Origin of the sequence: Chelativorans xinjiangensis (genome assembly GCF_009812055.1) — a bacterium.
GTDB lineage: Bacteria > Pseudomonadota > Alphaproteobacteria > Rhizobiales > Rhizobiaceae > Chelativorans > Chelativorans xinjiangense.
Genome location: NZ_WQNH01000009.1, coordinates 109762 through 166370 on the forward strand (window position 1 = coordinate 109762; position 56609 = coordinate 166370).

53 protein-coding genes and 1 pseudogene (2 of these 54 only partly in view) are annotated in these 56609 nt (G+C 63.0%); 14 read left to right on the forward strand and 40 right to left on the reverse strand.

The window, feature by feature from the left end; genetic code table 11:
• The 5 genes from GM910_RS08770 to dapA form a co-directional block, all read right to left on the reverse strand.
• A protein-coding gene (locus GM910_RS08770; RefSeq protein WP_159587142.1) for a TRAP transporter large permease crosses the window boundary here: on the reverse strand, window positions 1-1233 show its 5' portion. The gene continues 48 nt to the left of window position 1, outside the view; only the first 1233 of its 1281 coding nucleotides appear in the window; it begins with the start codon at window positions 1231-1233; its stop codon lies beyond the left edge, outside the window.
• Entirely contained in the window at window positions 1230-1760 is a 531-nt protein-coding gene (locus tag GM910_RS08775) for a TRAP transporter small permease (RefSeq protein WP_159587143.1), read from the reverse strand. The genes GM910_RS08770 and GM910_RS08775 overlap by 4 nt, the downstream gene beginning before the upstream one ends.
• Before the next feature lie 401 nt (window positions 1761-2161).
• A complete protein-coding gene (locus GM910_RS08780) occupies window positions 2162-2578 on the reverse strand; it encodes a DUF3830 family protein (RefSeq protein ID WP_159587144.1) in 417 nt (138 codons plus the stop codon).
• Window positions 2579-2684: 106 nt separating this feature from the next.
• Window positions 2685-3659, reverse strand: a complete 975-nt coding sequence (locus GM910_RS08785) for a TRAP transporter substrate-binding protein (protein ID WP_159587145.1) — start codon at window positions 3657-3659, stop codon at window positions 2685-2687.
• 75 nt (window positions 3660-3734) lie between these two features.
• The gene (dapA, locus tag GM910_RS08790) at window positions 3735-4622 is read right to left on the reverse strand and encodes a 4-hydroxy-tetrahydrodipicolinate synthase (RefSeq protein WP_159587146.1); all 888 of its coding nucleotides are present in this window, start codon (window positions 4620-4622) and stop codon (window positions 3735-3737) included.
• 155 nt (window positions 4623-4777) lie between these two features.
• Between dapA and GM910_RS08795 the strand changes: the two genes are divergently transcribed.
• The 8 genes from GM910_RS08795 to GM910_RS08830 all read left to right on the forward strand — a co-directional run bounded on the left by GM910_RS08795 (window position 4778) and on the right by GM910_RS08830 (window position 10545).
• On the forward strand, window positions 4778-5146 hold the full coding sequence (locus GM910_RS08795) for a tautomerase family protein (RefSeq protein ID WP_159587147.1): 369 nt from the start codon (window positions 4778-4780) through the stop codon (window positions 5144-5146).
• A 74-nt stretch (window positions 5147-5220) separates the two neighbouring features.
• Window positions 5221-6363 (forward strand): acyl-CoA dehydrogenase family protein, encoded by a 1143-nt coding sequence (locus tag GM910_RS08800; RefSeq protein ID WP_159587148.1) that lies wholly within the window; start codon window positions 5221-5223, stop codon window positions 6361-6363.
• Window positions 6360-7976 carry an acyl CoA:acetate/3-ketoacid CoA transferase gene (locus GM910_RS08805; protein ID WP_159587149.1) on the forward strand — a complete coding sequence of 539 codons (1617 nt, stop codon included), beginning with the start codon at window positions 6360-6362 and terminating at the stop codon, window positions 7974-7976. Before GM910_RS08800 ends, GM910_RS08805 begins: the two co-directional genes overlap by 4 nt.
• Window positions 7976-8458: a MaoC family dehydratase gene (locus GM910_RS08810; RefSeq protein WP_201285435.1), complete on the forward strand. Its 483-nt coding sequence runs from the start codon at window positions 7976-7978 to the stop codon at window positions 8456-8458. The genes GM910_RS08805 and GM910_RS08810 overlap by 1 nt, the downstream gene beginning before the upstream one ends.
• A gap of 171 nt (window positions 8459-8629) precedes the next feature.
• Window positions 8630-9340: a GntR family transcriptional regulator gene (locus tag GM910_RS08815; protein WP_159587150.1), complete on the forward strand. Its 711-nt coding sequence runs from the start codon at window positions 8630-8632 to the stop codon at window positions 9338-9340.
• Window positions 9341-9732: 392 nt separating this feature from the next.
• On the forward strand, window positions 9733-9882 hold the full coding sequence (locus tag GM910_RS08820) for a hypothetical protein (protein ID WP_159587151.1): 150 nt from the start codon (window positions 9733-9735) through the stop codon (window positions 9880-9882).
• A gap of 10 nt (window positions 9883-9892) precedes the next feature.
• Window positions 9893-9979, forward strand: coding sequence for a K(+)-transporting ATPase subunit F (kdpF, locus tag GM910_RS08825; RefSeq protein ID WP_159587208.1), 87 nt, complete (start codon window positions 9893-9895; stop codon window positions 9977-9979).
• Window positions 9980-10065: 86 nt separating this feature from the next.
• The gene (locus tag GM910_RS08830; RefSeq protein WP_246225922.1) at window positions 10066-10545 is read left to right on the forward strand and encodes a winged helix-turn-helix domain-containing protein; all 480 of its coding nucleotides are present in this window, start codon (window positions 10066-10068) and stop codon (window positions 10543-10545) included.
• A gap of 76 nt (window positions 10546-10621) precedes the next feature.
• On the opposite strand, the gene GM910_RS08835 is transcribed toward GM910_RS08830, so the two are convergent.
• The 20 genes and pseudogenes from GM910_RS08835 to GM910_RS08930 form a co-directional block, all read right to left on the reverse strand.
• The gene (locus GM910_RS08835) at window positions 10622-11293 is read right to left on the reverse strand and encodes a potassium channel family protein (protein WP_159587152.1); all 672 of its coding nucleotides are present in this window, start codon (window positions 11291-11293) and stop codon (window positions 10622-10624) included.
• Window positions 11286-11804: a potassium transporter TrkG gene (locus GM910_RS08840; protein WP_246225923.1), complete on the reverse strand. Its 519-nt coding sequence runs from the start codon at window positions 11802-11804 to the stop codon at window positions 11286-11288. The genes GM910_RS08835 and GM910_RS08840 overlap by 8 nt, the downstream gene beginning before the upstream one ends.
• A gap of 73 nt (window positions 11805-11877) precedes the next feature.
• A pseudogene (locus GM910_RS08845) lies at window positions 11878-12726 on the reverse strand (potassium transporter TrkG); the annotation flags it as partial.
• Window positions 12727-13101: 375 nt separating this feature from the next.
• Entirely contained in the window at window positions 13102-13812 is a 711-nt protein-coding gene (locus GM910_RS08850) for an ABC transporter ATP-binding protein (RefSeq protein WP_159587153.1), read from the reverse strand.
• Window positions 13809-14567 carry an ABC transporter ATP-binding protein gene (locus tag GM910_RS08855; RefSeq protein WP_159587154.1) on the reverse strand — a complete coding sequence of 253 codons (759 nt, stop codon included), beginning with the start codon at window positions 14565-14567 and terminating at the stop codon, window positions 13809-13811. Before GM910_RS08855 ends, GM910_RS08850 begins: the two co-directional genes overlap by 4 nt.
• Window positions 14564-15451 (reverse strand): branched-chain amino acid ABC transporter permease, encoded by an 888-nt coding sequence (locus GM910_RS08860; RefSeq protein WP_159587155.1) that lies wholly within the window; start codon window positions 15449-15451, stop codon window positions 14564-14566. The genes GM910_RS08855 and GM910_RS08860 overlap by 4 nt, the downstream gene beginning before the upstream one ends.
• Window positions 15451-16314: a branched-chain amino acid ABC transporter permease gene (locus GM910_RS08865; RefSeq protein ID WP_159587156.1), complete on the reverse strand. Its 864-nt coding sequence runs from the start codon at window positions 16312-16314 to the stop codon at window positions 15451-15453. The genes GM910_RS08860 and GM910_RS08865 overlap by 1 nt, the downstream gene beginning before the upstream one ends.
• Before the next feature lie 70 nt (window positions 16315-16384).
• Window positions 16385-17560, reverse strand: coding sequence for an ABC transporter substrate-binding protein (locus GM910_RS08870; RefSeq protein ID WP_159587157.1), 1176 nt, complete (start codon window positions 17558-17560; stop codon window positions 16385-16387).
• 83 nt (window positions 17561-17643) lie between these two features.
• On the reverse strand, window positions 17644-18879 hold the full coding sequence (locus GM910_RS08875; protein ID WP_159587158.1) for a metal-dependent hydrolase family protein: 1236 nt from the start codon (window positions 18877-18879) through the stop codon (window positions 17644-17646).
• Window positions 18880-19386, reverse strand: a complete 507-nt coding sequence (locus GM910_RS08880) for a GAF domain-containing protein (protein WP_159587159.1) — start codon at window positions 19384-19386, stop codon at window positions 18880-18882.
• Window positions 19383-20282 (reverse strand): branched-chain amino acid ABC transporter permease, encoded by a 900-nt coding sequence (locus tag GM910_RS08885; RefSeq protein ID WP_159587160.1) that lies wholly within the window; start codon window positions 20280-20282, stop codon window positions 19383-19385. Before GM910_RS08885 ends, GM910_RS08880 begins: the two co-directional genes overlap by 4 nt.
• Window positions 20282-21145: a branched-chain amino acid ABC transporter permease gene (locus tag GM910_RS08890; RefSeq protein ID WP_159587161.1), complete on the reverse strand. Its 864-nt coding sequence runs from the start codon at window positions 21143-21145 to the stop codon at window positions 20282-20284. The genes GM910_RS08885 and GM910_RS08890 overlap by 1 nt, the downstream gene beginning before the upstream one ends.
• 15 nt (window positions 21146-21160) lie before the next feature.
• Window positions 21161-22366 carry an ABC transporter substrate-binding protein gene (locus GM910_RS08895; protein ID WP_159587162.1) on the reverse strand — a complete coding sequence of 402 codons (1206 nt, stop codon included), beginning with the start codon at window positions 22364-22366 and terminating at the stop codon, window positions 21161-21163.
• Window positions 22367-22400: 34 nt separating this feature from the next.
• Complete coding sequence (locus GM910_RS08900; protein WP_159587163.1) at window positions 22401-23108, reverse strand: ABC transporter ATP-binding protein; 708 nt, start codon at window positions 23106-23108, stop codon at window positions 22401-22403.
• Window positions 23105-23869, reverse strand: a complete 765-nt coding sequence (locus tag GM910_RS08905; RefSeq protein WP_159587164.1) for an ABC transporter ATP-binding protein — start codon at window positions 23867-23869, stop codon at window positions 23105-23107. Before GM910_RS08905 ends, GM910_RS08900 begins: the two co-directional genes overlap by 4 nt.
• The gene (locus tag GM910_RS08910) at window positions 23866-24456 is read right to left on the reverse strand and encodes a TetR/AcrR family transcriptional regulator (RefSeq protein WP_246225924.1); all 591 of its coding nucleotides are present in this window, start codon (window positions 24454-24456) and stop codon (window positions 23866-23868) included. Before GM910_RS08910 ends, GM910_RS08905 begins: the two co-directional genes overlap by 4 nt.
• 610 nt (window positions 24457-25066) lie before the next feature.
• Window positions 25067-25933 (reverse strand): DUF2182 domain-containing protein, encoded by an 867-nt coding sequence (locus tag GM910_RS08915; RefSeq protein WP_159587166.1) that lies wholly within the window; start codon window positions 25931-25933, stop codon window positions 25067-25069.
• 80 nt (window positions 25934-26013) lie between these two features.
• Window positions 26014-26682 carry a DUF1326 domain-containing protein gene (locus GM910_RS08920; RefSeq protein ID WP_159587209.1) on the reverse strand — a complete coding sequence of 223 codons (669 nt, stop codon included), beginning with the start codon at window positions 26680-26682 and terminating at the stop codon, window positions 26014-26016.
• Window positions 26683-26687: 5 nt separating this feature from the next.
• The gene (locus GM910_RS08925; protein ID WP_159587167.1) at window positions 26688-28076 is read right to left on the reverse strand and encodes an FAD-binding oxidoreductase; all 1389 of its coding nucleotides are present in this window, start codon (window positions 28074-28076) and stop codon (window positions 26688-26690) included.
• Between the two features lie 64 nt (window positions 28077-28140).
• Window positions 28141-31341, reverse strand: coding sequence for an ATP-binding protein (locus GM910_RS08930; RefSeq protein WP_159587168.1), 3201 nt, complete (start codon window positions 31339-31341; stop codon window positions 28141-28143).
• Window positions 31342-32132: 791 nt separating this feature from the next.
• Between GM910_RS08930 and GM910_RS08935 the strand changes: the two genes are divergently transcribed.
• From GM910_RS08935 to GM910_RS08945, 3 genes are all read left to right on the forward strand, one after another.
• Entirely contained in the window at window positions 32133-32534 is a 402-nt protein-coding gene (locus GM910_RS08935; protein ID WP_201285436.1) for a reverse transcriptase family protein, read from the forward strand.
• Window positions 32531-33409, forward strand: coding sequence for a hypothetical protein (locus GM910_RS08940; RefSeq protein ID WP_159587169.1), 879 nt, complete (start codon window positions 32531-32533; stop codon window positions 33407-33409). Before GM910_RS08935 ends, GM910_RS08940 begins: the two co-directional genes overlap by 4 nt.
• 338 nt (window positions 33410-33747) lie before the next feature.
• Window positions 33748-35115: a UDP-glucose dehydrogenase family protein gene (locus GM910_RS08945; protein ID WP_159587170.1), complete on the forward strand. Its 1368-nt coding sequence runs from the start codon at window positions 33748-33750 to the stop codon at window positions 35113-35115.
• Between the two features lie 136 nt (window positions 35116-35251).
• On the opposite strand, the gene GM910_RS08950 is transcribed toward GM910_RS08945, so the two are convergent.
• The 8 genes from GM910_RS08950 to GM910_RS08985 all read right to left on the reverse strand — a co-directional run bounded on the left by GM910_RS08950 (window position 35252) and on the right by GM910_RS08985 (window position 45387).
• Window positions 35252-37423, reverse strand: a complete 2172-nt coding sequence (locus tag GM910_RS08950) for a nucleoside-diphosphate sugar epimerase/dehydratase (protein WP_201285437.1) — start codon at window positions 37421-37423, stop codon at window positions 35252-35254.
• 219 nt (window positions 37424-37642) lie between these two features.
• Window positions 37643-38563, reverse strand: a complete 921-nt coding sequence (locus GM910_RS08955; protein WP_159587171.1) for a sulfotransferase family protein — start codon at window positions 38561-38563, stop codon at window positions 37643-37645.
• Window positions 38560-39771 carry a glycosyltransferase family 4 protein gene (locus tag GM910_RS08960; RefSeq protein WP_159587172.1) on the reverse strand — a complete coding sequence of 404 codons (1212 nt, stop codon included), beginning with the start codon at window positions 39769-39771 and terminating at the stop codon, window positions 38560-38562. Before GM910_RS08960 ends, GM910_RS08955 begins: the two co-directional genes overlap by 4 nt.
• 118 nt (window positions 39772-39889) lie before the next feature.
• Window positions 39890-41347, reverse strand: a complete 1458-nt coding sequence (locus GM910_RS08965) for a lipopolysaccharide biosynthesis protein (protein ID WP_281354874.1) — start codon at window positions 41345-41347, stop codon at window positions 39890-39892.
• 202 nt (window positions 41348-41549) lie between these two features.
• Window positions 41550-42275: an HAD family hydrolase gene (locus tag GM910_RS08970; RefSeq protein ID WP_159587173.1), complete on the reverse strand. Its 726-nt coding sequence runs from the start codon at window positions 42273-42275 to the stop codon at window positions 41550-41552.
• A gap of 11 nt (window positions 42276-42286) precedes the next feature.
• Window positions 42287-43249, reverse strand: coding sequence for an ATP-grasp domain-containing protein (locus GM910_RS08975; RefSeq protein WP_159587174.1), 963 nt, complete (start codon window positions 43247-43249; stop codon window positions 42287-42289).
• 30 nt (window positions 43250-43279) lie between these two features.
• A complete protein-coding gene (locus tag GM910_RS08980; protein WP_425482665.1) occupies window positions 43280-44494 on the reverse strand; it encodes a DegT/DnrJ/EryC1/StrS family aminotransferase in 1215 nt (404 codons plus the stop codon).
• A 395-nt stretch (window positions 44495-44889) separates the two neighbouring features.
• Complete coding sequence (locus GM910_RS08985; RefSeq protein WP_159587175.1) at window positions 44890-45387, reverse strand: hypothetical protein; 498 nt, start codon at window positions 45385-45387, stop codon at window positions 44890-44892.
• 306 nt (window positions 45388-45693) lie between these two features.
• Between GM910_RS08985 and GM910_RS08990 the strand changes: the two genes are divergently transcribed.
• Both GM910_RS08990 and GM910_RS08995 read left to right on the forward strand, forming a co-directional pair.
• Window positions 45694-47148 carry a pectate lyase gene (locus GM910_RS08990; RefSeq protein WP_159587176.1) on the forward strand — a complete coding sequence of 485 codons (1455 nt, stop codon included), beginning with the start codon at window positions 45694-45696 and terminating at the stop codon, window positions 47146-47148.
• 100 nt (window positions 47149-47248) lie between these two features.
• Window positions 47249-48670 (forward strand): SGNH/GDSL hydrolase family protein, encoded by a 1422-nt coding sequence (locus GM910_RS08995; RefSeq protein ID WP_246225925.1) that lies wholly within the window; start codon window positions 47249-47251, stop codon window positions 48668-48670.
• Between the two features lie 321 nt (window positions 48671-48991).
• Here the strand turns inward: GM910_RS08995 and GM910_RS09000 are convergent, their stop codons facing one another.
• The 7 genes from GM910_RS09000 to GM910_RS09030 form a co-directional block, all read right to left on the reverse strand.
• A complete protein-coding gene (locus tag GM910_RS09000; RefSeq protein WP_159587214.1) occupies window positions 48992-50824 on the reverse strand; it encodes a carbamoyltransferase family protein in 1833 nt (610 codons plus the stop codon).
• Window positions 50825-50847: 23 nt separating this feature from the next.
• Window positions 50848-50997: a DUF5989 family protein gene (locus GM910_RS09005; RefSeq protein WP_159587177.1), complete on the reverse strand. Its 150-nt coding sequence runs from the start codon at window positions 50995-50997 to the stop codon at window positions 50848-50850.
• A gap of 59 nt (window positions 50998-51056) precedes the next feature.
• On the reverse strand, window positions 51057-51488 hold the full coding sequence (locus tag GM910_RS09010; protein WP_159587178.1) for an SxtJ family membrane protein: 432 nt from the start codon (window positions 51486-51488) through the stop codon (window positions 51057-51059).
• A gap of 160 nt (window positions 51489-51648) precedes the next feature.
• Window positions 51649-52365 carry a PIG-L deacetylase family protein gene (locus GM910_RS09015; protein WP_159587179.1) on the reverse strand — a complete coding sequence of 239 codons (717 nt, stop codon included), beginning with the start codon at window positions 52363-52365 and terminating at the stop codon, window positions 51649-51651.
• Window positions 52362-53279: a methionyl-tRNA formyltransferase gene (locus tag GM910_RS09020; RefSeq protein WP_159587180.1), complete on the reverse strand. Its 918-nt coding sequence runs from the start codon at window positions 53277-53279 to the stop codon at window positions 52362-52364. The genes GM910_RS09015 and GM910_RS09020 overlap by 4 nt, the downstream gene beginning before the upstream one ends.
• Entirely contained in the window at window positions 53276-53968 is a 693-nt protein-coding gene (locus GM910_RS09025; RefSeq protein ID WP_246225926.1) for a sugar transferase, read from the reverse strand. The genes GM910_RS09020 and GM910_RS09025 overlap by 4 nt, the downstream gene beginning before the upstream one ends.
• A 35-nt stretch (window positions 53969-54003) precedes the next feature.
• Window positions 54004-55317 (reverse strand): polysaccharide biosynthesis/export family protein, encoded by a 1314-nt coding sequence (locus tag GM910_RS09030; protein WP_159587181.1) that lies wholly within the window; start codon window positions 55315-55317, stop codon window positions 54004-54006.
• Window positions 55318-55508: 191 nt separating this feature from the next.
• Here GM910_RS09030 and GM910_RS09035 point away from each other — a divergent pair, with 191 nt between their 5' ends.
• On the forward strand, window positions 55509-56609 hold the 5' portion of the coding sequence (locus GM910_RS09035; protein ID WP_246225927.1) for a glycosyltransferase family 4 protein. The gene runs 51 nt beyond the window's last position; the window shows 1101 of its 1152 coding nt (coding positions 1-1101); the start codon lies at window positions 55509-55511; its stop codon lies beyond the right edge, outside the window.

Genomic DNA, 56609 nt, shown 5'->3' on the forward strand with positions numbered 1-56609 from the left:
GGCGGCGAGAAGCAGCACCACGACCATCGGCGCGAGCGGTATCCAGACTCGCCGCACCACCTGGTCGACGCTGCGACCCGAAACCATCGCCGAGACGTAAAGGCAGATGCCGTAGGGTGGCGTGATCAGACCGACCGACAGGTTGAGCGCCGTCATCACTCCGAACTGGACCGGGTCGATGCCGTAGCCGATGGCGATCGGCATCAGCACCGGCATGAGGATCAGGATCGCCGAGATGCTCTCCATGAACATGCCGATGACGAGCAGCAGCAGGTTGACCATGAGTAGGAAGACGACGGGCGATTCCGTCGTCGTCCTGAACCACTGGTCGAGCATCTGCGGCGCGCCGAGCGCCGAGATAATCCACGAGAACAGGCTTGCCGTGCCGACGATGGCCAGTACCGCGGCCGACAGGCTGACTGATTTCAGCAGAAGCGGCGGCAGGTCACCGAAGCCGATCTCGCGGTAGACGAAGACCGAGACAAGCACGGTGACGATGAGAGCGATGCAGGCGGCTTCCGTCGCCGTGAAGACGCCCCCGACGATGCCGCCGACGATGATAACCGGCAGCGTCAGCGCCGGCAGCGCGGCGATGAAGGCGCTGCCCAGGCGCGGCAGCGAGAACGGCTCGCTGTCGCGATAGGCGACACCCCCGCGCTTGGCGAACGCGAAGCAGGTGAGGGCAAGCGCGACCGCGATGAGCAGGCCGGGCAGAATGCCGCCCATGAACATGGCGCCGATCGACTGGTTGGTGGTGATGGCGATCACCACCATGATGATGCTGGGCGGGATGATCGGCGCGAGCGAACCCGAGGCGGCGATGATCGCGGCCGAGAGATCGATGTCGTAGCCGCGCTTCTTCATCTCCGGCGTCAGGATCGACCCGACGGCCGCCGTGTCGGCCGAGCCGGACCCGGAGATCGCCGCGAGCCCCGTGCCGGTGACGATGGCCACCAGGAACAGGCTGCCGGTGATCCAGCCGACCAAGGCGGCGGCGAGGTCGATGAACCTGCGCGCGATGCCGCCCGCCGCCATGATCACCCCTGCCGCGACGAAGAACGGGATCGCCATCAGTGGGAAGGAGTTGGCGCCGCCGAACACCCGTTGGGCGACGATGGTCAGCGGCGCGTCCGTCAGCAAGATGACTGCGAGCAGGGCCGCCACGCCAAGCGCGAAGACGATCGGCATGCCGGAAAAGATGAGCAGCAGGAAGCCGCCGAACGCGATGCTCATTCGGAGACTCCTTCTTCGACGGTGGAAGGCCGGTTCGGATCGCGGATCTCCGGCAGCACCGCGATCGCGAACTCGAGCAGGAAGTAGCTCATGCCGACCGGCAGAGCGAAATAGGGCACAGCCATCGGGATCTGCAGCGCCGCGGACTTCAGCATGAAGCCGATGCCGATCAGGCTGAAGCTGCCGACGATGACGACGATCAGGAACCAGACGCCGAGCAGGAAGGAGGCCGAGCGCGCGAGTTGGCGTACCAGCGGCGGGCAGCGGGCAATGAGGAAGTCGACGCCGACATGGTGGCGATTGCGCATCGCGATACCCGCCCCCAGCATGACCAGCCAGACTTGGGCGAAGATCGCCGCCTCCTCCGACCAGGAGATCGAATAGTTGAAGACGTAGCGGCCGAGGATCTGGAACAGGATGAGGAACGTCATCACGCAGAGCAGGACGATGGCGACGAAGTCGACCACACCGCGGACGATGCCGAGGACGGCCTGTGAAATCCCGACCAGTCGCAGCCAGATCGGCATGTCACCTCCTCCGGTCACTCGTGTCGCACTGGTGCTTTCCGCCATGGATCGCTCCCTGCTGGACCCTTCGGGCCCGAATTCGACAGCCGCGCACAAACGCGCGGCGGCACCCGCTTGCGCCCCACCTGAACCTTGAAGTCCTTGCCCCATTGTCGACGCTGCCTCTTCGGCCTTGATCGCGTCGCTCGCCGGTCTCTTTTCTGTTCGCCGGCTTTCTTCTTCGTGTTCCTGGGTGGACTGTAGCAGCCACCTGCTTCACCGCCACTACCTGTCGCTATGATATTCTACGGCAGGAGTATTCGAGAGATCGATAGAAGTGCCGCGCATGCGACCGTGCGCAACGGCGTTGCGCATGGCATCGAGGCCGCATTCGCGCACGGTGCATATGCCACGTTTGCCGGTCATTCGACTTCCTCGAAGGTGATCGGCTGCGCACCTTTCCACAGCACCATGGTGCCGAGTTCGCGTAGCTTGTCCTGGCCCGACGTCAACGTGATGAAATGGTTGCCGGCGAGTTGTCCCATCTTCGAGGAGAAATCCACGCCGCCATAGGCGAGAAGGATTTCGGTTTCGCTGATGCCTCCGGGATAGAGGATGATCTGGCCGGGCGCCGGATGGCTGGTATGGTTCTCGTAGCCGACGCCGAAGTCGCGCTCGCCGAGCGGGATCCATATCCCCTCCCCGCTCCAGCGCACATGCACGATCTGGCCCGCGAACGGCATCGCCTTGCGGAATGCGGCCACGGTCTTGGGCGCATCCTCGGCCTCGAAGCGCGCGTCGAAGCGATAGGGGCCGGCGGTGACGATCAGCTTGGACATGTCATGCGTTCCATCGGGTTGGGCTGGCCGGCGCGGCTACGCGCGCCGGACCTTCAGGTGGCGGTGCAGGAAAGGGTCCGGGCGGATCGGCCGCCCGGACGGCCGGTCATTTCGTCGACTTCAGCAGGTCGAGCAGCTTCTTTTGCTCGTCGGTGTCGACGTAGCTCGCATAGACCTTCTCGGCCTCGGCGCGGAACGGCGCGGCGTCGGGCCGTGTGACCTTGACGCCAGCGGCGATCAGATCGTCGTAGCGCTTCTGGTCGCTCTCGCGATAGGCCGCGCGCTGGAACAACGCCGCCTCGGTGCCGGCTTCGAGCAGGGCCTTCTGCATGTCCTCGGGCAGAGCCTTGAAGCGCTCCTCGCCCATGACGACGGGCGCGACGAGCTCGAGCCAGCCGAGGATCGCCCAGTTCGGCGCCACCTCGTAGAACTTCTTCGAGAAGTAGTTGGTGTTGGCGGCCTCGGCGCCGTCGACGACGCCAGTCTCCAGCGCGCCGTAGAGTTCGGCATAGGCGAGCGGGGTCGGATTGGCGCCGAAATTGCGGAAGGCCTCCAGATGGGCGGCGTTCTGCATGGTGCGGATCTTGAGGCCTGCGAGGTCAGCCATGCTCTCGACCGGCTTCTTGGTCATGATGTGCCGCGTGCCGGCCGAGAAGAAGCCGATCAGGCGGAAGCCCTTCTTGCCGAGCACTTGGTTGACGTAGTCGCGCACCTCCGGCGCGCTCAGCGCCTTGTCCATCTGTTCGGCGTTCTCGAACACGAAAGGCATGCTGAACACGCTCATCTCGGGCGCGAAGTTGACCAGCGTCTCGTTGGCAGTGATGGCGATGTCGATCGTGCCGAGCTGGGTGCCCTGGATGCTCTCCATCTCGTCGCCGAGCTGCGCGTTCGGGAACACGTGGATCTCGGCCTCGCCGCCGGTCTTCTCCTTGAGCAGCTCGCTCATCTTCAGCATGCCGAGATGATAGGGCTCGTCCTGGTTGGCGTTGTGGCTGGCCTTGAGCGTGATCTCGGCGGCCACGGCCGGCGCGGCGATGGCGGCCGCGAGAAGCAGTCCCATGATGGTCTTGATCGTTTTCATGTCGGTTCCCCTGTCTGTGCCTTGTTATGCGTATGCGTTGGCGTTTGCGCATCCTTTCCCGGAAGCGCGGCGGCATCAGGGCTTTGCAAGAAGCCCCAGATCGGCGAGCACGGCGGCCAGGGGCGCGACGCGGCTTTCGGGCAGGGGCAGGCGCGGCGGGCGCGGCTCGCCCACCGGCATGCCGGTCAGCCCCAGCGCGGCCTTGGTGGCGGAGACGTAGAGGTCGCCGGCGAGCGCCTCGAGCAGCGGCAGCACCTTGCGGTAGAGCGCGAGCCCTGCCTTCGCATCGCCCTCGTCCACCGTCAGCCGGAACAGTTCCGCCGACAGGCCGGGCGCGATGTTGGAGAACACGGAGACGTAGCCCTGCGCCCCGGCGAGATAGCTTTCCCACGGGTGATAGCCGGCGAAGACCGTCATGCGCTCTTCGCACAGCCGCAGGATCTCGGTGACACGCGGCACGCTGCCGCTCGATTCCTTGATGTAGGAGACGTTGTCGATCCCGGACAGCCGCGCGACGAAGGCGGCCTTGAGGTCGACATTGGCGGTGTTCGGATTGTTGTAGACCATCATCGGCACCGCGATCGCCTCGGCGATGCGCTGGTAGTGGCGGAAGAGTTCGTCCTCGGTCGGCGAGGAATAATAGGGCGGCACCACCATGACGCCGTCGGCGCCGAGTTCCTCGGCCTCCCGGCTGAGCGCCACGGCCTCGTCGGTCCATTCGGCGGCCGTGCCTACCAGCACCGGCACGCGGCCCGCCGCCTGTTCGACGACGGTCGCCGCGACCATGCGGCGCTCGTCGCGCGTGAGGGACAGGAATTCGCCGGTGCTGCCGAGCGGGATCAGGCCGTGCACGCCGCCTTCGATCTGGGCGTCGACGAAGCGTCGCAGCGCCGCCTCGTCGACCCGCCCCTCGCTGTCGAAGGGCGTTACCATCACGGTATAGCTGCCACGGAACGTCGCCATGCGTCGTCTTCCCTTGCCTCGGCGTCCCGATCTATCTCGATCTAAATACGCCATATAATGTTGACATTTGATCAGATTAAATGTCAACTTCTTTTTGTGATGATCGCATCGACGCGCTCGGAGATACGATTGCCTAAGGAATGAGCAGGGCCTTCATGCCATTTTTTGAGATTTTCGACTTTGCCGCGTCCACCAAGCAGCGCCGCCATGCCGCGACGGCAATGACCGATGCGCTGTGCGCCGCCTACGGCATCGGACCCGAAATCGTATCCTCCTATTTCGTCGATGTAGGCGGTGACAGCTATGGCCACGACCGCAAATTCGGGCTGGAAACGTCGGAAAGGCGCATTTTCATTAAAGTTCATGCCTTCCGGCGATCGGCGGCGTTGCGGCGCGAGGCCGCCTTGTCGGTGACGCGAGCGGCAGCCGAGGCTTACGAGACAAACGAGAAGTCCATCGTTGTCTATTTCTTCGATCGCGAACCGGACGAAGTCGCACATGGCGGAACGCTGGGCGGCGGGTAGTCTTTCACGCCTCCGCCTAAGAAACTGACATTTGATCAAATTTTGTGCCACAGGCGCTTATCGAGAGTGCAAAGATGGATCGGTTTTATTCAGAGGAACAACGCCTGCTTCGCGACAGCGTGCGGCGCCATGTTGAGGAAACGGTGATGCCGGCGGCCCAGGCCGTCGACCGCGACGACGTCTTTCCGCGCGCGCTCTACAGGGGCCTCGCCGGGCTCGGCCTGTTCGGCGTCTCGCTGGCGGAAGAGGCCGGCGGCAGCGGCCTCGACACGATTGCGGCCTGCATCGTCATGGAAGAGATCGCACGCGGCTCCGGGGCGCTCGGCAACGCCTACGCAATTCCCGTCGAGGCCGCCCTTCTCCTCAGCGAGCACGGCGGCGACTTCCACCGCGGCTTCATCCCCGGCATCCTGGCCGGCGACGTCATTCCGGCGACCGCCGCGACGGAGCCGGATTGCGGCTCCGACGTTGCGGCGATGCGCACCACGGCCGATCGCGACGGCGACGACTACATCATCAACGGCGTCAAGGCCTGGGTCACCTTCGGCGGCGTCGCCGATTTCGTCATGGTCTTCGCCAAGACCGACCGCAACGCCGGCCAGAAGGGCATAAGCTGTGTCCTCGTCGAGATGGACCGCCCCGGCGTCTCGCGCGGCAAGCACGAGGAGCTTCTCGGCATGCATGGCCTCGCCGACTGCCAGATCGCCTTCGACGATGTGCGCGTTCCCGTTGCCAACCGCATCGGCCCCGAGAACGAGGCCTTCAAGATGGCGATGGCCAACTTCAACTTCTCGCGCCTCATGATGTCGTCCATGGCGCTGGGCATGGCTCAAGCGGCGATGGAGGACGCGGTCGCCTATGCCAAGTCGCGCCGGCAGTTCGGCTCGGAGATCATCAAGTTCCAGGCGATCCAGTTCATGCTGGCCGACATGTCGAAGGACGTGGCGGCGGCCAGGCTCCTGATCCATCATGCCGCCCGCCTGCACGACGCCGGCTACCCAATCGCCAAGGAGGCGGCGCACGCCAAGCTGTTCACCACCGACATGGCCATGACCCACGTCTCCAACGCGCTGCAGATTCACGGCGGCAACGGCTACTCGAAGGAGTACCGCATCGAGCGCATCTTCCGCGACATAAGGCTGGCCCAGATCTACGAAGGCACCAACCAGATCCAGCGGCTGATCATCGCGCGCCAGCTCGAGAAGGAGTTCGCATGAGACAGCCGGGCAAGATCAGCCTCATCTCCGCCGCCGAGGCCGCCGCGCTGGTCAAGGCTGGCGACGTGCTCGCCGTGGGCGGCAATGGCGGCAGCGGCGTCCCCGAGACCGTGCTGGAAGCGCTCGAGCAGCGCTTCCTCGACAACGGCGGACCCGGCGGCCTGACGCTGCTGCACGTGACCGGGATCGGCGCCGTCACCGAGCACGGGCTCTGCCGCCTCGCCCATCCGGGCCTCGTCGCCCGCGTCTTCGGCGGCAATTTTGGCCTCCAGATGCCCTTCATGAAACGTATCCGGACCGGCGAAATTGAGGGCTACAACTTTCCGCAGGGCGTGATGGCCCAGCTCTTCCGCGCCATGGCCGGCAAGCAGCCCGGCGTCATCACCCATGTCGGGCTAGGCACCTATATGGACCCGCGCCAGGACGGAGCGCGCATGAACGAACGCACCACTGAGCCGATGGTCGAGCTGGTCGAACTCGCCGGCCGCGAATGGCTGTTCTACCGCGCGCCGACGCCGAGCGTTGCCTTCATCCGCGGCACCAGCGCCGACGAGGACGGCTATGTCTCGATGGAGCACGAGGCAACCACGCGCGAGGACCTCTCGATTGCCCAGGCGGTTCACAATGCCGGCGGCATCGTGATCTGCCAGGTCAAGCGGCTGGTCAAACGCGGCAGCCAGAACCCGCACATGGTCAAGATCCCCGGCTTCCTGATCGACCATTTCGTGCTCGTTCCCGACCAGATGCAGACCTATGCGACGCAGTACGACCCCAGCCGCTGCGGCGAGACGACCATTCCCGTCTCCAGCCTGACGCCCGATCCGCTGACGGAGCGGCGCGTGATCGCGCGGCGCGGCGCCTTCCAACTCCGGTCCGGCGACGTGATCAATCTCGGCGTCGGCATCTCGGCGATGATCCCCAACGTCGTCGCCGAGGAGGGCATGGACGAGATGATGACGCTGACGGTGGAATCCGGCGTCGTCGGCGGCGTCCCCGGCTACGCGCGCGAGTTCGGCACGGCCTACAATCCGCGCGCCATCCTCGACCAGGCCTATCAGTTCGACTTCTACGACGGCGGCGGCTTGGACTGCGCCTTCCTGTCCTTCGCCGAGGTCGACGGCGACGGCAACGTCAACGTGACCCGCTTCGGCGACCGCTATGACGGCTCGGGCGGCTTCATCAACATCTCGCAGAACGCGAGGCGCCTCGTGTTCAGCGGTTCGCTCACCGGCGGCGGGCTCGATGTCGCGGTCGAGAGCGGCCGCCTCGCCATCCGCAGCGAGGGCAAGTTCCGCAAGTTCGTGCCGGATGTCGGCCAGGTCAGCTTCAACGGCAGGCTGGCCCGCGAGCGCGGACAGGACGTCATCTACATCACCGAGCGCGCCGTCTTCCGGCTGGAGGCCGACGGCCTCGCGCTCGCCGAGATCGCGCCCGGCGTCAGGCTGAAGGAAGACGTGATCGACCAGGTCGGCTTCCCGCTGCGCGTCGACCCCGGCGTGAAGCTCATGGATCCGCGCATCTTCCGGCCGGGGCCGATGGGCCTGAGAGAGGACATTCTGGACGGCGCGGTCGGCGGAACCGGACCGGCGCTGCGCCTGGTGGGAGAACGCTGATGCAGTCGAGACCGCACGAGGAACTGGTGGACCTCTGCTACGAGGACGTGATCGTCGGCGAGGAAGTGATCACCGACAGTCACACGGTGACCTGGGAGGACGTGCAGTCCTTCGCCGCGCTCACCCGCGACCGCCATCCCCTGCACACGGATGCCGACTATTGCAGCCGCACCGCCTTCGGGCGGCCGATCGCGCATGGCCTCTACGGTGTGGCGCTGATCGAAGGGCTGAAGGCCGAACTGAAACTCTACCAGAACACCTCGATCGCTTCGCTCGGCTGGGACAAGGTGCGCTTCAGGGCGCCCATCTTCCCCGGCGACACGCTTCATGTTCACGTGCGTTTCGCGAGCAAGCGCGAAAGCCAGAGCGGGCCGCACGGAATCGTTGTCGAACGGATCGAGATGCTGAATCAGCAAGGCATGGTCGTGATCGATGCGGAACACGCGGCCATGCTGGTGAAGCGCGCCGGGTCCATCGCTTGAACCGGGTGGCCGCCTCTGGCACACAGGAATCGGTCTAGGGTCTGGCCCCGTAATAGGGCCAGACCCAAGTCCACGATGCGCGAATGGGGAGAGAAGGACGGCCATGAAAAGCGGATCGAGTTGCAACACCTGCGGCGGCCCTTCAGTCAACGGTGGCGGCCGGATACGCTCATGAGCGGAAACAACCGACGCGTCCGGACGAACGGCGGCCGCGACGCTGCTGTAGCGGACGAACTTTCCTCGACCTCGGTCGAGCAGGCGACGGCGATGATCCGCCAGGCGATCCTTTCCGGCCGCTACGGCCCCGGCGAGCGGATCAAGGTGGCGGACCTTTCCAATCAGTTCGGCTTCAGCCCGATGCCACTGCGCGAGGCTCTGCGCAAGCTGGAAGGCGAAGGGTTGGTCGAGGTGGAGCCGAACAGGGGCGCGATCGCACGCCGGCTTGATCGCCGCTTCGTCGAGGACCTGTTCGAGCTCAACACCGAGTTGCGCATCTTCGCGCTCAGGCGCGGGCTGAAAGCGATGACCATGGATCGGCTGGATGAGCTGGAACGGATTGCGCAGGGTTATCAGGAAGCCGTCGACCGTGAGGAATTCGAGACAGGACTCGGACTCAACCGCGAATTCAACGAAAAGCTCGTCGAGACCGGCGGCAACTCCGAGGCGCTGCGCGTCTTCCAGCGCGGCTGGGAAATGATCAGCGCCTTCCGCCGCCGCTACGGCTATCGCGCGGGGCGCCAGCAGGGACAGGCACGCGAAAACCGCATGCTGGTCGATGCCCTTCGCCGCCAGGATCTGCAACTCGCCGAGGCGCTGCTGCGCATGCAGCACGCGGCGGCGGTCGAGGACCTGATCGACCGCCTGGAGGGCCAGGACGGCTGACGCCAAGTCGGTCGGCTGCGGCAGTCAATCAGATCCGCCCAATGCCGGCTCAGCACAATACGCCAATCGTCGTGCTGCAGATCCGCGATGCTCGCAGACGGCCCGCTCAAGCGATCCTCACGCTCACTTCCGCCGGCGCGCAATTGGGGGTGTTACGCGATGACTTTAACCTCCCGCGCAAGCGATCAATCTCATTGAGGTCGAGCGCAGACGCGAAAATAATTCCGGAAAATATTGAAATAGCGTATCTATTTCTGAAGCTTGGTTGCGGGGGCTCGCAACTACCGATACCGACATTCGCTGGTGGTTCCTGTGTGACGACCTAAGCGTTCGAGAACAGCCCGGTGGTTGTTTCCTTTACGCGTTCTTTATGCGCAGAAGCAGCCTTCCCTATGGCGCCCTTACGTCCCTCCCGCAGCGCCACCTATCGGGCCGACATCCACCAAAGGAGTCGGCTCATGCTCGACCTGATCTATATCGCGCTCGCCGTTGGCGGCTTTCTGGCTTTCGCGCTCGCCGTGCGCGCCTGCGAAAGCTTGTGAGGTGCCGGCGATGATCGAATATCTCATCGGCGGCGCTATCGCGCTGGCGCTTCTCGCCTACCTCATGGCCGCGCTGCTGCGGCCGGAACGGTTCTGAGGGAGGTGCACGTAGCAACCGATCTGCTTCAATTCTTGCTTTACGCCGTTATCCTCGTTGCGCTCGCCTAGCCGCTGGGCGCCTATATGGCGCGTGTTTTCCAGGGCGAGCGCACCCTGCCGTCGCCGGTCCTGGCGCCGGTAAAACGTGGCGTCCATGCCCTTGCCGGCAAGTGCGCCACGCAGAACCAGCACTGGACGCGCTATGCGCTGTTTAGCGTTCAACCCCGCCGGCTGGCTGTTCCTCTATGCCATCCTGCGGCTCCAACATCTCCTGCCATGGAACCCGGAAGGTTTGGCGTCCATGTCGCCGGACCTCGCCTTCAACATATCGACGTCGCCGCGCACGAGGTTCGCAAGGACGGTCAGCCGCTGAAGCTGACACGCAAGGAGTTCGACGTTCTGTGGACGCTCGCCCGCCACGCCGGCCGCATCGTCACGCATCGCACGCTGCTCAGCGAGGTCTGGGGCAAGGCGCATGAGCACGACACGCAATATCTCAGGGTGTTCATCCGCCAGCTTCGCCAGAAGCGGGCGATGACCCGGCAAATCCCCGCTACATTATGAACGATCCCGGTGTCGGCTACCGGATGCTCGACACTTTTGAATGACCCGGCCCGGCCGCCCAGGGCTTCTCTCCTCGTCAGCTCACGGCCGCGAACTTCTCCACCAGCTTGGTCGGACCGGAGACAATCAGCAGGTCGCCCCGCTCGATCATGGTTTCCGGCGTCGCATAGGTGAACTCCGTCCGCGGCCGTTTCACGCCCACGACGGTCACGCCATATTTGCTCCTGACGCCGGACTCTTCGAGCGTCTTGCCGACAGCCTCCCTCGGGGCCCGCGTTTTGGCGATGGCGAAGCCGTCGTCGAACTCGATGAAATCGATCATCTTGCCCGTGACCAGATGCGCCACCCGCTCGCCCATGGCGGCTTCCGGGTAGACGACATGATGCGCGCCGGTGCGCTCCAGGATGCGGCCATGCCGAGGGTTCACGGCCTTCGCCCAGATGTCCGGAACGCCCAGTTCGGAGAGCGCCAGCACGGTCAGAACGCTCGCCTCGATATCGCTACCGATCCCCACCACGGCTCGGGAATAGTCCTCCACACCGAGACGGCGCAGGGCATCCGCGTTGCTGCTGTCGGCCTCCACCACATGGGTCAGGCGGTCGGCCCAGGTCTGCACCAGTTCCGTATCCTCGTCGATGGCAAGAACATCATGGCCCAGATGGACGAGGGACTGCGCGACGGCGCTGCCGAACCGGCCGAGACCGATGACGACGACGCCATTGTCATTGTGCGGGGTGTTCTTAGCCAACGATTGGGCGCTCCTCTGGATAACGGAAGGGAACATAGCGCTCTTGCAGCGCAAGCGCGCTGGCGAGCGTGATGGTGCCGACCCGGCCGACGAACATCAGGACGATGATCGTCAACTGCCCTGCGGCAGGGAGATCCCCGGTGATGCCGGTGGACAGGCCGACCGTCGCAAAAGCCGAGACGGCTTCAAAAATGACATCCTGCAGAGGAAAGCTGGTCACGCTGAGAAGAACGAGCACGCCCGCGCCGATGATCCCCGCCGCCAGCAGCACGACGGTCAGGGCCTGGCGCTGGACATGGGCGCCGATGCGGCGGTTGAAAGCCGTCGCGTCGTTCTGCCCGCGAATTTCCGCCCACACCACGAAACCGAGCAGGAAGAAGGTGGTGACCTTGATGCCGCCGGCCGTCCCGGCGCTGCCGCCGCCGATCAGCATCAGCGCATAGGTCACGGTCAGCGTCTCGATCCGCATGCTGCCCACATCGATGCTGTTGAAGCCGGCCGTCCGGGTCATGACGGAATGGCTCGCGGCGTTCAAGAGCTTTTCGGGCCAGTCGAAGACGCCGAGGGTCGCCAGTGACCTTGATGCCGCCGGCCGTCCCGGCGCTGCCGCCGCCGATCAGCATCAGCGCATAGGTCACGGTCAGCGTCTCGATCCGCATGCCGCCCACATCGAAGCTGTTGAAGCCGGCCGTCCGGGTCATGACGGAATGGCTCGCGGCGTTCAAGAGCTTTTCGGGCCAGTCGAAGACGCCGAGGGTCGCCGGATTGCTCCACTCGTAGGCGGCGGTCGCGCCAAGGCCCAGAACCAGCAGGAAGGCAGTGCCCATGAGCGTGATCTTGGTGTGGATCGACCAGCGCGCGGGCGTCAGCATTTCCTTGCGCAGTTCGAAGAGCACCGGGAAGCCCAGACCGCCGATCACCACGGCGGCCATGATCGGTGCAAGCACTGCCGGATCGGTCGCAAATCCGGAAAGACTGTCGGAATAGGTGGAGAACCCCGCATTGTTGAAGGCCGAGACAGCCTGGAACAGGCCGTTCCAAAGCGCCTCGTCCCAGGGGTTGTCGTAGGAATAGCGCAATCGCAACGTAAGCATGAAAGTGGTCAGCAGTTCGACGATGACCGTCACCAGCAAGATGAGACGAAGTATTCCGGTCACATCGCCAAGCGTCAGACTCTTCGTTTCCGCCTGGGCGACAAGACGGCTGGTCAGCTTGAGCCTTCGCGTGACCAGAAGCCCGAGCAGCGTTGCCCCGGTCATGATCCCGAAGCCGCCTACCTGAAACAGAACGAGGATCACGCCTTGGCCGAATGCTGACCAGTAGGTCGGTGTGTCCTGGACGATGAGGCCGGTGACGCAGATCGCTGAAGTGGCCGTAAACAGCGCCGTCAGGAACGGCGCTCCTTCCGGGCCGGACCGGGAAACCGGCAGCATCAGCAGTGCCGTGCCGACAAGAATGGCGATAAGGAAAGCCAGCGGCACCAGCCGGGCGGGGCGCTGAATCGGATGTCGCAATATGGCCGCTCGTCTTTTCGGGAAGATGCAGAGACTGGATAGGCCCTTGTGCTCGCCCTACAACACAGACCACATTTGGCCAGACCAGAAGCCCTCAATAAGCTGACCGGTTGATTGTCGGACCGCGCCTCATCCCCCGCCGATGGTGACGTCCCAAGACGTGGTGTAACTGGTTAGCGCGGTGGTCATCGGCGCTTTCCGGTAGGGTCTGGTTGTCGAAGCCAACTCCTGACTGGAAGGATCTCCATTCACCGGGAGGCAAGGAACATTCCATCCTTAGCCTCCAAACACCCTTTAGACTCCTCCGTTGCCGATGTTGCCAAGATAGAGCTCCGCCGCCCTCTGGTCGGCCAAAAGCACGTCTGCCGCTCCGTCGAGAGCGACAAGACCGCCGTCGAGAATGCAGCCTCGGTCGGAAATAGCCAGAGACTGGCGGGCCCGCTGTTCGACGATCAGCACCGATACCCCAAGCGAGGGCAACTGACGGATGAGCGCAAAGGACGCGGCCACCTTGTTCGGCGAGAGGGCTGCCGTCGGTTCGTCGAGCAACATCAGCCGGGGTTTCGGCACCAGCGCCCGGGCAAAGGCAAGCTGCTGGCGCTCGCCGCCCGAAAGGCTGCCGGCACGCATCCGCCGCCTCTCGGCGAGAAGCGGGAAGGTCGCAAAAAGCTCCTCGATGCGCTGCCGGTTGCTGCTGGAAACCACCTGAAGGTTTTCGAGAATCGTCAGATTGGCAAAGACATTGGCCACCTGCGGCACGTAGCCGATGCCGAGCGCCATGCGCGCTTCGGCCGAGAGCGATGCGATATCCTTGCCCATGAAGGAGATCACGCCGCTCGAACGCGGCAAAAGGCCGACGATCGCCTTGGCGAGGGTTGATTTGCCCGCGCCGTTGGTGCCCGCGACGGTCAGGATCTCGCCGTCGGCCAGGTCAAGATCGATGCCGTTGAGGATATCGACTTCCGAATAGCCGCCGCGCAAATCGCGAATGGACAGGATGGTCATGCCTCGCCTCCGAGATAAGCGTCGCGCACCGCCTTGTCGGCAAGCACCGCCACCGGTTCCCCCTCGGCGAGGATCGCGCCCTGATCCATCACATAGAGACGGGAGACAAGCCGGGTCAGCGCGTCGAGATCGTGCTCGATGATGAGGAAACCGATGCCCCGGCCGTTGAGTTCGCGGATGCGCTCCATGATCTCGCCGATCAGGACCGGGTTCACTCCGGCGAAGGGTTCATCGAGAAGGATCAGCTTCGGCTCGACCATCAGCGCACGGCCGAGTTCGAGCAGCTTCTTCTGCCCGCCTGAAAGCAGCCCCGCTGAACTGTCGGCAACCCGGTCGAGGCGCAGGAAGGAAATCACCGCGTCGGCGCGTTTGCGTAGTCCATCCTCCTGCCGGCGCACGAGTCCGGGCCGCAGGAAGAGACCGGTCAGATTCTCGCCGGCCTGTCCGGGGGCCGCCGCCATCAGGTTTTCCCTGACCGAAAGATGCGAGAACTCCTTCGGCACCTGGAAGGTGCGGACCATACCCGCGCGCGCCCTGGTCGAGGCGGACATGCCGTTCATGGAGACGCCGTCGAATGTCACATGGCCAGAACTGGGCGGCATGAACCCCGATATCACGGAAAACAGCGTCGACTTCCCCGCGCCATTCGGCCCGATCAGCCCGATGAGCCCGTCGAGCGGCATGGACATGCTCACATTCCTGAGAACTTCAAAGCCATCGAAGGCCTTGCAGATATCGACCGCTTCGAATGTCATCGCTTCGTATAATCCCCCATGAGGCCCTGCGGGCGATAGAGCGTGAAGAGGACGAGCAGGAGACCGATCACGCCGATGCGCAGCGATGCCATCTCGACCTCCGACACGCCGGGGATGAAATCGCGCATGAAGCGCGAGCCCTCGAGAAAGGTCATGAGCAGGACCGTGCCGACGATGGCGCCCGAGATGCGCCCCACACCGCCGATGATGATCGCCATCCAGACATAGAAGGTGACCAGCGGCACGAATTGCTCGGGGATGATGAAGGTGATGTAGTGCGCATAGAACGCACCGGCGATTCCGGCCAGCGCCGCCGACAGCATCAGCACCTGGATCTTGAAGCGGGCAGGATCCTTGCCGAGTGCCTTCAGCGCATCCTCATTGTCGCGGATTGCCTGGATGACACGGCCGAAAGGGCTGTTGATGATGCGCCATATGGTGAACGCCGCCGCCGCGCAGACGAGAAGAAGCAGTGCCGCCGTTGCAAGTTGCGCCTCGAACCCTACCGGCAGGCTGGAGAAGAGACGCGGAATGCCCGGAACTCCCTGTACGCCGTTGGTCAGCCATTTCTCGCTGACGATGATAATGCGGACCGTTTCGGAAAACCCCAGTGTGACGATGGCGAAATAGTCGTCCCGTAATCTGAGCGATATGAGCCCGATCGGCCAGGCGGCGAGCCCCGCCGCGATTGCCGCCGCACAAAAGCTGGCAAGCAGCGGAACGCCGGAAAGCGCCAGCAATGCCGACGTATAAGCGCCGATGGCGAAGAACCCCACATGGCCGAAATTGATGAGGCCCACCGAACCGTATTGCAGCGACAGTCCGAAGGACAGGAGCAGGTAGATCAGCGTGATGATGACGATTGCCAGGAGATAGCTCAGCATCAGCGAACCCCCTCGATACGGCCCAGAAGCCCTGACGGGCGTTTGAGCAGAACAATGAGCATGATCGCGAAGGACAGGGCGATCTTGTAGGTAAAGCCGACAAAAGGCGTCGACATTTCCTGCGCAACACCCAGGATGAAGCCTGCGAGCAGCGCGCCGGCCGGGCTGCCGATTCCGCCGAAAATGGCGGCCGCGAAAGCCGGCATCAGCATGTCCCAACCCATTTCGGGGCCAACCACGGTCTTTACACCGAGCATCACGCCGCCCGCGCCCACAATGGCGCCCGCAAGCACCCAAAGCGCGGCCATCACTCGACCGGAACGGATGCCCGAAACGCGGGCAAGCGCGGGATTGTCGGCGACCGCGCGCATCTGCCTGCCGATGGGCGTCAGGTGCAGGATGGCGAAGGCCAGCACGAGCATAACCAACGCGAGCAGCGCAAGCTGCAGGTCGAGTGGATTGATTGCCAGACCGCCGAGCCGGTAGGGCCGGCTGAGCGGCATGCTGAACACCATCGGCTGGTGGCCGAAGGCCAGGCCCATGATGGAGCGCAGCACGAAGCCGACGCCGATGGATGCGACGAGCAGCGCGACCACCGAGCGTCCGGCCAGCCTGCGAAAGACCAGCAAGTGGCTTGCAAGCGCCACCGCGGCGGCGACGGCCACGGCGAAGACGCCGCTCAACAGGAGCGACCCAGTCAGCGGATAGACGATCAGCCCCGAAAACGCGCCGACCGTCATGACGTCGCCGGTCGCGGCATTGGGAAAGCGCACGATGCCGAACACCAGCGTGATCGACATGGCGGCAAGGCTAATCACCAGGCCCTGGACGAGCCCGTTAACGGCAAGCTGGGCGAAATACATGAACGGTTCCTCGTTCCACCGAAGTGGACGGGCGGGGCCCCCGGCGCGGCACCGGGTTCCCGCCTCTGTGTCAGATCTTGACGATGTAGCGACGGTTGATCTTCCCGTCCTCGACGAAGGAGGCGGCGAAGTCCGGCGTCACATCGCCATGCTCATCGAAATCGGGCACCGAGGACGCGCCTTCGTAGTTGATGGAGCCGGTTTTCAGCGCGTTCTTGCCTTCGGCGAAGGACGAGACCTTCGTGCCGTCCGGGTTGGCCACCTCGTGCATCTTCTCGTTCACCTTGGCCATGTCTGTCGTGCCGGCGGCTTCCACGGCCAGGGCGAGCACCGTCATCATGTCCCAGGTCATGGCGGCGTAGACATTGTCCGAGCCGGGTTTGCCCATCGCGGCCTGATAAGCCTTGTCGTATTCCGCGTAGGCCTCGGCCTCCTCGTTGGAAACGGAATCGACCGAAATGATGCCTTCCACAACGTCCGGTCCGAGGGCCGCCACGAGATCGCTGTTCGCCGCCCATCCAGGGATGATCCACTTCGCCGGCTGGCCGGTTTGGTACCACTCGCGCAGGATGATGGTGGTGTCGCCGACATAGGACCCCATCACGATCACATCCGGCTGCGCGGCAAGGATCTGCATCAGCTCGGAGCGATAGCTCGTCTGCTTCGGTTCGTAGACGACGCTGGAGACGATCTCGCCGCCCTTGGCTTCCCACGCCTTCTTGAAACCTTCGGTATTGCCGATGCCGGAAGCGTTGTTGAAGGCCATGGTCGCCGGACGCTTGAACCCTTCCTTTTCCGCGATCTCGGCGAACGCGCGCCCGAAGCGGTCGTTCGTCGCCTGGAAACGGTAGCTCAATCCCTTCTCGTTGGCCGGCGGCACCGAGAGAGCCGGAGCCCCCGACGTGTTCATCAGCATGATGCCGGCATCGTTGGTCAGCGGCACGACGGCCAGCGAAATGCCCGAGGACCAGGTGCCGAGCAGAGCCCGCACCTCGTTCACCTCGATCAGCTTTTTGGCGGCAAGCACGGCCGCCTGCGGGTCGGTCTGGGTGTCCTCGGCGAAGATCTCGATCTTCTGACCGGCAGCCCCTCCGGCCGCGTTCACGGCTTCGGCGGCGGCAAGGATCATCTTCTGCATGCCTTCGCCATACGGTCCGCCGGCACCCGTCACCGGGTTGAGCGCGCCGATGCGCAGCGTGCCCTCCGATTGCGCGAAAACGGAGCCGCTCAGTAGTGGCAATGCCATTGCTCCTGCGGTTCCGGCGAGAAATTCACGACGTGTCCTGTTCATGGTGTTCCCCTTTTCATGTCGATTTTTGTTGTGTTCGATCAGTTGAGCGCGGCCCTTTTCACGAACCGCCCCGCCTGCATGATGGCCGGCATGTGCTTGCCCTGGCCGGTGAGCAGGGAGATATCCTCGAGCGGATTGCCATCGATCACGATGAGATCGGCGAAGGCGTCCGCGGCGATCGTTCCGAGTTTGCCTTCCATGCACAGAAGGCGCGCGGCTACTCCCGCGGCGGAGGCGATGACCTCATGAGCCGGCAGCACGCGGCCGCGGATGACGAATTCCTCCGACTGGTGCCGGTGCATGTCGCCGAGCAGGTCGGTGCCATAAGCCATGGCAAGACCCGCATCGCGCATGGTTTCGAGCGATTTCATGCCCCCCGAGCGCACATAGTCGGCCTTGGCGACCGAATCCGCCGGGAAGCCGAGCGAGCCGCCTTCGCTGACGAGTTTTTCGTAGGTAACCAGCGTCGGCACCGCGTAAGCGCCCCCATCGCGGGCAAGCTTCGCGGTTTCGGAGGAAATGAAGTTGCAGTGCTCCAGCGAATGGACGCCGCACTCCACGACGCGGCGGATGCCCTCGTCCGTATAGACGTGTGCCGAGACGTAAGTACCGGCGTTCTGTGCCTCCTCGACCACGGCGAGGAGTTCGTCGCGGCTGAAGCCCAGGAAGTGGATCGGGTCCGTCGGCGAGGCGGCGCCGCCATTGGCCATGATCTTGATGAATTCGGCCCCGCCCTTGATCTCTTCGCGCGCTGCGCGGCGGATCCCGTCTACGCCGTCACAGACGCGGCCAAGCGCGCCGAGGCGGAAACGGTTGGTGGGCACGGGCGTATCGTCGAACGGGCCACGGAAGTCGGCGTGTCCGCCCGTCTGGCTCAGCGCCTTGCCGCAGATGAAGAGGCGCGGCGCCGGAAACAACCCTTCCTCGACAGCGCGCTTCAGGCCGATGTCGGCGCCGCCCACGTCGCGAACCGTGGTAAAGCCGCGGGCCAGCATGTCGCGCATGATGATCGCCGCGCGCGGCGCGGCCAGGCTGTCGGGAAGGCGCGCATTCTCGCCGAGATTGGCGAGCGAGGCGACCACATGCACATGGCAGTCGATCAGGCCCGGCATCAGCGTCCGACCCTTGAGGTCCACCACTTCGGCGCTGCCGGCCTTCACCGAGGTGGAAACCTCGCGAATGACGCCGTCTTCGACAAGCACGGAGACGGGATCGCCGGGTTCCGGCTGGGTTCCGTCGACGATGCGGGCATTGGCGAAAAGATAGGACGACACTTATGCACTCCTGGTGGTTGCGGCACGGGCTTCGGCGCGTACATTCAAAAAAGCGGGAACGAGAAAAGACGCGAGCGGCGCAACGAGGGCCACGTCGGCCTCCTTGTAGTGATGTTCGGGAGCGAGGATGTTGAACGTGCCGATCGCCTCGCCGTCATAAAGAACAGGGATGTTGATGACCGAGCCGAGCCCCATGCTTTCGATCAGCTCGTGATCGAAGAAGGCCCAGCGGACGCCCTCCCGGTCACGCCCGAGAAAGGGCTTCTTCTGCTTGAGAACCAGGTCGCCCCAGGGTGTCGGCCCCATCAGCTTGCGCCCCGAAACCGGGTATTGCGTGGGCCGGTTCGAATAGACCCGGGCCACGTCCTGCCCGTCCACATAGAGCAGGGTGAAGAGCTCGTGCCCCACCAGCGCATGGCTCGCCTTTTCGAGCGCCTTGTAGAGGGTCTCGGGCTGGCCGGGTTGGGCGAGGATCGGAAAAAGGTCGTGAAGCAAGGTGGATGTCATGATTTCGGCGCCGGTACGATTTGTTCGGGAAGCAGACCCTGCGGGCGGAACCGCAGGACGAGGATGAGGGCGACGCCGACCAGGATTTCCCGACAGGCGGCGAATTGCGCCGGCGCGAGCGAAGGCACGAGATCGGGCAGGAAGCGCGTGAGTTCGAGGAAGAAAACCACCACATAGGCGCCAAGTACGCCGCCGGCCGGCCGGCCCACACCGCCCGCCGCAACGGCGAGAAAAATGTAGATCGTGATCAGCGGCTGGAAATGGTCCGGCGAGACATAGGACTGAAAATGCGCGTAGAGAGCGCCGGCCAGCCCGGCGATTGCCGCCGACACGGCAAAGGCCTGCACCTTGAAGCCGAGCACGTTCTTGCCGGCGAAACCAACCAATTCCTGGTCCTCGCGAATGGCCTTCATCGCGCGGCCATAGGGCGAGCGATCGAGCCGGCGCAGCACCAGCCAGACGACCAGCACCACGGCGCTCACCATCGCCAGATAGAAAAGGTTGAAGCCCTGGTTGCCGAGCGCCGATTTCAGCGGCGCCTGAATGCCCGATATGCCGTCGGAGCCGTTGGTGAGCCAGCGCTCGTTGAGCGCCACGAGACGGATCACCTCGGCAAGACCGAGCGTGACGATGGCGAGATAATCATCGCGCAGACGGGCGGTCGCAAGCGTCACGACGAGGCCTGCCACGGCGCCGACGACGATGGCCCCACCCCAGCCGAAGAGCACCGGCAGGCCCGCCCCGGTCAGGAGCGCCGAGGCATAGGCGCCGAGCGCGAAGAAGCCGACCAGGCCGAGATTGACGAGGCCGATACCGCCCCAGATCAGGTTCAGGCTCAGCGCCAGAAGCGCATAGACGCCGCCGATGGTGAGCGCGAATATCAGATAGGCAAGCATCAGTTCGCCCTTTCACCGAAGAAGCCGCGTGGGCGCACCGTCAAAACGAGCAGGATCGCCGCGAAGCCGACGGCCGAGCGATAGCTTGCCGGCGCCACCAGAAGGGCGCATTCCTCCGCGATGCCGATGGCCAGCGCGCCGACGACCGCGCCGGGGATGGAACCCAGCCCGCCGAGCACGGCGGCCGCGAAGACGGTCAGCAGCACCCGGAAGCCCAGAAGCGGGTCGATGGAAGCGTCGAGGCCGATCAGGACGCCGCCCACGCCGGCAAGCCCCGCCCCGAGGAAGATGGTCATCACCGCGACATGCGCCGGTTCGATGCCCTTGAGACGGGCAAGATCGGAATTGTCGGCCACGGCGCGCATCGCCTTGCCGAAGCGGGTGTAGCGCAGGAAGGCGAACACGGCGGCCATGATGACGACGGCGAAGGCCAGGCTCTGGAGCTGCTGTGGCCCCACCCTCAACCCCATGAAGCGCCAGTCCGGCACGAGCGGCAGGTCGTAGCCACGCAGATCGTTGCCGAAGAAGAGGCGCACCACGTTTTCGAGAACCGTGTTGAGCGCGATGGAGCCGATGGCCACCGTCAGCGCCCCTGCCCCGCGCAACTGCTTGAGTGCGGTCTCTTCGGCACCGACGCCGATACAGCCAGCAATCGCGAAGGCGACCAGCAGCGCCGGCAGGATGCCGGCGCCGAAGTGAACATTCACCCACCAGGCCGCGAACGCGCCGATGGTGGCATAGGCCGCGATGGCGAAATTCGGATAACGCAGCACCGCGAAGATTGCCGTGAAGCCGATGGCCGGCACTGCAATCAGCGCTCCGTTCATCACCCCGTTCAACAGGGCCTGGAGGAGAATGGACATGTTCACCGGACTGGGTCAGGCGATCTTGACGAGGGTCAGCCTGCCGCCGCGCACCTGCTCGTAACGGAAGCTGCTGTCGGAGATGTCGCCCTTGTCGGTGAAGTCGCACGGGCCGCTGGCGCCGTCGTAATTCACCGCTTTGCCTTCGGCGATCAGCTTCAGCCCGTCGCGCGCATTGTCGACCTTGGCGCCGTCGGCGGCCTGGCTCACCTTGCGGATATTGTCCTTGATGGCCGTGCCCGTCGTCTCGCCGGCTGCCGCCATCGCCATGAGGATCAGGTTGATCTGGTCATAGACCTGAACCGTGTAGGGATCCGGCTTGTCGACGCCAATCAGTTCCACAAGCCGCTGGTAGGCGGTGGAGCTCTCATCGGACGAGGGAGCGATCGTATAGCAGCCTTCGACGATCTCAGCCGAGACGCTATCGACCAGCTTCTCGTTGACCGCGTAGGCGAAGGCGATCTTCTTGCCCTGGTATCCGGCGCGGTAGAGCTCCTTGAGCATCACCGTTGTGTCCGGCGCATATCCGCCGAAGATGACGGCGTCGGGATTAAAGCGCAATAACTCGTCCACCTCGGAGCGGTAGGAAGGCTTCTTGTCATCGTAGATCAGCGAAGCCGTCTCGCCGCCGCCGGCCTCGATGGCCTTGGTGATGTTCTGGAACTGGCTGTCGGCAAAAGGTGTCTGCGGGGAGACAAAGAACACGCGCTTGGCGCTCTCCGCAACCGCGAACTCGCCGAACTTGCGGCCCTGAAGCGTGGTGTTGGGCTGGGTGCGCGCCAGATAGCCCTGATGCGGCAGTTCGGTGATGCTGTCGGCGCCCGACACCGTCGCCAGGAAGGTCTTGGATTCCCAGCAGAGCGGCGCGACGGCGGTCGTCACCGAGGAGGCCCAGGTGCCGACGATCGCCGAGACTGCATCGACGTCGATCAGCTTGCGCGCAGCGCGCACGCCGGCTTCGGGGTTCGTCTGGTCGTCCTCCGAGACCACCTCGATCTTGCGTCCGAGAATACCGCCGGCCGCGTTGATCTCATCGACCACCGCCTTGACCGTGTCGGCCATGACCGGGCCGTAGGGACCGCCCGAACCGGTGAGCGGGGTGAGCGTGCCGATCTTGATCGGCTCGCCTTCGCCCCAGGCGAAGGATGGCAGAGCGGCGCCGCCGAGAAGAAGGGAAGACGCCCCCAGGAAATGCCTGCGATTGATTGTGTATCTGCTCATTGTGTTGCCCTCTATGGCTCTTTCTTCCTGGTTGTCAGCCGCCCAGGAACAGGCGGCGTATTTCGGGATCGGCGGCAAGTTGCGGCCCCGGTCCCTCTGCTGACTCCTTGCCCGACACGAGCACATAGCCTCGTGCCGATATGGCCAGCGCCTCGACGGCGTGCTGCTCCACCATGAGGATGGGCAGACCGCCGCGATTGAGCGCGACGATGGCGTCGAACAGTTCGTCGGCGGCGCGCGGGGAAAGACCGGCGGTCGGCTCGTCGAGCAGCAGAAGCTTCGGCGCCGTCATCAGCCCCATGGCCATGGCGAGGATCTGCCGCTGGCCGCCCGAGAGCGTGCGCGCCAGGTCGCGCCGCTTGCCGGCAAGCATGGGATAACGCTCATAGAGCTCCTCGATCCGTCTCGAGGCCTCGCCGCCGTCGCGATAGGCGCTGATCTCCAGGTTTTCGGCGATGGTGAGGTTGCCGAAGACGTTGCGTTCCTGCGGAACGAAGCTGATGCCGGTTCGCGTGCGGTCGACCGCGCCGAAGCGCGTCACGTCCTCGTCGTCGAGCAGGATCGATCCTTCCCGCGCCGGCACCAGCCCGGCAATCACCTTCAGCAGCGTCGACTTGCCGGCGCCGTTCGGGCCAATCACGGTAACGATCTCGCCCGCCTCGACGTGGATCGAAGCCCCCTTGAGGATCTGTTCCGCCGCGCCATATCCAGCAACGACGTCCTTTGCCAGAAGCAGGCTCATCGGCGCGTCCCCAGATAGGCTTCCTGGACTTCCGCGTCGGAAGCCACCTCGTCGAAGGTTCCCTCCATCAGCGTCTTGCCCTCGGCCAGCACGACCACCGGGTCGCAAAGGCGTTTTATGAGCGCCATGTCGTGTTCGATGAGGCAGATGGTGATGCCGTCGCCATTGAGCGCGACCAGATGTTCGGCGATTTCGTCGGCCAGGGATGGATTGACGCCCGCCATGGGTTCGTCGAGCAGGATGATCTTCGGATCGGCCATCAGAGCCCGGCCGATCTCCACCAGCTTCTTCTGTCCGCCCGAAAGCGCGGTCACCGGATTGTCGATGACATGACCGAGGCGCAGCCGCCGGGCCGTCTCCAGCGCCTTTTCCGAAAGCTCCTGCTCCCGCTTGCGCGCCGCGGAACTCGAAAAGAGTGCGGCGGCGAGCATCTCGCCCGGCTGGTCCAGCCCGTAGAGCATGAGATGCTGGAACACGCTGAGCTTGGGAAAGCCGCGCGCGAGCTGGAAGGTGCGCACGAGGCCGCGCCGCACCAGAAGATGCGGCTTGAGACCGGTGACGTCGTCTCCGCCGAGCGTCACCTTGCCGCCGTTCGGCCCGTAGAGCCCGGAGATCGCGTTGAACAGAGTGGATTTGCCCGCGCCGTTGGGGCCGATCAGGCCCGTGATCGTGCCTCCCCTGATATTGAAGTCCACCCCGCGCAGGATCTGCGCGCCGTAGAAGCCAAGCGTGAGATCCCGGACCGCAAGCAGAGTGTTCATAACGCCGCTCTCTTACGGCTCTTCCCTTTTGCCTCTCCGGCCTTGCCGGGAAATTGCTGGCGCACCTGGTCTTTCCAGAACCGGAGCAAGCCGTCGTAATAGTCTTGATCCTGGCGCAGGACGGTCTGGGCGATCATGCCGCGAATGCAGCACATGGTGGCGTTCATCACATTGCGCGTGTGCTCGGGATCGGCACCGGTGCGCGCGGCAAGCTCGGTCCAGATCGCGTCGAGGCCCGCATGGAATTCGCGGACCACGGGGACCAGTTGCGCCTTGAATTCGTCGTTGTGCCGGGCTTCCGGCAGATACTCCATCGTCACATAGAACAGCCGGTCCGACATGACCTTCCACAGATAGTCGACGATCTCGTCGCTGGAACCGCCGCTCTCTGCGAACTCCCTGCCGAACCGGCGCATATCCTCGTTCACCAGATGCAGCATGTTGGCGATCGATGCGGTGATGATGGTTTCGCGGGTGGGGAAGTGATGGGTCAGCGCACCGCGCGAGACACCTGCCGCGCGGGCGATGTCCGGAGTGGTTGCACGTGTGATGCCGCGATCATGCAGAAGGTCGATCGTCGCAGCCATCAGGCGCGAGGACGTTTCGGCACTTCTTTCCTTTTGCGACCGCCTGCGCGGGGTTCGCCCCATGTTCTCAGCCCCTCGAAACATCGGTTTTTTATTGTTATCCGAAAGGTGGAGCGCAACTTACAAACAATCAAGCCTGTTTTTGCAAGTTCATGGCAGAGAGCGCGGGCAGCTGCGGCGACGGATGACAGTGTTGCATGCTATTGTGAAGGGTTGAGAGGCACTGCCCCCGAACTGCCCCCTGAACGCAAAATTGCCCCGGAAGTGATCCGGTGCGACTTTGTAATATACTGATTTTATTGGAAGATTTGGTTGCGGGGGCGCGCAACCACATACGCTCAAATGCGCCCGGTTACGACCAAATGCCCCCTGGTGAGCAGCCGGTACGAACTCTACTCGAGCTGCTCACATCCGCTTCCTGCGAAAACACTGCCTACAAACGACGCCGAGGCTGGCGCGGTGATGCACTCGGCCGGCCAGAAGAGACAAGGCCCACTCGTGAGGAGCCACCGGACGAACTCAAAAACTCCCTGACCTGACGCGACTGACCCTTTCCGGACTCGCGCGCCGGGAGGCCGACTCGTTTTTTGTCTCAAACGGCATGACAAGCTTAGGCCATCCCAAGAAACCGAAGAGGCTGTGCCCCGGCCAGAACGGCTGTGCCCCAGGCGAGCAGAGCGACGCCGGTTGCGTAGCCGAGCCAGTGCCCCGCGGGGACAGTCTTTTCGAACACTACGAACAGCGCGAGGCCAGCGACCCAGTAGAGGTTCATCACGCCGCCGAAAAACATCAGCCCCATCAGGAACCAGCAACAGCCGATGCAGAACGCGCCGTGCACAAGGCCCATGCGTAGTGCGCCACGGGCGCCCCACCGCCAATGGGTACTAAGGAATGCAAGCGGCGATCGGCAGTGGCGAAGACAGGCATGCTTGATCGGGGTGAGTTGGTAGACGCCGGCGGCGATCAACAGGAAGCCGCCGAAGATCGCGTTGGTCGCGACGAGCATCGGTGAAAGGTTACCGGCGCGCTCGAACCCCCACCGCAGGATTACCGCGACCAGGCTGAAGCCAGCCCAGGCGGCGAGATAGCCAAACGCGAAAATGCTCGTCGCGACATAGGGATGGCCGGTGTCGCGCTGCTTGCGATTGACCGTCGCAAACAAAAGGATCATCGGCGCCGCGCTGGGCAGCATCATCGCCACCATCATGACCCACCACATGAAGAACATCAGGACTGCATAGCCGGGCGTCCAGACTGCAGGCGTCATCATCGCCATGCCGGCCATGCCCCCTTCGGGCACGCCCCCTGCCATCCCGAGCTGCGACATGCGGGTCGTCTCGAACGCCGACATGCTGATACCGGCGCCGGCCAGCAGATACGCCCAAGACAGAGCGATGACCGCAAAAAGCGCGGTAACGACGACCAGGCGATCGCGCCTGATCACTGCCTCAAGGGCGGCGTCGATGGGCACCGTCATCCCCGTTTCACCCGATCATGTTCCCCGAATTCGGGGAATGGCTTGTCTGCGCCGCGTCGAAACCGACACCGGTCCGGAGGTCACGCGTCAAGCCATGCCGTGAGCCTTGATCTTTCGCGGACCAGGCCATCCTGATTGAAGTGGTGAACGCAAAAATGCGCCCATGAATCTTCGAACGCCATTTCCATTTTGCCCGTCACCGCGGTCGTACCCAGTCCCAGTTCGGCATATGTGAACTCGAAGCTGCCCCTCGGTCGCGCCAGCGCGATGTGAAACGGTTCTCCAGTGAATTCATTGATCTTTGGATTGGCGCTGCTCTTCAGTATTCCTGGTATCTCGACCCGTGCCGTTCTGCCTTCCAGCTCCGCATCGAGATCGATCGGCAGGAACAACGTCTCGCAAAATTCTGAGCATGTGGACGCGAATACGGCGAAAAGATTGCTCAATGGTTCGCATGCCCCGCCTGAGATGATCGTTTCAAGCGCGACCCTCTGAGCTTCATCTGCACGCTCGTCGATGATGATCTGACGTCGGCCGTTTCCGTCCTTGATTTCGCCGGGCCACTTGTACAGCGCCGCCCAGTTCAAGCCTGCGAGCAGCGTATCGTTGAAGTGACCTTCAACGATGTTGCCGGCGAAGGCCGACTGACAATAGCCATGGGTACTCGGCAAGTTGAACTGGCAACCACAATTCATATCGCAATTGCAGTTATCGTAGGTTTCGCTCTTGAATAGCCATTGATCCGTCATCGTCGTCACCCTCTTCTCCTGATTGCGGGAGCGATGTTCTGGTTGATGTGGAAGAGGTTGTCGGGGTCATAGGCCGCCTTCACGGCTGCGAGCCGCTCGTAGTTGGCGCCATAGTTTGCGGGCGCACGGTGGTCGTCGTCGCTGGACATGAAGTTGACGTAGCCCCCATCGCTGCCCGAGTGGGGATGAATAGCTGCATAGTAGTCCTTCACCCATCTGATGTTGGCCTCGTTGTCGGCAGGGTCCGACCAGATTCCCGCAACGACCGGGGAAAAACTCTTGTCCCGGTGTCCGAAGGCGGTCTCATCGGCGCCGACCCGTTGCGCGGCACCATTTATCGGATGCAGATGCATGCTCGAGCTTATGTACGGTGTCTTCTTGCCATGCTCGACGTGAGCCGCGATTGCCTCGTCGGTGAGCTCGGTGATGAAGTCTGCCTTCCAATAATGCTGCATGCCCTTCGGGACCATGCCGTCGAAGGCGCTGTTGAGCGCCGGGAACGGCATAAGGCCGACCTGCTCCGCTTTCACCTCGGCAACGTCGCGCAGCGGCTGCAGTACCCGCTCAGCCTCCTCGTGTGGACCGTTCCAGCAAGTGACCAGTACACAGAACAGGTCCCCAACCCGGTTCCTGGGGATAAACGGCAGGTCGGGAGCTATCTGCCAGCCGAAAAAGCATCCGAGCTGTTCGGGCGCACGCGCAATATATTCGCGGTAGCCCTGCAGGACCGCCGCGGCATCGTCGAACTCGTAGAATATTGGGCCGCCCACGATGTCACCGACCTCGTGGAGCTGAAACTCGAAGCTGGTGACGACACCGAAGTTGCCGCCGCCGCCACGTAGGGCCCAGAACAAATCTTCGTTCTGGTAGTCGCTCGCGGTAACCTGCCGGCCATCAGCGAGGACGACATCGGCCGACAGCAGGCTGTCGATGGAGAGACCGACGCCGCGGGTCAGGTAGCCGATGCCGCCGCCCAGCGTCAGGCCACCCACTCCGGTCGTCGAGATGACCCCGCCGGGCGCGGCGAGGCCGAACGGGTAGGTGGCATGGTCGACATCGCCCCATGTCGCGCCGCCCCCGACCCGGGCGACCTTCTTGATCGGATCGACCCTAACGTTGTTCATCCTCGACAGGTCGATGACCAGCCCGTCGTCCACCGTGCCGAATCCGGGAACGCTGTGGCCCCCGCCACGAATTGCCACGTCGAGGCCAGCGTCGCGGCCAGCCGTGACCGCGGCCATCACGTCGGCCGAATCCACGCACTGGACGACGGCGCGGGGTTTGCGGTCGTGCATGGCGTTGTGGACGGCGCGAGCCTCGTCATAGTCAGAATCCGAGCGGGTGATGACGCGACCCCGCACCGTTTCGGTCAACGCCTCGATCATGTTGCTCATTGGGCGCTCCTCTGCTTCGTCTCGCACAAGGATGCGCCCTCGGGCGTTCCGAAAGCGTTCCCTCTCAGCCGGACTCGCTCAGAAGGCGGATTGCTGCCCGGAACGCCGGGAGATCATGGCCAGACGGCATGGTCCCGATGAGGTTCTCAAGTCGCTCACGCAGCGTCTGATCGGGAAATCGACTGGCAAGGGAGTGGAGCGCCCGAAGCTGCAGCCAGCCTGCCCCTTGAGCGCTGGCGATCTCGACGGCATTGCGCAGAGAAGCGGCAGCGGCTTCGGTTTCCCCGCTGCGATAAGCCAACTCGCCGTCGACTCGCCACAGCTCGGCCTCGAGATAGCGCTGGTTGGACCTGTGTGACCACGAGAGCCCCTCGCGTGCGGCGGCGCGTCCCTCGCGGTACTCGCCGATCATGCCGCGCGCCCGGGCGAGGAGAAGGAGCGTGTAGGTCAGGTGCAGGGTCTCCCCTTCGGTCCGCGAGCGCGCCACCGACCGCACGATCTTCTCGATACCTCCAGCCGATCCCTCACAGACGTCCATCCAGCCCCGAAGGGCCTCCAGGACGACCATAAGGTAGCGTTCCGAAAGATGCTTCCATTGAAGGTCGGCGTCAGCGAGGAACTCGGCGAGGCGGGCGATATTTTCGGATTCGGCCGCGGTGATCGCCGCGTAGGTGATGACGTACCTCAACGTCATCAGATGATCGAGATCGACCGCCAACTCAAGCGCTGATCGGGCTGTCTCGTCGGCCCGGCCGGCATCTCCCACCCACAGTTCGACCCAGGCCAGCCGTACGAGGCAAATCGCCTTCGGGTCCTGGGCGTACAACGCCAGATGCTCGTTGCGATGGGCCACGTCATAGGCTTCGATTGCGCTATCGAGATAGTGGCGGGCTCTGGTCAGATCGCCCCGCCAGAACGCGCTCACGCCGAGGAGATATCGGCCCTCTGTCCTGGCGACCGCATCATGACTCTTATCGTCGAGGAGGGCCCGGGCGAGTTCGTCGCAATCGTCGAAGTGGCAGCCCTGCAGCCGGGCGAGGCCGAGACCACGGAGGATCGGCGGGTCCACAGGTTTGTGAAGCTTGCGGCAAAGCGAAAGGGCGCGCTCGTAGAGTTGATGCGCGCCGCCGGACCCGTAGCCCTCCAGGGCGACAAGGGGGGATCCGAGGGCGATCCAGATGTCGAGCTCGAGTGTATCGCGGTCGGGTGACGATGGCAGGTCGGCGAGCAGTGCTAGCGCTCGCCGAAACATGGTGACCGCTTCATCGAGGGCCGACACGGCCACCGCTCGGGCCCCCGCCACGCGGTAGGCATCGATCGCCGGTTCGACCATTCCGGCCTGGTCGTAGTGTGCGGCCAGCTGCGGGCTGGCCGCGTCGCGGTCCTTGCGGCGCTCGACCACGATCGCCTCGGCGACGGCGCGGTGGAGCTGACGTCGGCGAGCCGGCGTGACCATCTCCAGGGCAACCGCCCGAAGCTTGTCGTGACTGAAATCGTAGGTGAGTCCCTGATCGTGGATGATCCGACGGCGCCAGAGTTCGTCGACATGATCAACGACCTCGCCTTCATCGGTCCCAGTGGCCGAGACCAGCAGACCGACCGAGAAGGGCCGGCCGATGACGGCCGCCACCTCGGCGATTAGGCGGGCGCCGTCAGTCAGCTGGCCCAGTCGAGCCCGCAGCACCGCCCGCATCGTTGGCGTGAGCACCGCCTGGCTTCCGTCAGATGAGATCCCGGCGCGGAGCGTTTCGATGACAAAGAGTGGATTGCCTTCGGTCTCGCTCCAGAGCCGTGCCGCCAATCCCGGATCAATCGTGTCTTCAGCGCGCAGCCGAGCAGCGAGCGTCGCAGTGGTGGCTTCATCGAGCCGGTCGAGCGGCACGGTGGTCACTGCCTGATCGTGGCCCAAGGCGTCCACGAGCCCAACGAAGGGATGATGCTCCGGGATCTCCTCCCAGCGGATGGTACCGACGATGAGGACCGGTGCAGTACGCCCGGAACGGACGACGAAACCGATCAGCTCGATAGTCTCGGGGTCACACCATTGCAGGTCGTCGATGATGAGCAAACGCGGTCGGTCGCTGGCGACGAAGGCTCGGCTCACGGCATCGAACAACCGATGGCGCTGAGCCACGTCGCCCGACCGTTTCGGTTCAGAAGGCTGGGAAGCGTCGCGAAGTTCGGGCAGGAGACGCGCGAGCTCGGTCCTCCAGACCGTGTCGAGCGTGTCGATGTGGCTTCGGATAGCATCCGATCGCAGCAGGTCGACGACGGGACCCCAAGGCAGCCTGCCCGCAGCCTCGTATGCCCGAGCCGATGCCACCAGGTGTCCGTCTGCTCGAACACGACGGCCGAGTTCCAGTGCGAGACGGGACTTTCCGATCCCCGGTTCCCCGGTGACCAACAAGAGATGTGCCCGACCCTGCCGCGCGGTGTTCCATGCCTCGATGAGCTGGTTCCATTCGAGGTTGCGGCCGACGAAAGGCGATTCAGCGACGGGTAGGTCCCGCGCTTCGTCGCGGTTCGGTGCGCCAGCCCGGAGCTGCTGGTACATAGCCCCGATCGCCTCGCCCGGTGTCACCGCGAGCTCGCGCTGAAGCACCTCCCCGTAGCGGTGGTAGCAGCGCAGCGCCGCGGCTCGATCGCCCAGCGCGAGATGTGCTTCCATCTGAATTCGAACGGCCGCTTCGTCGGTCGGCTCCAGGTCGGCGATGCGTTGGGCGTATCTGATCATCGCCTTGTGGTCGTCGCGCCCCGCAGCCTCCTCTGTCAGCCGCACGAGGGCTTGATACGCCTCGGCGCGAAGTTTGGTTCGCTCGTCCAGGACCCAGTCGTCATAACTAGCTGGAAGAAGATCGCCCGAATAGAGGCGCGCGGCGAGCTCGAAATCACCGGCCGCCATGGCATCGCGGAACCTCAGGACGTCGACCTCGGTCGGCCCGGTCGGGATCCACCGCATAGTCTCGTTGTCGATCTCGATGAACTCACCGATGTCGGGAAGCGAATGACGGAACTCGTGGAGCAGCTTTCTGAGGTTGGTGCGCGCCTGATGCTCGTCGGAGTCGGGCCAGAGCTCGAACGCGAGTCGTGAACGGTGCTGCGGATCTCTCCGCAACGCGATCAACGCCAGAAACCGTTGCAAGCGAAGAGCATTGAAGGCGCGAAGACGCCGGCCGTCCAAGATGATCTCGACTGCACCAAGAAGTCGGACCTGTAGCCGCGCCGGCACTCGTCCGCGACCAACGCCGCTCTTATCGCTCGGCATACGGCTCCTTTGGGTGCGCTCCATCTCTGGAAGTCCGCTGTCTCCCCACGCCAGCGACAACAAGCCAATCTGCAAGCCGATGAGTGTCGACTCCGAGTCTCCGGGCTGGAATCGCGGGATTGTGTTGTAGTGTTCACACTCGTTTGTCCCAGAAGTGTAGCGGAATTGACCTGCGACTTGAACCGGGATGCTTGGCTGTCCGGTTGTTCCAGTTTCTGCGCGTTCAGATCGACGGCGGCAACGTGAACTTTCCACGTGCGCCGTGCCAAGGCGGCGCTTCTCCAGCGGGTGGAATCCCCGCCCGGCAACCGCTCCAGCCGGAAGCAACCGGGGCAGGCATGGAGGCAACGAGATGACCTGAAGCCCTCGGATAGTGGTCACACTTTTGGTGACCGCGCGAGCGTGCAGGCCGTAACGTGAGTAAACGCTGAGCAGGCCTCGAAAGTCGCGATGTGCGGGCCGACCCGGCAGTGGAACCGGGGAAGGCTGATATGGACGGGCGAGTCTGAGCAACGCCTGAGCCCGTCTGCCGCACCGGGGTAGTGGCGACAGCATGCACGCAAGGAAAGCGCACGCAACACGGGAAGCCCCAATGCGTGATCAGGGATAATCAGCCGGACGCCCGCGAGGGACAGGCCGGGCGCGCTGGGGTGGCGGAGAGGCTCTTAGTACGGGAAAGCCGGGTAATGCCGGTGGAGGGAAGGGGCCTCAGTTCAAGACGAACGCAACAAGTGGTGAGGGACCGGAGATTGGGAAATCTAGCAACTCCGAAACGTGTCCAGAAACTGCAGATGGCGTTACACGCGAAAGCGAAGGCAGAAGCCGGCTGTCGCTTCTACGTCTTATACGACAAGATCAGCCGTGAAGATATCCTGGCGCATGCCTATGCCCAGTGCCGCTCCAATAAGGGCGCACCGGGGGTGGACGGCCAGGACTTCGCGGACATCGAGGCGTACGGGCTGGAGCGGTGGCTCGGCGAACTGGCGCTTGCGCTCAGGAAGGAGACCTACCGACCGGAACCGATCAGACGCGTGTTCATACCGAAGGCCAACGGCAAACTCAGGCCGCTGGGCATCTCGACCGTGCGGGATCGGGTCTGCATGACGGCAGCGATGCTGGTGCTTTCCTCGCCTTCGCCAAGCTCGTCGACAAGGGCATTGCGATCGATGAGATCGCCAAGCGCTTTGGCGTGACCGTCAACCTGGTCGAGCGGCGCTTGAAACTGGCGAAAGTGGCGCCGGAGATCCTCGATGCCTTCCGCGACAACAAGATGACTCTCGATTGCGTGGAAGCCTTCACGTTGTCAGACGATCATGCGCGCCAGCTCGAGGTCTGGAAGACTGTTTCGCAGCAGTATCACTTCAGCAGCCATGGTATCCGCCGCATGCTCACCGAAAAGAGCTATTCGGCCAATTCTCGTCTCGGCCGCTTCGTCGGCATCGATGCCTATCGCGAAGCCGGCGGCGTCGTGATCGAGGATCTGTTTTCCGACCACAACAACTCCCATCTCGAAGATACCGTCCTGGTCGAGCGGCTAGCCACGGAAAAGCTCGAGGCGACCGCGGAGGATCTGCGCAAAACGTGGAAATGGGCGGAGGCCAGGCACGAGGTCGCCTATGAAGAGTTTCGGCATTTCGGTCGCGTCTACCCTCGCCATCTCGACATGGATCCGGAGGTTGCCGAGGAACTCGAACTACTGCGCCAGAGAGCAGAAACGCTCGAGACGGACTACGACGAGGAGACGTGGACGGACGGCTGCAGGAAGAAGAAGATCGCGTGTTGCAGCGGATCTTCGGTCACGACATTGGCCACGCCGAGGGTTTTGTCCATTAGAGCCTGCGCACTTCGGTCCTGCGAGATCAACAGATCGAGCTGGCGGGCCTTGTCTTCGTCACCTAGTGCGTCGGTAAGCCGTTTCACGGCCTCGACTATCCCTGGACGGATTGCCAGTACGTGTTCGCAACTCGCAAGCAGCATCCGTTTCGGAATGTTGAGATCACCTGCCCCCATATCCACCTTCCCCAATGAATATCCATCCCGCCCCAGGTCATATACCTCCTTCGGATGAAGGCAGGTTTGGCTAATCCGTGCGCACCGTTCAACGACGCGCTACAACCCATGCATCTATAGCGCGGCGGATCGTAAATTGCTTCGGTTCGAGCGGAGAATCTGCGGCTTTACCGAACCCATGTCAGGGTTTTAATCCTCCAATTCAAGAGAATTCACGCCTAAAATCAATCGGTTGCGTAGAATGCGAAGCGACCGGCGTGATGGAGGCATATCGGTTCTTCGATGGTCGTCTGAGGCGTTGGACGGCCACGAAAACATCGCCGTTAATGCCCTTATTCGCGGCGGTTCTTCCATTCGTGCGAGAGCTGAATGCTATTGCGGAAGTGGAGAAGCGTCTTGAGACTTGTCGTGATCGGTTCCGGCTATGTAGGGCTAGTAACGGGGGCGTGCCTGGCTGACTTCGGCCACACGGTCGTCTGTGTGGACAAGGACGCATCCAGGATCGACAGGCTGCGGCACGGAGAAATGCCGATCTACGAGCCCGGCCTTGAAGTGATCGTCGCCCAGAACGTGCGTGACGGGCGCCTGTCGTTCACCACGGACCTCGCTGGGTCGGTCACCGGCGCGGATGCCGTCTTTATCGCTGTCGGAACGCCATCCAGGCGCGGCGATGGCCATGCGGATCTCTCCTATGTCCACGACGCCGCGCGCGACATCGCCCGCGCCCTACAGGGCAATACCGTCGTTGTGACGAAATCGACCGTTCCCGTCGGCACGGGAGACGAGGTCAAGCGCATCATCCATGAACACAGGCAAAGCAGCGCCTTCAGCGTTGCCTCCAATCCCGAGTTTTTGCGCGAGGGCTCCGCCATACAGGATTTCAAGCATCCCGATAGGATCGTTATCGGCGTGGAGGATGAGCATGCAAGCACGGTGATGGCGGAAATCTACAGGCCCCTGTTTCTCAACAAGTCGCCGATCCTGTTCACCTCGCGCCGCTCGGCCGAACTGATCAAATACGCTTCCAACGCATTTCTTGCGATGAAAGTGACCTTCATCAACGAGATCGCGGATCTGTGTGAAAAGGTGGACGCAGACGTTCAGGAGGTGGCCCGAGGATTGGGCGCGGACAAGCGCATCGGGTCGAAGTTCCTCCATGCCGGTCCGGGGTTCGGAGGCTCTTGCTTCCCGAAGGATGCAATGGCTCTCGCCAAGACAGCCCAGGATCATGATAGCCCGCTGCGTCTGATCGAAACGACGATCGCGATCAATGACACCCGCAAGCGCGCCATGGCGCGCCGCATCATCCGTGCCGCCGGCGGCAACGTCCGTGGCAAGACGATCGCCATTTTCGGGCTGACGTTCAAACCGAACACCGATGATATGCGCGAAGCACCGTCGATCTCCATCATCCAGGCGCTTCAGGACGCCGGTGCCCATGTCAACGCCTACGATCCGAAAGGCATGGATCAGGCGCGTGCATTCTGGTCCGAGGTCACTTTCCATGCCAGCCCTTATGAGGCGGCCGAGAACGCCAGCGCCATCTGCATCCTCACCGAGTGGGAGCAGTTCCGCGCCCTGGATCTGCAGCGGCTGGAGAAGGTGGTCGCGCAACCGGTCCTGGTCGACCTGCGCAATGTATATTCGCACGAGGAAGCAAGGCGCTTTGGCTTCGCCTATTCAGGGATCGGCTCGAGGTCCAGCACGCCAACGCATGTTATCGATCTGGCCGCTGCTCGCGATAGATTGGTGGAAGCCGTGTGACGAGCGGGTTGTGCGCCCGATGGCCGACATCGCGTTTGCGGCGATGTCGGCCTGATGTAGTCGTAGGCCTTCGGCAAAGTCCTTGCCACCTCCCAGCCAAGCGTTCCGAAAACCAAGACGTGTATGAACGCCGCACTCATGCGCTTCGGGCATGCGGGTCTGGCTTCAAGAACCAAGACGGAACCGGGCAACCCTCACATGTACACCGCGCGCGCTCGATTCCTACATCTGAAGCATGGCTCACGGGGCGCGGGCGTTCGCTCTGGCTTGTCTGAAACCCCGGCAGAACGGTGCGGATCGAGGCGAAGAGACCTTCCGTGTCGCCTTCCAGAGCGCAGGTCTGCAGCCTTGCTAACACATCCTGCAGTACCGGGATGGGCACCGGCCTCGGCACCGCGCCGAGGACTCGTGGAACAGGTGGCGAAACTCTCGTTTCGGTCTCGTCGAAAAGCTCTTCGAACAGCTTTTCTCCCGGGCGACAGCCGATGATCTTGATGCGTACATCCTTATCCGGAGTGAAGCCCGCCAGACGGATCATGCGCCGGGCGATGTCAACGATTTTGATGGGTTCGCCCATGTCGAGCACGAAGATTTCGCCCTGCCCAAGCTCCTTCTCCAGACCATACGCGGAGGCCTGGAGGGTAAGTTCCACCGCCTCGCGAATGGTCATGAAAAAGCGCGTCATTTCGGGATGAGTCACCGTCAGCGGCCCGCCATGTGCCAGTTGGCGCTTGAACAAGGGAATGAGCGAGCCGCTTGAGCCGAGCACATTGCCGAAGCGCACCGTCATGAAACGGGGGGCGTCGGGCTGGTTCAAGCCTTCAAGATCGAGCGCCTGGCAATAAAGCTCGGCAAGCCGCTTCGTCGCACCCATGACGCTGCTCGAATTCACGACCTTGTCCGTAGAGATTTGCACCATACCGAGCGCGCGCCATCGCCGCACAGCATCGGCCACGTTACGCGTACCGCAGACATTGGTAAGCACCCCTTCACACGGGTTAAGCTCCACCATGGGCACGTGTTTCAGGGCGGCGGCATGGAAAACGAGCTCGGGCCTGTGCCGGAGAAAAACCTCGTTTACCCGGTGCGGGTCGCGCACATCGCAAAGATGCGGCGTTCTCGGCACGTGGGCGAACTGTTCGGAGAGCTCAAGATCGATTGAATAGAGATTGAATTCGCAGTTGTCGATGACGGCGAGGTGCGAAGGCCCGAGCGCCGCCACCTGCTTCGTCAGCTCGCTACCGATCGATCCGCCGGCGCCGGTCACAAGCACGCGCCGGCCACGAATGAAGCGCTGGAGGGCGGCAACGTCGAGTGCTGCTTGCGGCCGTTCGAGCAAATCCGTGAGTTCGATAGGCCGCAGTTCGAACTCCTTCGTGACGCGGGTACTGCGCAGCTCTGTGACGGGATTGAGCCGGGAAATGGCCATACCCACGCGATCGGCCTGTTCGATCAGGCGTTCGGCCGCCTCTGCCTCGAAGGCGGAAGGCGCTGTGGTGAAGATGAGATGGCGCGGCCTTTGCCCGCGCGCCTCGCTATCCTCCATCACGGCCTCAAAATCCCCGGTTGTGCCGAGCACAGGGACGCCGCGAAGCGTCGTGCCGATCTCGGCCGGTGAATTATCAAGAAAGCCCACCGGCCAATAGGTGCAGTTGCGGTCGCGCTGAAGCGCGCGCAAATACAGATCGGCCTCGTGTCCTGCGCCGACGAGCAGGACGGGCAGCATACAATCGGAATTCTCCGAAGCTGCGCGCACGGACGGCATCCGGATTTTGAGATCCTCCTGGCGGAAACTGAGCCGGACCGCCGCCAGCAGCGGGACGAGCGTCACGACCTCGATGGCGATCACGGAGCCCGGCACGAGGGCCAGCCCCGAGTAGAAGAACAAGCAGGCGGTGAGGATCGCCGAGGCAAAGAGAACGGCCAGCACAAGGACGATGTAGTCCAGGATCGAGGCGAATTCCCATTTCCGCTTGTAAAGACCGGCGGCCGGAAAGCTGACCGCACAAATCATCATGAACATTGCCGTTATCGAACCGACGGCGCTCGTGATCGCGGTATCGGCGAGAATCACTTGCGAACCGAGCCGAAGCCAGATCGCCACCACGAGTGCCACCGAGCTCAATCCCAGGTCCACCGCATAAAGGTGGCGGTTGCGAATGGTCGACGTCACGACAGATTTGAGCTTGCAGCGGACCCAACGATAGAGGCGATGCTTGCCCGGGCCAACGATCAACGGCGGCAGCGGCGCCGGAATCTTCTGGAAACTCCGCGAATGCGCTCCTTTGGCAGCCAGGTTGTTGTCCATCGTAGACAGACCTCTAAGCATGGAGCGAAAGAATGTCAGCGCCTGGTCAGCGACAGGCCCGTGGTGAAGATCTCGCCCTGCATCCATTTCGCCTTCGGAATGCCTTGAGGTCGCTGGATGAACCTCCCTATGGCGAGCGGCCCTTCCGAAGCTTTTGTAACTTCAGCCATTTTGCGGTAAGCGTGGAGGCCCGCACAGCAGCGGGAAACGCAAGGCGTGTCAGTTAAAGCCCTGCGATGGCTTCCGGTTTTGCGCAATTGCCGTTCCGGATGTCTCCGTTTGCCCCTCCCGACCGAGCCTCGACATTTCAACACCCGATCCACGCAGCCAGTGTGATAGGTCGTGGCCGAGCAGGCGGCCAAGCATCTCGACATCCGGCTCGTAGTGGTCTGTCAGCCGCTGACGCAGGGAGTCTGGAAATGGCGGGTAACGTATCTCCTTTGCAAGCGCGGCATGCACGCGGCGGAACGGAGTGGTCTCCCGCAAGGGTGCGACGACCGGCTTGAGCGGACGAAGCAGACGGCGCATGGCAGGGCTCAGCATCGGAGCGGACTTGTCCTTTAGCCTGCTGCGCAGCAGGTGGCCCGCCCCACCGCCGGCCAATCCCAGGAATGTGCGGACCCTGGCCAGTTGCCTTTCCGGGCAGGTCGTCACTGTTTCGTAAAAGGTCACCAGGATGCGCTCGGCCGGGAAGCGGTCGAAATAGACATGCAGCTGGCGATAGTAGAGGCCAGCACTGACCAGGCGGGTATCCTGCGATCTGGCGGGGTCGAGATAGCGCTCGATATCGCTGCCGACGTCGCCGCGCCGGTACAGCATGCAGTAGTCGGAATAGGCGCGTTCGACGGGGTTGCGCAGCTGTACCACGAGCTTGGCATTCGGCACTTTTCGGGCGATGCGATCGGCCGCTTCCGGTCTTTCCAGGTAGGAGTTCGACTTTTCGCCGACCACGAGCGCGCCTGCATTCGCCGGAAACTGCGCCAGATACCAGTCGTCGCCCCTGGCGAACTCGCGGCTGAAGTAATGCAGTTCGGGATCCGGCATCGAAACCATGGGGTCCGCCTGCAGAGACCTCTGCAGCCAGGTGGTGGCGCTCTTGGTGGCACCGATAATCAGGAAATCGATATCGTCGAACCTCATGGAACCGTCCATTGATCGGAACGACGCCGAATATTGTGCGGCTGCTTTTGATCGCTGAGGAGCGCGCGATAGATCGCCGTGAGCTTGCGCACATGTGTTTCAACTCCATAGCCAGCGAAGGCGCGTTCGCGTGCAGCCTCCGTGATCCGGGTTCGGTAGTCGCAATCGGTCAGGAGCAAATGCACCGGATCGACGAAAAGCTCCGGCACGTCGGGGGGCACGAGAAGGCCGGTGACACCGTGTTCGATGGCTTCGGGATTGCCGCCGTCATCGGTCGCCACGACCGGCGTGCCAAGGAACATAGCCTCGATCAGGGTGCGGCCGAAGGGCTCGCGGACGGCTGGGATCAGCAGGGCGTCGACCGCCTGCATCCACGGTTCCACTGGACTGCGGAAGCCCATAAGCCGAATTCGGTCACCGATGCCGAGCGCTTCGGCGCGCTGGGTCACTGCCTGCCCGAGTGCGGGGCTTTCGCTTCCCGCAACACCGAACAACAGCCCCATCACCGGCACATCGGGATGGCGGCGGACATAGGCGGCAACCGCTTCGACAAAGTCCAATGGCCGCTTGCGCTCGATCAAGACGCCGAAATAGCCCAAAAATCGCGTTTCGGGAGAGCAGCCGAGCGTCTTGATCAGCATGTCTCGGGCAGCAGACCTGTCACCGTTTTCGCACGGTGGGTCGAACGGGCTATGGACGACGGAGAGTTTCCCGCTGACGTCAATGACCGGCCGTTGCGGCCTCGCGAACCGGGAAACCGTCACTATATGGCTTGCCACCAAAGGCGCCAGCCAATTCACCCCACGCGCATCCGGATCGCCACGATGGTGCCAGACCTGACCCGCCCCGGCCAGCCGTGCCGGCAGAGCCCACACCGCATGGATTCGACCATCGTTGGTATGGACGAGGTCGATCTTGTTGGCCCTCACAAAGCGAGTTAGCGGCGCCAGTGCGTGGATTGTGTAGCTCATGCCCCGTCGGATGGCCTGAGGAGCGCGGCCGGGAAGCGGCCCGGTGGGAGCGTCGACGAAGGAGATGCCTCGCTCAGTCAGGTAGTCCGCCAGCGGCCCGTCGACGACATGCAGCACCACCAGCGGCCTTACAAAACGGTGATCCAAAGCCTGGATCAACCTGACCGCCGAGACGTGGCTGCCGCCAATCTCATCGCCGATAAATGGAAAGCAAACAGAGATGGGCCGATCAAGCATGAAGTCCTCGCAAGGAGCGGCGGATTGCGAAGGCCGTTTCTGGAGACAACCGCGCCGATGCCTGCGTCGAGGATACGCACAATGCATCCTGGCCGAAACCGTTGCTCCGTCAGGAAAATCAGCAGCTCCCAGCGGTATTGCGCGACAGAGCTTTCTGCCGTGCCTCTCCGATGTGCGGAGGCTCCCCTATCGAAGGGCCGGGATCCGGCGAGGCTGGAGGCAGCGTGTTGGAATGGGATCTGATTTCTCCGTGAAAGGCGACGAGCAGTCCGGCAAGCCAGAGCCCGCCCATCACCGCATGGGCGATGTTCGCTCCCATCGCGCCTAACACAGGGATCGCCGCAAGGGCCGTTGCATGGAATACCAGTGACGAAACGACGACTATTTTCAGCACAACGGGCTGACGTCCCATGGCAAGGAGTGCCGAACGAACGGCGCTACCGCTCAACATCATCGTCACCGCAATCAACTGCACCACGACCAGGGGACCTGCTGCCTCAAATTCGGGGCCGGCTGTCCAGTGGAGCACCGGCCCGACCCACAGCGCTGCGGCAGCGAAAACCGCCAGGCCGAAAGCCAGCAGAAGAATCTCGGTCTGCAGAATGATTCTGCGAAACTCTGATACGGCCTGCTGCGCCCACAGCCGGACGATATCGGGATAGACGACCGCCTGCACTTGAACGCCCATATGCAGCATGAGGCGGCCTAGACGTTTGGCGATGTGGTAAAGTCCTGCCGCAGGCGCTCCGGCGAGCGCTCCAACGAGCAGAGTGTCGAACTCCGTTGTGCTGGAGCGCACCGTCAGTTCGATCTTGCTGCCGAGCGTGAAAGCCCACAGGCCCTTGAAACGCCCGGTCACCCCGGCCAACGGTGCCATCAGCAGGCGCCGAACTCCCTGGCGACGCAGTTCGACCAGGGCCAGGGTCAAAAAGATCAGCGATCCGGCAATCTGGCTCACCGCCCATGCGATCACGAAATAGAAAAGACTGGCACCCGCCAGCAGACCCGCGGCACACAGGACGAGCCGAAGTATCGTACTGATCAGCGAGCTGTATGCCACAAGCCTGAACCGGCCGGCCAGACGCAGGACAGCTGTCGGAAACCCTTCGATCTGAAACAGCAGGACGGTCGAGTAGATGAGCACCTGCTGAAGATTGCTGTGGCTGATGCCGACGAGCGATCCAAAGATCAGCGCGACGCCGACAGCCACTCCATACGCAGTCAGTGCGGCCGAAAGATCGACCAGAAGGCCGAATTTCATCAAGGCCCGGTAGGCGCTTCCTTCTTCCTTGCCCTGCTCTTCAGCGCCATATTTGATGAGCGGCTGCCAAGTCTGGAACGCGATCAGGAGGTGAACGGATCGGGTATAGCTGAGCGTGAGGGCGAGGATGCCGAAGTCAGTGGGACCGAGGGCACGGGCAGTCACCACGAAGGCCAGGAGGCCCACGATAGTGCCCATCATGTTGCCGGTAACCAAATGACCGATGCTGACAAGCCGCACGCGCAGCGACGTCTCGTCGTGCCAGAACCTGCGGGCACGCCGGCCAAGAGATTGAACGGTGGCCGGTAAAGACAAGCAATGCTCCCCCACCAAAGCGCCCAGCCCTATCGCGGCTCAGCGACGATACGAAATGGCGACGTGTCGACCGCATGACACAGGCAACACCCTTCAGTGCGCGGCCGGGACGTTGCCCCGCCTGTGAGATACTGTAGCAGCCATGCAGCGGGCTGCACCTGCGCGAAAGCCGGATAACGGCACTTCCCCGACAGGAAAAACCTTACATTTGCGCCTCACCTTTGCCGGGCCGGCTGCCGCGGTTGCGCTGCAGCCAAGCCAGGCAGTCGCCGAGTGTGTCCAGACTGGTGATGTGTGCATGAGGCTGGTGAGCGGCACTGGGAGCTGTGAGATGGTGGATCCGCTCGGGGCGCGCGATCTGCACGGTGTACCAGCCACGGGCGCGAGGTGTGACGAAATCCTTGACCGGATTGTCGGCGACGTAAACGAGCGGGAGGTGCGTGGGCGCCGCCCACGTCTCGATCCGCGCAAAGGGGCGCGCGTGCGGCTTGCAGAAGCCCTGGCCAGGCGCCCCGGTGCAGATGATACAGCTGATGAATTCCTCGAGCCCCAATGCACGCGTTTTCGCCCGCTGCATGGCGCTCGGGCCATCGGTAATCATGGCGCAGGGGATTTCGCGGGAGCGCGAACCGAAATAGCGCGCCGCGTCGGCGGTCAGGTTGATGTTCGGTCGATGCGACCGGTAGACCTCAACGAGTTGGGCAACCAGTTGGCGATCTTCTATGAGGCCTAGAATCCTCAGTGCTTGGTCGAAAATGCGGCGCCGTTCTCCAGCCGCAAACAGACTAAGGCAGGCTTGGCGAAGTCCCTCCACTCCGGCAGTCCGGAGGAGCCACGCATCAGCGGCGGCAAAGCCACTCAGCACGAAATCGCGTTCCAGATACAAGGTGTCGTCGAGGTCGAAAACGACCAGCACCGGCGCGACCATGGCACCTTCCCTTACCCGCGGAAAATCGCCGCGTCATAGCGCAGCATCAACGCATCGGCGCGCCAATCGTCATGCGCGGTCGACGGCAGGCCGGCCACCTCCTCCAACAGCCAGCGCGTGTATTCGGCACCCGCATAGTGAACGAGGGGATAACCGCCGCCAAAGCGCGCATTTATGTCGAAGACGCATGGCCCGCCCCTCTTGTCCACGATCACCTGGAAGCAAAGAACCCCGCGCGCCAGCGGCAGCGCCCGCGCGACACCTTCGGCCAATCGGCGAAACACCGGATCGCGCTCGGTCTGCCCCTTTTCGACCTCTCCGGCCCGAACGCGCAAACGCCGATGTGCCACGACGTTGCGCAACACACCTTGCCGGTCGAGGAACATGTTGATCGTGTATTCGGGTCCGATGAGCAACTCCTGCAATATCATCGGTTCGTCGGGGGTTTCAGGCAGATCCGCAGAACAGGTCGCCACCTTGATGTTGCGGCTTGCGCTGCCGCCCAAAGGCTTCAGAAACATTGGCCAGATGATTGGATAGGCGGAGGCGTGCGCCGCCTCGAGCGGCATGGTCCAAGGCACGGGGACGCCAGCTTCCTCCATCACCTGAGCCGTCTTGAGCTTGTCGCGGACGACCTCGATGACACAGGGCGGGCTAACATGGACGCGTGCGCCGAGTGCCGTGAACCGTTCGGCTGCCGCGGCAAGCGGGGCCAGTTCCGGATCGATGGTCGGGACGACAAGCTGGACACCGCTTTCGCGCACGATATCAAGCATCGCATCCACGAATCCAAGGTCGCCGCATTTCGGCACTGCGAAGGCCCGATCGGCCGCCTGGCAGGCAGCACTAAGCTGCGGCTCCCGATCGCAGGCGAGCACGTCCAGCTCGATCCCGAGCGCCGCTGCGGACCGGCGGAAACACTCGATGAGCTCGACCCGCCGCCCTGCTGACGATACCAGGATGGAAATGCGCATCTTCTTTGCGCCGCCCCGCTGTACGAACGGTCACGATGCAAGTGCCGTGCGCCGTCGCGCGAAAGCGGACACCAGCTCGACCGTAGCCTCCTGCATGACCTTGCGCATGATCCGGGCCGTTCTCTGCACGACAGCGCGGCTTTGGCAGGGGTCGACCAGAAATGCCAGGCTTGTCTCACCGAGTGCGGCAGCGATCGGAAGCCGCGTGGATGGCGCCATGCCGGCATCCATGAAGGCTTTTTCCCGGTAGATCTCGGGGCAACTCCCTGTGAAACAGGCAATACCGGAGGCATTGAGCGCCGACAGGATCCGATCCCGGCTCCAGCCATTCTTCAGCCTCTCGGGGCGCACGAATGTGTAAAAGCGGTACCACGCGTGTCGGATGTGTGGTGGCGGCTGCGGCGTCGTCAACCCGGGCAGGTCGTGCAGGGCATCGATCAGGATGGCCGCATTCGCCGCGCGCTGCGATTGCCACTCGGGCAGCCGCTCGATCTGCCTCAGGCCGATCGCTGCCTGGATTTCTGTCATCCGATAGTTGGAGCCGAAGCTTTCATGAAGCCAGCGGAAGCCGGGCGCATGGCTTTTGTGAAACACTGTCTCATAGGCCTTACCGTGGTCCTTTCGGCTCCAGGCCCGCCTCCAGATCGCCTCATCGTCCATGGTCAGCAGCCCGCCCTCGCCACCGGTACTCAGGATCTTGTCCTGACAGAAGGAGAAGGCAGATATATCGCCGAAGCTTCCGACCGGATGGCCGGCAAATGTTGCGCCATGCGCCTGGGCGCAATCCTCGATAACGACGATGCCGTGCCGGCGCGCAAGGCGCATGATCGGCGGCATGTCGGCGGGCCATCCTGCCAGGTGGACGACGATGATGGCCCGGGTGCGCGGCGTCAGCACAGTTGCAATGGTGTCCGCGGTTATGGCTTGGCTTTCAGGGTCGACATCGGCAAAGACCGGCACGCCGCCGGCCATCGGCACGCAAGCGGCCGAGGCGACAAAACTGCGCGGCGTGACGATCACCTCGTCGCCCGGCTGAAGGCCGATCGCATGGAGTGCGACGTCGAGTGCCACTGTTCCATTCGCCAGCGCGATCGCGCGGCGACGACCCAGCAGCGCCGCATAGGCAGCCTCAAACTCGGTTACCTTGCCACCCGTCCATGCATTGACCTTGCCGGATCGCAGCACGGCCATGACGTCCTCGATCTGCTCCTCGTCGTAGTGGGGCCACTGTTTTCCGATCGCCATGTCGCGGACCGACCGCCTGGCGCCGGCGCCGAATTTGCGCGTCTGTGTTTCCTTGGTAGCCAGATTGTTGCCCATCGTGACTAGCTCCTCCGTCGAGCAGCGGCAGGGACGCCGAGTGTGCCTTGACACACAGCCTGTTGCCGAGGACGCCACGCAGACGATTCAACCCCGACGCGTCCCGTCTTGCATATCCTTGAGAGAGCAGACTTGCCTTGCAAAGGGGCGCCAAACCCAAGGCTTGTCAGTTAAACCCTGCCAGTGCTTCCGGTTTTGCGCAGTTTCCGGTATCCCTGCTCGGGTGGAGTCCGGGTTGTGCTTTCCAAGACAGCCGGATTCGGTGATCCGGCGCCCCGTATGCACGTTGCCGCGTTCACGGTATCCGAGCCATCGCCGGTTCAAAATGCGTAGCGCCGCCCGCCGTCGGGATGAGCGGTCTGGGAATCCGCAGGGATACGGACGGCCTGTGTAGCGCAGGCGCCGCTTTGACCGCGGGAAAGGTCCGGAGGCTCCAGGGCACGGCTATCCCCTATGCGTCTGGCAACGCCGCGACCGCGCCGGTCGGCCTGGCTGACCGGCACGATCATCCGCGGCGCGACCCCCCATCCACGCAGCAGACCCCGGAAGCGCACGGTCGCCGCGAAGATCGTTTCTGCGGAAAGCACGGCTTCACGCACACGCATTTCCTCTCCGATGTCGATGTAAAAGACGCCCGGGATATTCAGTGGCAATGTCGGAACGATCGGATCCAGCACGAGATTGACTGTTTGCGGCGAAATGCCGTGAAGGACGAGAGCGACGAGACCGTCCTGGCTGGCTCGGTAGCTCATCTCGATCAACCGCGCCGGTTCACCTCCGCCCGATCTGCTGATTTCTACGACGTCGCGAACGTGCATGATCGCCTCTGTACCGAGTTGCGCTGCATGCGACCCCCTGATGCTGTCTGCACCCACACCTTCGCTGCCGCTGGAAAGATCGCCGCCAGATCGAGCGCGCCACGATGTTAAGGAAGAAAGGCAAACCTGCACCCATAGGATGAGCCGCGCGCCATGTCAGGTTTTTCCTCCCTCCAAGCCTGCGGGCAGCTTCACTAGACTCCAGCCGATGAACAGGTTTTTCGCCACGGACCGCGGGGGTCGGCGGGGCGCGTCCGCGGGGCGTTCTGGCGAGCAGGCAAGGAAGAATCTCACCGGCAGTATCGCATGCGATGGATCTATGTTCCGATTGTGTTGGCTGGTCTGACACAGCCTTCCTGGTCTCAATCGAGCACCACGGATGACCTTGTCGTGCGCGCGGAAAACCAGATGCGGAACGCGGCCATCTATTTTTCCGGCCGCGTGGCGCGCTACGGCAGTTATGTCTGGGACGTCTCGAGCGATCTCGAGTGGCGGTCCGGTGAAGGCGTCACGACGCACACGCAGGGCTGGCTGCAACCCCCCGGTACGCCGGCCGTTGGCCGGGCATTTCTTGCCGCGTTCCACGCGACTGGGGACCGGCTTTATCTTGAGGCAGCAACAGAAACGGCCGAAGCGCTGCGCGCAACACAGCTCGAATCCGGTGGGTGGTGGGCGCTGCTCGAATTCGATCCGGCATCGCGCCTGTCCTGGTGCTACCGCGACAATCGTGCGGAGCGTCCCCCTTGCGATGAAATACAGGGCAACAAGGAACGCAACGCGACGATCCTCGACGACAACATGTCCCAGAGTGCACTGGCTTTCCTGATGCTTGTCGATGCGACGCTGGAAGGGACACATGAGGGTGTACGGGAGGCTATCGTCTACGGCCTGCGGGCCTTCACCGAAATGCAGCATCCCAATGGTGCCTGGCCCGTGCGGTCCGATCGCAGGGTGCCCGACGCACTCACGATGTCGGCCTGGCGTGCACGCATGCCGCACACGTGGTCGCGGGAATATGTGGAGCCCGAGGGAGAGGTTTACATCCTCAACGACAATCTGCAGCGGGACGTCATAAGACTGTTCGTCCTTGCCTACCGCCTGTATGGCGAGCCGGAGTACCTCGCGGCCGCGCGGCGCGGCGGCGAGTTTTTGTTGCGGGCCCAGATGCCGGGTGCACAGGCGGGTTGGGCTCAAACGTACAACGCCGATCTCGAGCCGGTCTGGGGACGCAAGTTCGAACCCCCCTCCATAGCGTCCGAGGAGACTGCCGGTGCCGTCGATGCGTTGCTCGATCTTTACGCGCTGACCGGTGAACGCCGCTATCTCGAGGGTACGCAGAGTGCGGCCGCGTGGCTGCGCAGTGCGCAACTCCCGAACGCAGACTGGGCACGGTTCTACGAGCTTGGCTCCGGCGCCCCTTTGTATTTCGACGCCGAATACAACCTTTCCTATTCGGCGCAGGGGGCGCCGGATCACTATAGCTTCAAAGGCGAATTCGACATCGCGCGCGTCCTGGAGCGCCTGGAGGATATTGGCGATGACGACATGGACACCAGGAAGACGCCTGATGTACGGAGCGGCACTCAGAAGGCGGAGATCGAAGCAATCCTGGCATCGGCGGACCGGGAAGGCCGCTGGGTCGAGGACGGGAAAATAAGCTCCGCGACGTTTGTCGACAATCTCGGCCGCCTTGCCCGGTTCGTTGCTCAAGCGAGGGGCCGCTCTATTCCGAACCAGACCAAGCTCCTACCGCTGCCGTAAACGCAGCCGTAGCCGTACCGAGCGCTGGCCTTGCCACTGGAGCCCGCAAGATTGGCCCGGGGACTTTTTGTTTCGGGGGCTGCATGCCCAGGGAGGAAGAATGCCGGGAAATAAAAGTGAACGCGAAGAGGGGGGATGGCTTGCCATGACCGCCTGCACACTTGTTGCGCTCTATTTCCTGGCAAGCACGTTCTATGCGTTGGTGAATTTTGATGAATTCGCCTCCGCGATACCGCAGTTTCTGCGCTATGTGCTTACACCCGCCGCGCTGGGTGCGGGTTTCCTGGCGATCGGTCTGTTGGCAAAGTCGCGGTGGTCGAGACCGATCGGCGTCTATGGGCTGAGCCTCCTGGCGGGCCTCTTTCTTTTCGAGGGGTTCCTGACGATCCGTCAGGTGTCGGTGCACTTCACCTCGCTCGGCCGGCTCGATGCAGATCAGCGCGCCATGTTGGCGCGTGAAACGGACTTCGTTCACGGTTTCACACTGCGACGGCTCAATCTTCTCGTCGGCGTGGAAGGTCTGCCAGAAACGATGCTGGCCGGCTTTCCAGGTTCTACGACGCTGCTGTGTTCGCCGCCAGGGCAGGTCATCACCTACGAGGCCGACCGCTACGGCTTCAATAATCCGGATCTGGTATACGAAGCTCCGGTCGATCTCATGCTTTTGGGCGATTCCTTCGTCGAAGGCTTCTGTCTCAGGCCAGGTGAGGACCTGGCATCACGGTTGCGGCAGCGCGGACCAAATACCGTGAGTACCGGAATACGCGGCAACGGTCCCCTCATTGAACTTGCCGCGCTCGGGCGATACGGACCGATCCTGAAGCCCGACCATGTCGTGATGGCGTTTTTCGAGGGGAACGACTGGGAAAATCTCCAGCAGTCGCTGAAAGAACCTTGGCTTAGGGCCGCGCTGCAGCCGAACGCACGCTTCGGCTCGCCATCTGGCGCCATACAGACCGTTCGAAAAGCCCGCTCCGCCGTGGATGAGATCAATGAGAAAGAAGTGACAATGGCGGATATTGTTGCGCGCAAGTCCTTCTTGCGCAACTTCGCCGCTCTTCAGATGACGGGTACCTCCCTTGGCCTTCTTTACCCAAAGATCTCGGATAAGATTCCCGAATTCCAGCAAACGTTACAACGCGCGAAGGAACTTGCCGAAAGCTGGGGCGGATGCTTTCATCTGCTATACATACCGCGGATCGATCGCTTCGTAGGCGTGTTCCCGTCCGACGCCGGCTTCGATCATCTCCAGGATTTGGTTCTTCGGGCGGCAGCGGCCGAGGATGTGCATGTCATCGATCTGAAGGCCGCCTTTCACCGCCATCCGGAGCCGGCGCGACTGTATGCGCCGGACGCCCACTTCAGTCAGGAGGGCGCTGTTCTGGCCGCCGACACGATCTTGGACGCACTGTCGGCGACACCAAGCTCTTCGGTTGGCCTGGGCTGCGCACCCATCCTCATGGATAAATCCCCTGGGTCGACCTTCGTTGGAGGACGTGAAGGGCGACAGTTCGGAGGATGATCTTGCCAAGGAGCAACAGAAGGAGATTCCCCGCCATCCCGGCGTCGTTAGGTTTCGTCGTGCGGCCGGCATAACCGATCCGTGCATCGATTGCGGGTCCGGGTTCATGCACTGACGTTTCCGCGATGGCCAAATCAGTCGACGACTCGACGGCGTGGGTGCTTGCGGCAGGGTGCTTCCTTATCGTTCTGCGCGAACAGGCAGTACGCGCCGTCGGCTTGTCGAGAAATTTGCCCATCCTGCGCCTCGGCTTCGATAAGCGGCAAAAAACATCCGTGTCCATGGCGGTTCGGCTCTGCCGCCAGTTGCGCTAGAAACGCGTCAATCCAGTTCGAATTCTTCCTTGTAGTCTCGTTTCAGCACACAAGGCTGATCTTCCTTGCGGAGCACGGTATTGCCGATGACGAGCCGCTCGATTTCGGTGCCCATGAAGCAGCGATAGGCATCCTCCGGAGAGCACACGATCGGCTCGCCGCGGACATTGAAGCTCGTGTTCACCAGCACCGGGCAGCCTGTGCGCTCCTTGAAAGCCGTCAGCAGCTCCCAGTAGCGCTGATTGGTTTCGCGGTGAACGGTCTGGACCCGGGCCGAATAGTCCACATGGGTCACTGCCGGCACGTCGGAGCGGGGCACATTCAGCCGCTCGATGCCGAACAACGCATCTTCATCCAGATTGGGCCGCACGCGCTTGTCGTCACGAACGTCGGCGACAAGCAGCATGTAGGGGCTGTCGGTAGACAGGTCGAACCAGTCGGACAGATCCTCGCGCCGGACAGAGGGGGCGAAGGGACGGAAGCTTTCCCGGTACTTGACCTTGAGATTGAGCATCTTTTGCATTCTCGGCGAACGCGGGTCGCCCAGGATGGATCGGTTGCCCAGCGCACGTGGGCCGAATTCCATCCGCCCCTGCATCCAGCCGACGGCCTTTTCTTCCGTGAGTGCATCGACGGTCGTTGAGATCAACTCGGATTCGGGCACGACGCGATAGACGGCACCGGCCGCGCTGAGGCGCTGTTCGATTTCCCTTTGTGAAAAGGCGGGGCCAAGATAGGCGCCGTTCATCAAATCGCCGCCATTGGGCGCTCGGCTTTCGCCGAGATACTGATGCCAGACGGCCAGTGCGGCACCCACCGCGCCGCCCGCATCGCCCGCCGCCGGTTGAATCCAGATATCGTCGAAGATGCCTTCTCTCAACACCCTGCCATTGGCGACACAATTCAGTGCCACCCCGCCTGCAAGGCAAAGCTGGCGCTCGCCCGTTTCCCAGCGCGCGAATTTCGCCAGTCTCAGGACGGCTTCCTCGGTGACAGTCTGGATTGAAGCGGCCAAGTCCATTTCGCGTTGCGTCAAAGGCGATTCGGGCTTGCGCGGTTCGCCACCGAAGAGTTCATGAAAGGCAGGCGAGGTCATGGTCAGGCCTGTGCAATAGTCGAAATAGCGCTGATCGAGCCAGAAAGAGCCGTCCTCCTTGAGGTCGATCAGGTGGTCGAAAATCGTTTGGGCGTAACGGGGCCGGCCGTACGGCGCCAAGCCCATGATCTTGTACTCGCCCGAATTGACCTTGAACCCCGTGTAGTAGGTGAAGGCCGAGTAAAGTAGCCCCAAAGAATGCGGGAAATGGATCTCCTTGAACAGATCGAGGCGCTCCCCGCTGCCGTGGCCGAGCGAAGTGGTGCACCACTCCCCTACGCCGTCCATCGTGAGTACAGCCGCGCTGCGATAGGGCGAGGCGAAAAAAGCACTGGCAGCGTGGGCCACGTGGTGTTCGCTGAACAGCAGGGAACCATCCCATGATTTCGAGCCGGCGATCTCTCCGAGTTTCCGTCTCAGCCCCTTCTTCTGAAACAGCTTCTCCTTCACCCAGACCGGAATCGCGGCGCGGAAGGAGCGAAAGCCGCCAGGTACCGTCGCAAGATACGTTTCCAGCAGCCGTTCGAACTTGAGGAAGGGCTTATCGTAAAAGACCACGTGGTCGATGTCGGCCATCGTGCAACCGCCTTCTGCCAGGCAGTATCTCACCGCACCAGCGGGAAAGGCCGGGTCGTGCTTGCGCCGCGTGAAGCGTTCTTCCTGGGCGGCGGCAACGATTTGGCCGTCTTGTATCAGTGCCGCCGCGCTGTCGTGGTAGAATGCCGAGATCCCCAGGATGCGCACGGCTTTCACGCCCCGTCCGAACGTCAAAACAAGGTATAGATGAAGGGTGCCACGGCCGTGCCTTGCGTAAGCACGATAAGGCCTCCGAACACGCCGAGCATGATGAAGATCGGCAGCAACCAGAACTTCCTACGATCGGCCATATAGGACCACAATTCACGCACCAGTTCCATTTTTCAGCCTCTCTCAGCGATCGGTCCATCGCGATCGGACCGGTCGGCCCGCATGATTTTCAGAATTGATGTCGCATCGTCTCAGCGTCGGCCTTCAGCCGTGTACGCGATATCCAGTAGCTTTCACGTGTCCTGCCGGCCCGGCGGGCGAGCGGGTCGTGCCCCCTCACCCGCAGCACGATGCCAATCGGGACAAAGGTCGTGGTGTAGATGACCAGCATGATGACGGGATTGGCAAACCGGAACAGCAGCACTCCGAGTGCGGTCCAAAGCCGGTTTGGGCGGTCCAGGACGGCCGGCGCCACAGCAGCCAGCAAAACCAGAACCGCGCCGATGGCCGCCAGGCTTGCCGTGGTGACGGTGAAATGGCCGACCAACCACAGTCTTGCAACCACGAACACAAGAAGAATGCCGCCCACCGTCAAGCCAAAGCTCCGATTGGACGGTCCTTCCAGCTTTTTCTCGATAAGCGTTTCGTGGGGCGCCACCATCTGCTTCTCCCTGGTCGAAGCGTGCGGCCGCGACGACCCGCCTCACCTCCCGCGCGGCCTGGATTACAAGCCGGCGAAGATTGCCATCATCCGAAGATTGCCATCATCCTGAGCCAACGCGCAAGCCGTGCAAAGGCGCGTGAAGCCCGGACCATGTCAGTTAATTCCCTCCGGCAGCTTCTGTTCTTGCGCATTGAACGACATGGCGGATCAGCACGAAGGCCTCGGCGGCGGCCATGTGTACGGTGGAGCCGCGCAGCAGGGCGAGCGCCCGCAGTGCTTCCCGGGACCGCTCATGCGGGAAAGCCTTCAACTGCGTGTCAAAGATGTCCATCGCCTGCAGCTTTGACGAGAGCGTTTCACCGATGTCGACAAACACGTTGGGGTGGAATCCAGGCGTCAGATAAGGAGCGTTCCAATTGGTTTCCGACAGCGTCTCATATGCGAGGATCGTCGTTGGGTAGTCAGCCTGATGCGGCCGTGCCGCCACGAGCGCGGAGGCGAAGGTCGACTGGTGATCGAGGTGTATGTCGCCCGGGAACGGTAAGATTATGGTTGTCGGGCGCACCTGTGCGAAAAGGTCTTGCAGTGCCGAATTAAGCTGTGAATGGGGCGTGTCCGAGAGTCCGGCGGCCGGAAAGTCAAGCCAGGATGTCGCGCGCACGCCGAGCAGCGTATGGGCCCGCTCGGCTTCGCCCCGCACCGCCGCGATCTGGGCCGGCGAGAATGCGGGCGCACGGCCGCACGTTACGATCGCCACGAATACCTCCTGTCCGGCCTGGGCAAGCCGTGCGATGGTACCGCCTGCTCCGAGGACTTCGTCATCAGGATGCGGCGCAACCACTAAGGTGCGCCCGAAAGCCAGCGGATCTGTCATGGAGCATGGGCCCCCAGTTTGGAGTGCAGGCGGGGCTTGCGGGCCTCTCCGTCAAGCCTCCAGGAGGTGATGTGAAGGCAATCGCCATCGCCGCAGCGCACAACGAAGCCCTGCGGCGTATCGCTTACGACCTGGCCGGGCAGACCGATGAAGCGATGCGCTTCGGCGAATGGCTCGGCAGCATCGATGATAAGCTTGTGCACATTGTAGGCGGTGAAGGCTCCCGGATAGGGATCACCCACTGCGCGGATGAGGCGCAGAGCGGTCTGTGCGGGTTGGTGCCAGTCGATCAGCCCATCCTGCGGTGTCCGCTTTGCGCAATAGGTGGCGCGTGCGTGGTCCTGCTCGATCCGCGGTGCATTGCCGCAACGCACCAGCTCCACCGCCTCGGGCAGCATGCGTGCGAGGGTGCCGGTCTGCTTGAGGTAGAGCGTGCGGGCCGTTTCGTCCTCCGCCACCTCGATCGTCTCCTGGCGGAGAAGCGGCCCGGAGTCGACACCTTCGTCCAGCCAGAACAGCGATGCTGCGGTCGTGGTCTCTCCGAGAAGAATGGTCCAGGGGATCACCGCCCGTCCGCGCATGCGTGGCAAGGGGGCGGGGTGAAAACCCACGGCACCAAGACGGGCGCTGGAACGGAAGGCCGGCCCACAGATCTGCGACCAGCCGATCACCAGCGCCAGATCCGTTTTCAACGCACTCAGCGCCTCGATCACCGGCGGTGCATTCACATCCGTGGCATAGAGGAGCTGGCTGCCGCACGTCCTGGCCAGGGGCGCAAGATCAGCATAGTCGGAATGCCGATGCGCCGCAGCCGGTGGCAGTGTTACGACGAGCCTCGGCGCCAGGCCCGTGCGAGCAAGCGCCTCCAGTGCAATCGCCGACCCCTCGACCGTTCCGATGAACGCCGTTTTCATGCCCCCCCTCCCTCGGCCGCCGACCTGGCTTGAACGGCGATGGTCGATCGGGCGGCAAGCCGTTCTCGCGCCAGCGCGAGGGGCTTTTTGCGAATGCGTTCACCGCGGAACAGAGCCGCCACCGTGAGAAGAAAGATCCAGCAGTTAAGCGCCGCCGAATGGTTGTCGATGTACCAGATGTCGAGCGCCAGCTTGTCGGCATCCGAAAGGCGCGTATTGCCGTTCACCTGGGCCCAGCCGGTAAGACCAGGGCGGACCTGATTCCGCACCGCTCCCAGGGGACCGAATTCCGCGACCGTCCACGGCTGCAACGGACGCGGTCCGACGAAATTCATGTGGCCGTTGAGAATCGCCAGCAATTGCGGAATTTCGTCAAGACGCAGACGGCGAATGAAACGTGTCACGACCGTTTCGCGCATGCGGTCGGGCAGAAGCTGCCCGTCGGGACCGCGCAGGTCGTGCATCGTGCGAAACTTGACGAGAGTGAAGGCGCGTCCCCCTTTACCGGTCCGCACCTGGCGAAACAGCAGCGGTCGTCCGACAGAAATCCAGATGAGAGCCGCCGTCATCATGGCTGGTATGGCGACGATCACCAGTGCCATCGATGCCGCGACACGCTGCATCCACACCGCGCTCGCTTCGGAGACGTTGGCGGCGGACTGCTTGTCGATCCCGACCGTTTCCGTCACGTCCTCCTCCCATCTGATCTACCTGTAGGGCGCGGTTAGCGGACTGCAGAAAAGCGCGCTCCCACGGCATCACGCGAGGTACGGTCGCTCCGCGGCAGTGTTGCGGCCGCTGGTCCTGTGCTGCCCCCGATCATTCTCACGACGACCAGATCGCCCGGCGCGACAGGCGTGGTTGCAGTCGCCGGTCGTTCCACGAGGCCGTTGTCGGTCTGCCGACGGATCTTGAAGTCGAATACGATTTCCTTGTTGTTGGCCAACTCCTCCACCGACATGCTGGAAAGAAGAGCGAACTGTTCCTCCGCCGCCCGGCGGGCGGCGATAGCGGTGGCGAGATTGGTGTTCTGGGTCTGCAGTTCGACCAAGGCGCCGACGCGGCGCTGCTGCACCAGTTCCGCAAGCCTGCTCTTGAGCGTCCCGACATTTCTTCTGGCCGCGGCAAGATCCGACAGAACCTGAAGGTGCCGGACCTCTTCGGTGGACACCTGGCGCTCGATATTGGAGACCTCGGTCAGCGTCTGAACGCCGCGCCGCTGGAGTTCGCGCGCTCGTTCCAGATCGGCATGGGATAGCTCCACCGTTCTTTCCACCTTCCGCGCAAGTTCCCCGAGCAAGGTGATCTCGTCTTCCGCATCTTCCAGATTAGCCATCAGCACCTCTTTCTGTGCGGCAAAGCTTTCATTGCCGGCCGCAAGGATCCGCAGCTCGACCGCACGCAAGGAAGCCGCGATGGGCCCGGTGACGAAGGAGCGTGCTATCGCGGGGATGTCTTCGTCGAGAATCTCATCTCGACCGGCAAGCTGAGCCGTCAACCTGGCGAACGCCAAGGCCGCGCCGACAATGCTTGTCTCGATTGCCTCCAGCTCGCCGCGCATGCGCGCGCGGGCCAGAATCGGATCGTCGGCAGTTGTGGCGGTCAGCTGGCCGCCGGCTAGCGCCACAGCCTTCTCCACGGTGATTTCCGGCTTAAAATCATAAGCACCCGGTTGGCGCACATCGCCCGTCACATAGATCGGTCGATACGCCGCCACGGACAGCGCTAGTTTCGGCACGACGAAAATCTGCTGGTCGGAATAGCGTTGGACCAGCTCTTTCAGCGCCCCGGAAACTGTGAGTCCAGCGATCGGTACCGCACCGATATAGGGCGCCTGGATCGATCCATCGGGCGCGATCGGCAGCTCGAGTGGATCCTTTTCATCGTCCAGGATGTCGAACTTCACTAAGTCGCCGGGAGCAAGACCGTAACCGACCATATCGAGCGACTCCGCCATCGTACAGCTGGCCCAAACCATAAACACCTCGAAAATGAGAAGGCGCAGCGCAAGAAACGAGGGTTTTCTATAAATCATCATAGCGCCCTCCACCCTTCTCTTTTGTGCATATCCAAGGTAATCCGAATAGAACTACTACGAAAATATAACTTTACATCTCCTTCTTCCTCACAAGACTGGCGATAGGGACGTTGCCGCGCAGGCTCTGCCCGGATCAATTCACCCCTGGAGGACATGTCGTGGATGAGTTGGTGGGATTTTCTTCTCCCCGAGTGGCCGCCGAACGGCGTAAGATCGCGGTCATCTGCAGCTATACGGTCTCGCTCGCCAATTTCCGGCTCAAGCTCCTCCAGGCCATGGTCGACAACGGGCATGAGGTGGTGGCGCTCGGCCCTGAGCGCCATGCGCCGACGATCAAGGCCCTGGCTGACATCGGCGTCGCTTTCATGCCGATTCCGATGGCTCGGGCTGGTCTCGACCCCGTGGCGGACGTGAAGACGCTGGCCATGCTGTGGGCGAGGCTTCGCAGGATCTCGCCCGACGTCGTTCTTTGCTACACGATGAAGCCGATCATTTACGGGCTCATTGCGGCGCGGCTGGCCGGCGTCAGGGAGCGTCACGCGCTGGTCACGGGGCTTGGCTATATTTTCAGCCGAGAGGCCAAGAACCTGCGCCTGTCGCTCATCCGCGCCATCGCAACCCGACTCTACCGCGTCGCCTTGCACGGGCATGGCCGCGTGTTTGTCTATAACGAGGCCGACACGGAGGATATTCGTGTCGGCGGGATGGTGGATGACTTCACGCGCATCGTACCCGTACCCGGATCCGGCGTCGACTTCGACCGCTTCCGCCCGATGAAGGTGCCTGTCGGCGATCCCGTTTTCCTGATGGTGGCGCGACTTCTCCGCCACAAGGGAATTGTCGAATTCGTCGAGGCCGCACGGCAGCTGCGCGCACGGCATCAAAACGCACGCTTTCAAATCCTGGGGCGCTTCGACCCCGGTCCACTTGCCATCTCGCGACAGGAGATTGACGGCTGGGCGGAGGAGGGGGTGGTTGAATATCTTGGGGAAGCGGACGACGTCCGACCCTTTGTTGCCGCCTGCACCGTGTTTGTTCTGCCTTCCTACTATCGCGAGGGCATTCCGCGCAGCATTCTTGAGGCAATGGCGACGGGGCGCGCCATTATCACCGCCGACACGCCTGGCTGCCGGGCGACCGTCGTCCACGGCGAGAACGGTCTCATCGTGCCGCCGCGTGATCCGGCGGAACTTGCTGCAGCGATGAAGCGCTTCATCGATGACCCTCTCCTGGCTTGGCAAATGGGTCGGCGCTCTCTCGACGTCGCGCGGGCGCAGTTCGACGTAAGAGCC

What these genes read in the sequence shown, in the direction of transcription:
- GM910_RS08775 (WP_159587143.1), bottom strand. Translation starts at nt 1,760, where the DNA reads ATGCCGATCTGGCTGCGACTGGTCGGGATTTCACAGGCCGTCCTCGGC.
- GM910_RS08780 (WP_159587144.1), bottom strand. Translation starts at nt 2,578, where the DNA reads ATGTCCAAGCTGATCGTCACCGCCGGCCCCTATCGCTTCGACGCGCGC.
- GM910_RS08785 (WP_159587145.1), bottom strand. Translation starts at nt 3,659, where the DNA reads ATGAAAACGATCAAGACCATCATGGGACTGCTTCTCGCGGCCGCCATC.
- dapA (WP_159587146.1), bottom strand. Translation starts at nt 4,622, where the DNA reads ATGGCGACGTTCCGTGGCAGCTATACCGTGATGGTAACGCCCTTCGAC.
- GM910_RS08795 (WP_159587147.1), top strand. Translation starts at nt 4,778, where the DNA reads ATGCCATTTTTTGAGATTTTCGACTTTGCCGCGTCCACCAAGCAGCGC.
- GM910_RS08800 (WP_159587148.1), top strand. Translation starts at nt 5,221, where the DNA reads ATGGATCGGTTTTATTCAGAGGAACAACGCCTGCTTCGCGACAGCGTG.
- GM910_RS08805 (WP_159587149.1), top strand. Translation starts at nt 6,360, where the DNA reads ATGAGACAGCCGGGCAAGATCAGCCTCATCTCCGCCGCCGAGGCCGCC.
- GM910_RS08810 (WP_201285435.1), top strand. Translation starts at nt 7,976, where the DNA reads ATGCAGTCGAGACCGCACGAGGAACTGGTGGACCTCTGCTACGAGGAC.
- GM910_RS08815 (WP_159587150.1), top strand. Translation starts at nt 8,630, where the DNA reads ATGAGCGGAAACAACCGACGCGTCCGGACGAACGGCGGCCGCGACGCT.
- GM910_RS08820 (WP_159587151.1), top strand. Translation starts at nt 9,733, where the DNA reads ATGGCGCCCTTACGTCCCTCCCGCAGCGCCACCTATCGGGCCGACATC.
- kdpF (WP_159587208.1), top strand. Translation starts at nt 9,893, where the DNA reads ATGATCGAATATCTCATCGGCGGCGCTATCGCGCTGGCGCTTCTCGCC.
- GM910_RS08830 (WP_246225922.1), top strand. Translation starts at nt 10,066, where the DNA reads ATGGCGCGTGTTTTCCAGGGCGAGCGCACCCTGCCGTCGCCGGTCCTG.
- GM910_RS08840 (WP_246225923.1), bottom strand. Translation starts at nt 11,804, where the DNA reads ATGACCCGGACGGCCGGCTTCAACAGCATCGATGTGGGCAGCATGCGG.
- GM910_RS08850 (WP_159587153.1), bottom strand. Translation starts at nt 13,812, where the DNA reads ATGACCATCCTGTCCATTCGCGATTTGCGCGGCGGCTATTCGGAAGTC.
- GM910_RS08855 (WP_159587154.1), bottom strand. Translation starts at nt 14,567, where the DNA reads ATGACATTCGAAGCGGTCGATATCTGCAAGGCCTTCGATGGCTTTGAA.
- GM910_RS08860 (WP_159587155.1), bottom strand. Translation starts at nt 15,451, where the DNA reads ATGCTGAGCTATCTCCTGGCAATCGTCATCATCACGCTGATCTACCTG.
- GM910_RS08865 (WP_159587156.1), bottom strand. Translation starts at nt 16,314, where the DNA reads ATGTATTTCGCCCAGCTTGCCGTTAACGGGCTCGTCCAGGGCCTGGTG.
- GM910_RS08870 (WP_159587157.1), bottom strand. Translation starts at nt 17,560, where the DNA reads ATGGCATTGCCACTACTGAGCGGCTCCGTTTTCGCGCAATCGGAGGGC.
- GM910_RS08880 (WP_159587159.1), bottom strand. Translation starts at nt 19,386, where the DNA reads ATGACATCCACCTTGCTTCACGACCTTTTTCCGATCCTCGCCCAACCC.
- GM910_RS08885 (WP_159587160.1), bottom strand. Translation starts at nt 20,282, where the DNA reads ATGCTTGCCTATCTGATATTCGCGCTCACCATCGGCGGCGTCTATGCG.
- GM910_RS08890 (WP_159587161.1), bottom strand. Translation starts at nt 21,145, where the DNA reads ATGTCCATTCTCCTCCAGGCCCTGTTGAACGGGGTGATGAACGGAGCG.
- GM910_RS08895 (WP_159587162.1), bottom strand. Translation starts at nt 22,366, where the DNA reads ATGAGCAGATACACAATCAATCGCAGGCATTTCCTGGGGGCGTCTTCC.
- GM910_RS08900 (WP_159587163.1), bottom strand. Translation starts at nt 23,108, where the DNA reads ATGAGCCTGCTTCTGGCAAAGGACGTCGTTGCTGGATATGGCGCGGCG.
- GM910_RS08905 (WP_159587164.1), bottom strand. Translation starts at nt 23,869, where the DNA reads ATGAACACTCTGCTTGCGGTCCGGGATCTCACGCTTGGCTTCTACGGC.
- GM910_RS08910 (WP_246225924.1), bottom strand. Translation starts at nt 24,456, where the DNA reads ATGGCTGCGACGATCGACCTTCTGCATGATCGCGGCATCACACGTGCA.
- GM910_RS08915 (WP_159587166.1), bottom strand. Translation starts at nt 25,933, where the DNA reads ATGACGGTGCCCATCGACGCCGCCCTTGAGGCAGTGATCAGGCGCGAT.
- GM910_RS08920 (WP_159587209.1), bottom strand. Translation starts at nt 26,682, where the DNA reads ATGACGGATCAATGGCTATTCAAGAGCGAAACCTACGATAACTGCAAT.
- GM910_RS08925 (WP_159587167.1), bottom strand. Translation starts at nt 28,076, where the DNA reads ATGAGCAACATGATCGAGGCGTTGACCGAAACGGTGCGGGGTCGCGTC.
- GM910_RS08930 (WP_159587168.1), bottom strand. Translation starts at nt 31,341, where the DNA reads ATGCCGAGCGATAAGAGCGGCGTTGGTCGCGGACGAGTGCCGGCGCGG.
- GM910_RS08935 (WP_201285436.1), top strand. Translation starts at nt 32,133, where the DNA reads ATGGCGTTACACGCGAAAGCGAAGGCAGAAGCCGGCTGTCGCTTCTAC.
- GM910_RS08950 (WP_201285437.1), bottom strand. Translation starts at nt 37,423, where the DNA reads ATGGACAACAACCTGGCTGCCAAAGGAGCGCATTCGCGGAGTTTCCAG.
- GM910_RS08955 (WP_159587171.1), bottom strand. Translation starts at nt 38,563, where the DNA reads ATGAGGTTCGACGATATCGATTTCCTGATTATCGGTGCCACCAAGAGC.
- GM910_RS08960 (WP_159587172.1), bottom strand. Translation starts at nt 39,771, where the DNA reads ATGCTTGATCGGCCCATCTCTGTTTGCTTTCCATTTATCGGCGATGAG.
- GM910_RS08970 (WP_159587173.1), bottom strand. Translation starts at nt 42,275, where the DNA reads ATGGTCGCGCCGGTGCTGGTCGTTTTCGACCTCGACGACACCTTGTAT.
- GM910_RS08975 (WP_159587174.1), bottom strand. Translation starts at nt 43,249, where the DNA reads ATGCGCATTTCCATCCTGGTATCGTCAGCAGGGCGGCGGGTCGAGCTC.
- GM910_RS08980 (WP_425482665.1), bottom strand. Translation starts at nt 44,494, where the DNA reads ATGGCGATCGGAAAACAGTGGCCCCACTACGACGAGGAGCAGATCGAG.
- GM910_RS08985 (WP_159587175.1), bottom strand. Translation starts at nt 45,387, where the DNA reads ATGCACGTTCGCGACGTCGTAGAAATCAGCAGATCGGGCGGAGGTGAA.
- GM910_RS08990 (WP_159587176.1), top strand. Translation starts at nt 45,694, where the DNA reads ATGCGATGGATCTATGTTCCGATTGTGTTGGCTGGTCTGACACAGCCT.
- GM910_RS08995 (WP_246225925.1), top strand. Translation starts at nt 47,249, where the DNA reads ATGCCGGGAAATAAAAGTGAACGCGAAGAGGGGGGATGGCTTGCCATG.
- GM910_RS09005 (WP_159587177.1), bottom strand. Translation starts at nt 50,997, where the DNA reads ATGGAACTGGTGCGTGAATTGTGGTCCTATATGGCCGATCGTAGGAAG.
- GM910_RS09010 (WP_159587178.1), bottom strand. Translation starts at nt 51,488, where the DNA reads ATGGTGGCGCCCCACGAAACGCTTATCGAGAAAAAGCTGGAAGGACCG.
- GM910_RS09015 (WP_159587179.1), bottom strand. Translation starts at nt 52,365, where the DNA reads ATGACAGATCCGCTGGCTTTCGGGCGCACCTTAGTGGTTGCGCCGCAT.
- GM910_RS09020 (WP_159587180.1), bottom strand. Translation starts at nt 53,279, where the DNA reads ATGAAAACGGCGTTCATCGGAACGGTCGAGGGGTCGGCGATTGCACTG.
- GM910_RS09030 (WP_159587181.1), bottom strand. Translation starts at nt 55,317, where the DNA reads ATGATGATTTATAGAAAACCCTCGTTTCTTGCGCTGCGCCTTCTCATT.